Below are 50,692 nucleotides of genomic sequence, written 5' to 3'. Positions count from 1 at the left end.
ATCTACGGCATCGAGGATATGGCACGCGGCGACTGCCTGTTCGCCGCCACCGGCGTCACCACCGGCTCGCTGCTGTCGGGCGTCAAGTTCCGCAAGGACGGCGTGATCGAGACCGAGACGGTCGTGATGCGCTCCGTCACCGGCACCGTGCGTTACATCAAGGCCGAGCACCGGCAGTTGGAGAAGTTTTACCTGGGCTGACGCGCTTCGTCATTCCGGGGCGACGGGACCGCGCAAAGCGCGCGGCCCGGAGAAACCGGAATCTCGCGCCATAACTTCTGGATTCCGGGTTGGTGCTGACGCGCCCCCCGGAATGACAAGAACAACAAAAGAGGAAGCGCACATGTCCGATCTCTCCTCCGTCAAAGCCCTGGTCTTCGACGTGTTCGGCACCGTCGTGGACTGGCGCACCAGCCTGATCACCGACCTCATGTGGTGGGGCAAGGGCCGCGGCATCTCCGCCGACTGGACCGCTTTGGTCGACGGCTGGCGCGGCATGTACACGGCCGCCATGGATGACGTGCGCAAGCACCCCGAACGTGGCTATGTCATCCTCGACGTCCTGCACCGCCGCTCGCTGGACAAGCTGGTCGAGAAGTTCGCGATCAAGGGTTTGACCGAGGCCGACCTCGACTATCTCACCAAGGGTTGGCATCGCCTCAATCCCTGGCCCGACAGCGTCGCCGGCCTGACGCGCCTCAAGACCAAATTCGTGATCTCGCCGCTGTCGAACGGCAACGTCGCGCTGCTCACCAACATGGCGAAGTTCGCGGGCCTGCCGTGGGACCTCATCATGTCGGCCGAACTGTTCGAGCACTACAAGCCCGATCCCGAGACCTATCTCGGCGCCGCGCGCCTGCTCGGCCTCAAGCCGGAGCAGGTGATGATGGTCGCCGCCCACAACGGCGATCTCGCCGCCGCGCAGAAGAACGGGCTGAAGACCGCGTTCGTGGCGCGGCCAACCGAATACGGCCCGCTTCAGAAGGTCGATTTCGAGGCGACCGGCAATTGGGACATCGTCGCCAAGGATTTTGGCGGGGTCGCCGGCAAGCTGGGCTGCTGAGCGGCACTGCTTCTGTTTGACATCCTTCAAGACAGCGCCTTTCATATCGACGATGTCGATGTGTGAGGTGCGCCCTTGGATACCGAGCTCGCGCGTACATTTCTGACCGTGGTCGCGACCGGCAATTTCATCACCGCCGCCGACCGGCTTCACGTCAGCCAGTCCACCGTCAGCACGCGGATCCACTCGCTCGAGGAGCTGCTCGGCTGCACGCTGTTCGTGCGCAACAAGGCGGGCGCGACGCTCACGGTGGCCGGCCGGCAATTTCAGCGCCATGCCTCGACGCTTGTTCGCACCGTCGAGCAGGCCCGCCACGACGTCGGCCTCCCCAAGGGCTTTAGCGGGGCGCTGGTGGTCGGCGGCCGCATCGGCCTGTGGGAGGAGTTCCTGCTGCTTTGGGTGCCGCGCATGCAGGAGGCCAATCCTCAGATCTCCATCCGGGCCGAGAGCGCCCTTGAGCCCGAGTTGATGCAGGGGCTGGTCGAGGGACGCATCGACATCGGCGTGATGTACACCCCGCAAAGCCGCCCCGGCCTCAAGGTCGAGTTGCTGATCGAGGAGCAGCTTGTGCTGGTGTCGACCAATCCCAGGAGCGATCCGGAGCCGCAGGAGGGCTACGTCTATGTCGACTGGGGGCCCGAATTCTACGCCCGGCACAGTGCCGTCTTTCCCAATTTCGCGGGGCCTGCGCTGACCGCCAACATCGGCTGGCTCGGGCTGCAGCACGTCCTCGCCAACGGCGGCTCCGGCTATTTTGCGCACCGGATCGTCGAGCCGCTGCTGAAGTCGCGGCGGCTGCACCTGGTGGTGGGAGCGCCGAAATTCTCGATGCCGGCCTATGTCGTCTATTCGGTCGACCAGCCCGACGACCATGTGCAGAGCGCGATAGCGATCATGCGCGACCTTGCCGCCGAGCAGACTCGGCGCGTGGCGGAAACGCCGGCGCGTGGCGCGCGCAAGCGCCGCTGACGGCTCGTTTGACTGGATCTATCCGCGCCGGTGCAGGCGGGTCTCGGCGAGCGCCGTCACCGCGCCAAGTGCGAGCGTCGCGACGACGATGTCCGCAGTCGCGTCGAAGCCGACGGCGAGAACTGCAGCGGCGATCACCGCGGCCAGCACGGTGATGGTGAAGCCTTCGTCGGTTATCAACTGTCGCGCGCCGCTGAGAAGCGCTGCACGCATGTTCGTGGGACGCATTCGCCGCCTACTGAAACAGCTTCATGGCATTGAGCAGGGTCTGGATCACGCCCGCGAGCAGGGGGATGCCCGCAAAGCTCCAGGCCAGCGCCAATTGCAGCGGGGTGGTCTTTGCCGTCTGAGCGGTCTGCATGATGTCAGGCCCCCGAGGGATTGTTGCTCGCCGCGGCTACGGCCGCGATCTCGGTGGCATGATGCACCGGCCGCATCGCCGCCATCGTCCGGGATACCCGCCAGGCGATCCAGCTCAGCAGCGATTGGGAGAATGACGCTTCGCTCCGTGATGTCGTGGTCATGGTTGCCTCCTTGTGTTCGTCCGAACGTCAGGCAGCACGCGCCGCCTCGAGACCTGAACTGTCCTCGTCCTTCATGTGATGACGCTTGTCGACGGCACGGACGCAGAGATTGGCGAGGAAGCCGACCACGAGCAGTCCGGCCATGATGTACATGGTCGTGTTGTAGGCCTGCGCCTTGGGCACGCCATGCGTGACGTTGTATTCGCGGATGTAGTTGATCAGCACAGGCCCGGCGATGCCGGCCATCGACCAGGCCGTCAGCAGGATGCCGTGGATGGCGCCGACATAGCGCGTGCCGAACATGTCGCGCAGATAGGCCGGCACGGTGGAAAAGCCGCCGCCATACATGCTGACGATGATCAGGAAGCACAGCACGAACAGCACGACATTGCCGCTCGCGCCGGCATAGGGCACGGTCACGTAGAGGGCGATTCCGAGCACCATGTAGACGAAATAGGTGTTCTTGCGTCCGATGAAGTCGGATAGCGAGGCCCAACTGAAACGCCCGCCCATGTTGAACAGGCTCATCAGGCCGACGAGACCTGCGGCCGCCACCGCGGTGATGTGGCCGGGGAACATCTCCTGGCTCATCGCTGAGGCCTGGCCGAGCACGCCGATGCCGGCGGTGGTGTTGCAGAACAGCACGATCCAGATCAGCCAGAACTGCGGCGTCTTGATCGCCTGGTAGACGAACACGTCGTTCCTGGTCATCAGCTTGGTGGCGGCCGCAGGCGGCACATAACCCTCCGGCTTCCAGCCCGGCGCCGGCACGCGCACGATGGCGGAGCCGACCATCATGAAGACGAAGTAGACACAGCCGAGCGTGATGAAGGCGCCGAGCACGCCGACGTCGCTCGTGGTCGCAAACTTGCTCATCAGCCAGACGGAGAGGGGGGAGGCGATCAGCGCGCCGCCGCCAAAGCCCATGATCGCCATGCCGGTGGCCATGCCCGGCCGGTCGGGAAACCACTTCATGAGCGTCGAAACCGGGGAGATGTAGCCGATGCCGAGCGCGCAGCCGCCGATCACGCCGTAGCCGAGATAGATGATCCAGAGATTGTGGAGATAGACGCCGAGGGCCGAGATCAGGAACGCACTCGCCCAGGCAACGCCGGCGGTGAACATCGCCTTGCGCGGGCCGCCTTCCTCGACCCAGCGTCCGAACACTGCGGCCGACAATCCGAGGAACACCATCGCGATGGAGAAAATCCAGCCGAGCTCGGTGAGCTTCCAGTCGCCGGATGCCGATTGGGTGATGCCGATCAGCTTGGTCATCGGCAGGTTGAAGACGCTGAAGGCGTAGGCCTGCCCGATGCACAAATGCACGCAAAGCGCCGCGGGCGGCACCATCCATCGGCTGTAGCCCGGCCTCGCGATCGTGTGCTCGCGATCAAGGAAGGGCAGCAGCGAACGTGCAGGCATTCCCGATGCGTCGAGCGTCGTCGTCATCCAATCCTCCGGTGCCTCGCTGTTCTCGGGGGCGGCCTTTACGGGCAGCCGGGCGATGGCGCGGGATCAGGCTACGCAGAAGGAGGATTTTGACAAACGAATAATATGCGCTGTTACAATCGGATTAATAGATATTAGAAAAAGCAGAAATCGGCATGGCGTTTTCGCGATGGACAAAAGGTCCGGGCGGTCTCGCGCCGCCCGGACCTGATCCGAAGAATGACAACGTCATCTGCCTTGGTTCGGTATGGTATGTCAGCCGATGCTACTTCGCTGTGACCGCATTCGCAGCCTTTCGGATCACATCCAGCACCACATCCGGCTTCGACAGCATGGGGACGTGGGACGAAGGCACTTCGGTCACGGTGGCGTTCATGCGCTTCGAGACGAAGTGTTGCAGATCGGGGTGAACCGTCTGGTCCTTGCTGGCGAGGATGTACCAGCTCGGCTTCGAGGTCCACGCTGTGCCATCGACCTTTTGGGTCAGGAGATCCGCAACCGGCGCCCCTTGCGTTGCGTAGACCAGCTTTTGCTCGGCTTCGGGCAGGTCGCCGGCAAAGTGCGTCAGGCCGCTTGGCTTGAGCCAGACACGGCCTGCCGGCGCGTCGATGTGGTCGAACACCTGCGTCGCCGGAAATTGTGCAATCTGGCTCTGCGAAGTTTCGTCGGCAGCGGGCGCGAGCGCGGCGATGTAGACCAGCGCGGCGACCCGCGGATCAGTTCCGGCATGCGTGATCAGTGTGCCGCCATAGGAGTGGCCGACGAGGACCACGGGTCCGGGAACACGGCCAAAGCACGCCGTCACGCAGGCGACGTCGGTTGCGAGTGAATCGAGCCCGTGCTGGCTCGCCAGGACCTCGTGGCCTTCGGCTTGCAGCGCCGGGATCAGCTTGCCGAAGCACGATCCGTCAGCCCAGAGGCCGTGCGCGAAAACGATGCTTGGTTTGGTCATGAGATGGTCTCCGTTGGCTGCGCAACGGCGAGCCGAGGTGCTCGCGGAGCGTGAAGCGGGGGAGCTTCACGTCTAACGCGCGACCACGTCAGCTGACAGAGGGTCGCAAGGATAATCGGGCGAATGCGAAATTGAGCAAGTTCGGCTCGTGAACCGAATGCAGCATACGCCCCACACGACAGAGAGCGTGCATCAGTTCAATGGTCCGGGCAGCGTGCACCGTCGCGATAGTGTCTCCTGATTGCGCGATGCGGCAGGACTGGACGAATCTTTGCGTCAGGATGGCGTGCGCATGCCCAGGCGTTCGACGAAGCGCACGAGGTAACCGTCCGGATCCTGGACGAGGAATTCGCGCTGGCCGAATTCCTGGTCGCCGACCCGATACCAGGCTTCGTTCGGCTGCTCGTAGAGCGGCCATTTGGCATCGCCGAGAGCCCTCAGCATGGGATCAATGCGATCGACGACCATCTGGAAATTGACGCCGCGTCCGAATGGCCGCTGCATCTCTGCCGTCTCCCAGCGTCCATTCAGTTCGCAGAGCATGACTTGCAATCGCCCCCTGGCGAGATACGCAAATCGCGCATCGGGGCGATCATAGGCGAGCTCGAAGCCGAGCAAGTCGCGCCAGAACGGCAGGCTGGCTTGAATGCTGGAAACGCTGAGTTCGGGAACGAGATCGGCAAAGCCGCCTTGCGGCGCGCTTCCCGTGCTGTCGGAGGTCGCACGCGCGGCGGGGTCTGAGGGCAGCGGTTTGTTCATTGCGGCGTCGCCTGATCTTATGACCGATCTTCGGGGCGGTTATCGCAGCGAAGCGGCGCGAAGGCCAGACGCGGAATGGGGCGAACGAGTGCTCGCCGGGCACGGCCGCCTCACGCGATCCGCAGCGCGAGGTCGTTTCCTTCCGTCTCGGCAAAGCCCGCCTGCAAAACCTCTTCGCGCTTGTGGCGCAGATGCGCACGCAGGATGTGGGAGAGGCCGGCGCCATCGCGCCGCTGCAGCGCGTTCAGGATCGCCTCGTGCTCCTTCACGGCGAACGCCCAGCGCTGCGGTGTCATCGGCGTGACATAACGCGCGCGGCGAATGCGCGCGGTCACGGAAGCATAGAGCCCGGTCAGCGCGGGATTTTCGACTGCTGCGACAATGGCCTCGTGAATGGCGCGGTTGCCGCGATAAAACTGGATCAAATCGCCCTCGCGATAATGCCGAACCATTTCGTCATGTGCGGCGGCGATTTCGCCGATCCCGGCGTCGCTGATGCGCTCGCAGGCGAGCTCGCCGGCGAGCGCCTCGAGACCCTGGCAGACCTTCGGTGGCTTCCCATTCCCGATCTGCACGCCCGCGCACGGCACGGCCTACGACATCGCAGGGCAAGGCATCGCGTCGATCGGCGCCAGCCGCGCCGCGTTGCTGCTGGCCGCGGAGATGGCCGCGCGCCGCGCTGCGTGACGAGGCGGTGCTACTTCGTGATCGGCGTGACCAGCTCCTTGTCCGCCGAATCCACGACGAAGACGGCCAGCAGCTTCGCAGGTTCGGTATCGCTGGCATTCGCGCTTATGGCGTGACGGTCGCCGGGCTTTTCGAAGAAATTCTCTCCTTTGCGATAGACCTTGGCGGGCTCGTCATTGACCTGACTGCGGATCGCTCCTTCCAGGATGGTCGCATAGATGAATGCGGAGCGCGGATGCATGTGGGCCGGCGAGGAGCCTCCGGGACCATACTCGACCAGCACGCCCTTCATGCTCTTGCCTGGGACGTTCGGCAGCGCCTGGTCGAACACGACCGTCACTTTGGCCAGAGGTGCCGGTTCGGCCGCATGGCCCGTCAGGACTGATGCGGCATAAACCGCCGTTGCGATCAGCAATCTGCGCATGGGATTTCCTTCATTGCAGTGGTTGTCGTGATGGAAGGTCTGGCGGATCCTCAGAGCCTTGCGAGCCACGTCGCGAGCGGCGTTTTTCCAAGCCGCGCTTCGCCGAGCGGGTTCAGCGATGTGTCGTCGATGGGGGCGCCGTAGTACGGTGCCTTCGGGTCTCCCACCACCGGTCGGGCGTCGCCGGACGCCTTGAGGCGCCGCGCAATGAATTCATTGAAGGGCGCCTTCTCGGGGCCTGCGATATCGATGGTGCCGTTGAGCGGCCGGCCCATGGCGACCTCTGCGAGGCGGTCAGCGACGTCTTCGGCGGCGATCGGCTGAAACAGTGCGGACGGGACGACGATCTTTCCTTCGACCACAGCCGTTTCGGCAATGGCGCCGAGGAATTCGAAGAACTGGGTGGCACGAACGATGGAGTAGGGGACCGACGAGGATTTGATGATGGTCTCCTGGGCGAACTTGGCCCGAAAATAGGAATTGTCGGGCGACCGTTCGGTCCCCACGATCGACAGCGCCACGTGATGCTTCACGCCCGCGGCTGCCTCTGCCGCGACTAGGTTTGTGCTCGAGCGCTGGAAGAAATCGAGCACGGCGGCGGGCTCCCAGGACGGCGCGTTGGCAACGTCGACGACGACATCCGCGCCAGCCAGCGCTGCTGCGAGGCCTTCCCCGGTCACGGCGTTCACGCCTGATTTCGGCGAGGCTGCAACGGCCTCGTGGCCGTGTTGTTTCAACTTCGTCACGAGCTTGGATCCGATCAATCCGGTCCCGCCGATCACGACGATCTTCATGGCATGTCTCCTCGGCATGTGACGAGCGTGAGTGATCCCAATCCGTGGGCCGATCACGTCACGTCCGCCCAACGTGATGCGAAGCGCAGCGTAGCCGAGCAATGCGGCAAGCTCTTGCCTGTAACCGTCCTGCCTTGCCGGAAAATGCTCAGAAGACTCGTTGCGGCGGCGTGGACGCCGCGCCTGCCGCGGTCGGATCGAAGCCCTGCTCATGCGGAGGCGGCGAAATTGCACCGAGATCAATGTTCTTATTGTACTGAGATTTGTACCGGCTCATATTGCGCCGCATCGCCCCTCAAATGCACCGAGAGGTGGTCGCGCCCGACAAAGCGGAGCAACAGAATGAGCGTGAGCTATCTTGATGTGTTTCTGGCATTCCTCGGAATGACTTTTGGCCTGCCGTCAGTGCTGCCCGGTCTCTTTTTCCAGCCGAAGGGCGAGCCGCCTCGAACCTCGCGAGCGACGTCGACCGACGCCGGCCCAACAGCAACCGATGACGACGTTACGGCGAACTGAGCCAAGTCTCGCCCGCGATGTTTCGGCGTGACGCGCGCCGAGCCGCGAGCGTGACGGTCATGGAGATGCGCATATGGATTTGACGGTCGCCACGGTGATCATCGCCTTTTCCGGCGTCTTCTTGATCTGCTTCATGAAGGGCGCATTCGGCGGCGGCTTCTCCATCGTCGGCATTCCGTTGCTGTCGTGCGTGATGGATCCGGTCACCGCGGGCGGCCTGCTCGCGCCGCTCTTCATCGCCATGGACCTGTTCGCGTTGCGCTACTGGAAGTCCTCGACATGGTCGAAGCCGGACCTGGTGCTGCTGTTGCCCGGGCTCGTGATCGGCATTGCCCTCGGCTATCTCTTGTTCCGTGTATTGGACCATCGCGTCGTCGCGATCGTGATGGCGGTCGTGACGTTGAGCTTCGTTGGCATATGGCTCGTGAGTGATCCGAAGGTGGTCATTCGTCCGCGCTCCTCGCCGAAGGCGGTTGCTGCCGGCCTTGCCTCGGGTGTCACGACCATGGTCGCGCATTCCGGCGGACCGCCGCTGGCGATGTACCTCCTGCCGCTTGGCCTCAGCAAGGAGGTCTACGCGGGAACGACGAGCCTGTTCTTCACTGTCGGCAACGCGATCAAGGCGGTACCTTGGCTGTTGCTGGTGCGGCCGGCGGGCAACGTCTGGATCGTGATGGCGGCGTGCCTCTTTGCCATTCCCAGCGGCGTCTGGCTCGGCTGGCGGCTGCACGGAAAGCTGGACCAGCGGCAGATCTACCGGGCGTGCCATGGTTTGCTGGCCGTGACGGCGTTGAAGCTGTTGTGGGACGGAGTGTCTGGTTATCTCGGATAGTTTGTAAGTCGCGCCGCATCACGGCGCGACCATCGTTCGACGGTCACGCTGCCGTGCTCACGGATTTCACGATGATGTCGTCACGCCCCGCAGACGATCACGCCGTACCAGCCGAGGCCGCGATAAGTCTCGTAGCCTGGCGTCGCATGGAACGCGACCAGTGCGCCCGTGCGGTCGTGATAGAAGCCGGAGCGCTGGCCGTTCAGCGAGATCGAGATGCGCTCGCTCAAAATACCCTGACCGTCGGAAGCTGCGATCACGCGCAGATTGGAATCGACCAGCAGCACGCGCGCCTTGTCGCCGTCGCCGACGCGCACGCCCTGCACGATGGCGCGGGCCTGCGCCTCCCAGTCGAAATGGATGGCGAGCACGCCGATCGGCGCGCCGTTGGCCTGGCCGCCGGCGCGGACGCTGGCACAATAGGTCGCGACCTGGGCATTGCCGAGCAGCGGCTGGTTCTCGACGTCACCGGCGACATAGTCGTCGCCGGAGCGCAAGGTTCGCGCCTCGCGAAACCACTTGGTGTGGGCGACGTTCTGGCCGACGACGCGAAATCGGTCGGCGCGGCCGTTGGCGATGACGTTGCCGTCGAGGTCGCAGAGCCAGAGGTCGAGATAGACGGTGTAGGCGCCGAGGATCACGCCGAGGCGCTGCGAGGCATGGGAGACGGCTGCGGCGTTGGGCGAGGCCGCGCAATCGACCACGGCGGAATCGGTCGCCCACCAGCGCACGTCGCAGGTGCGTTCATAGAGGTTGCGATCGATCAGCTCGATGGCGTTGAGCGACAGGTCGACCATGCGCTCGCCGCGCGAGCGCTGGCTCATGCGGTCGATCGAGGCGACGAGATCGCCGGTGCGCTTCGTCAGCTGGGTTTCAAGCTCGCGCGCGATGGTTTCGACCTGCTGGCCGACGCCGCGCACCTCCTGCGCCACCACCGCGAAGCCGGCGCCTTGCGCGCCGGCGCGCGAGCTCTCGATCAGCGCGTTCAGCGCCAGCATCTTCATCTGGTTGGTGATCTGCTGAATCGCCTTGGTCTTGTCGACTGCGATCTGATTGACCTCCGCGGTCAGGCGATTGATCAGTGCGGAGATATCGGAATCGTCATCAGCGGGTTCGGTGGCGATCGGCTTGGCTTTCAGACCCAGCGCAGCAGACATCGGGGAGCTTCCCTTGGCAATGAGGCCTGATCTGCAACGAACCCGAAACAACTAATTACAGATCGAATACGAGTCTTTTTCGAAGATTCCGCCTAACGCCCGCTTAATTTGCTGTTCCACGGAATGCCCAAATGATAGTCAGTCCGCGCAGCAAAGTGGCAATCCACCGCTTTGTGCGGCGCGGACATTGCAAATCCCGGGGGATTCCAGGTCAATCGTCATTGCCGGCCGATCGCCGCAACGCCCAGTCCGATTCCCGGGTTCCTCAAGCCAGTCTCGACTCATGACGCCGCCCGCAACTGCCTTGCCCGTCGAAGTGCCCCAGGCGTTTCTGGGCGTCGCGCGCTCGCTCACCGACAAGCTTTGGCTCGACCGGCTGGATGCGCGCGGGGCGGCCAAGGCGCTCGCCATCGTGCAGCGGCACCAGCTGCCGGAGTTGCTGGCGCGGGTGCTGGCGGGCCGCGGCATCGACATCGATGGCGTCAGCGACTTCCTGGATCCGACCATCCGCAAGCTGCTGCCGGACCCGTACACTGTGACCGAGATGGAGGCCGCCGCGAAGCGGATCGCGGACGCAGCGATGCGCGGCGAGAAGGTCGCGATCTTCGGCGACTACGACGTCGACGGCGCCACCTCGGCAGCGCTGCTCGCCTGGCATCTGCGCCATTGTGGGTTCGATCCGCTGATCCATATTCCCGACCGGATTTTCGAAGGCTACGGCCCGAACACCGAAGCGATCCGCGCGCTGGCCGCCAAGGGCGCCACGCTGCTCGTCACCGTCGACTGCGGCACCACCAGCATCGAGCCGCTGGCTGAAGCCAAGCGCCTCGGCATGTCCGTGGTCGTGATCGATCATCACCAAGCCGGCACGGAGCTGCCGGAGGTCGATGCGCTGGTCAATCCGAACCGGCTCGACGATCTCTCGGGCCTCGGCCATCTCGCCGCCGTCGGCCTCGTGCTGGTGACGCTGGTCGCCGTCAACCGCGAGCTGCGCCAGCGCGGCTTCTGGACCAGCGAGATGCCCGAGCCCGATCTGCTCGGCATGCTGCATCACGTCGCGCTCGGCACGGTTGCGGATGTGGCGCCGCTGATCGGGCTCAATCGTGCTTTCGTCGCAAAAGGCCTGATCGCGATGCGGCGGCGCGACCATGTCGGCCACACCGCGCTGATGGACGTGGCGCGGCTCAACGGCCCGCCGGAGGCCTGGCATCTCGGCTTCATGCTGGGGCCGCGCGTCAATGCCGGCGGCCGCATCGGCCGCGCCGACCTTGGCGTGCGGCTCTTGCTCGAAGGCGACAGCGTCGAGGCGGCGCGGATTGCGGCCGAACTCGATCGCCTCAACAGCGAGCGCCGCGTCATCGAGCAGGCGGCGGAAGCGCAGGCCGAAGCCGAGGCGCTGGCCTCGATCGGGCTAGAGGACAAGATTGGCGTGATCGTCACGGCCTCCGAAGGCTGGCATCCCGGCGTGGTCGGCCTCGTCGCGTCCCGCCTGAAGGAGAAGTTTTCGCGGCCGGCCTTTGCGATTGCGCTGGAGCCCGGCGGCATCGGCACCGGATCGGGCCGCTCCATCGCCGGTGTTGATCTCGGCAAGGCGGTGCGGCAGGCGGTGACCGACGGCATCTTGCTGAAGGGCGGCGGCCACGCGATGGCCGCGGGCGTGACGTTGCGCAAGGAGAAGCTCGCCGAATTCCGCGCCTATCTCGAAAACGCGCTGGCGCGCGACGTTGCCGAGGCGCGCCATGTCAACGAGCTCTACGTCGACGGCGCGGTGTCCGCGCGCGCCGTGACGACGGAGCTTGCGACCACGCTCAACCGCGCCGGTCCCTTCGGCAGCGGCAATCCGGAAGTCGTGCTGGCGCTGCCATCGCATCAGCTCGTCTATGCCGATGAGGTCGGACAGGCGCATTTGAGGCTACGCTTCAAGTCGGGCGACGGCTCGATCGTCAACGGCATTGCGTTCCGTTCGGTCGGCCAGAAGCTCGGCAATGCACTTCTCGCCAATCGCGGTCAGCAATTGCATGTCGCGGGATCGTTGTCGGTCGACCGGTACCAGGGCGCCGAGCGCGTGCAATTCCGCGTCGTCGACGTCGCGCTACCGGACCAGGGGCCATCCGTGATTAGATGACGCAAGATCCCTCGCGACAAACGCGGTACGCGTTTGCGCGGAGATCATGCGTCAAAAATAAGCCGCTCAAACAACAAAAAAGGGAGTGAACATGGCAGGGCAGGTTGAGGGCAAGGTCGCGCTGGTGACGGGCGGCGCCTCGGGCATTGGCGAGGCTATCGTCGAATTGTTCGCGCGCGAAGGCGCTACCGTCGTCATCACCGACATCGACGAGCTGCGAGGCCCGGAGCTCGTCAAGCGCGTGACAAAAGCCGGCGGCAAGGCGATTTTCCTGGAGCAGGACGTCACCAGCGAGGAGCGCTGGATCGAGATCGTAGCCGAGATCGCCAAGCGCCATGGCCGGCTCGACATCATGGTCTCCAATGCCGGCATCGGCATTGCGGTACCCTCGATCGTCGATATGACGCTCGCTGACTGGCACAAGCAGAACGCGATCAACCTCGACGGCGTGTTTCTGTCCGTGAAGCATTGCCTGCCGCTGATGCGCAAGACGGGCGGCAGCTCGATCGTGATGATGTCCTCGCTCGCGGGCTTGCGCGGTGCGCCCGGCCTCTCGGCCTATTCGCTGACCAAAGGCGGCGTGCGGCTGTTCGCCAAATCGATCGCGATGGAGTGCGCGGCCGCCGGCGACGGCATCCGCGTCAACTCCGTTCACCCCGGCATCATCGATACCCCGATCTGGGGCAAGATTCCGACGGGGGCAACGGGCGCCGGCCAGAACGCCCCGATCGACCCCGAGGAGCGAGCCAAGGTCGCAACCCCGCTCGGCCGCGCCGGGCAGGCCGCGGAGATCGCTTCCGGTGTGCTGTATCTGGCCTCCGATGCCTCGCGCTACGTCACCGGCAGCGAGCTCGTCATCGACGGCGGCATGAATGCCGGCGGCGTGCCGCGGCGGCAATAAGCCGCCGCGCGAGACGCGAAGGGCAGGGTGGCGCCCGCAGGGGCTGACGCAGAGGCGTCGGCCCTGTACAACGCGGGCCTCTTCCGACCGAAAGAGGTTTCCTTCGCCATGGCGCACAGCCTTCAATCTTCCTCATCCGCACCTGCGCCGTTCCGCTCGAACCGGCCTGATCTCGCCACCGACGCGATCCGCACCGCGCGCGAGGACCTCGCAGCCTGCTTCCGCATGGCCGCGCGCAATGGTTTTGAGGAGGGCATCTGCAACCATTTCTCGGCCGTGGTGCCCGGCCATGACGATCTCTTCCTGGTCAATCCATATGGCTACGCCTTCCGCGAGCTGACGGCGTCAAAGCTCCTGATCTGCGATTTCCACGGCAACGTGCTCGACGGCGAGGGCGCGCCCGAGGCAACCGCGTTCTACATCCACGCCGAGATGCACAAGCGCCTGCCGCGCGCGAAGGTCGCCTTCCACACCCACATGCCCTACGCCACGGCTTTGTCGATGACCGAGGGGGATCCCCTGATCTGGGCCGGCCAGACCGCGCTGAAATTCTACGGCCGCACCGCAGTGGACCGCGATTACAACGGCCTCGCACTCGACAACCGCGAGGGCGCGAGGATCGCCTCGGCCGTCGGTGATGCCGACATCGTCTTCATGAAGCATCATGGCGTGATGGTGCTGGCGCCGACCATCGCGGAGGCCTGGGACGATCTCTACTATCTCGAGCGCGCCGCCGAGGTGCAGGTGCTGGCGATGTCGACGGGACGAAAGGTGCTGCCGGTCGATCCCGCGATCGCGGCGGAAACCTACAGGCAGATGCGCGAAGGCGATTCCGAATCCGCGCGATTGCATCTCGCCGCGATCCGCCGCCAGCTCGACGCGGAAGAGCCGCAGTACCGGCACTGAGGCGAGTTACGACCCCTGCCGCAGCTTCGCCAGCACCTTCAGCCCGCCATAGCCATCCGCGGGCGTGATCCCAGCGCGCTGCTGAAAATCCTTGATCGCCTTCATGGTGTCGTTGCCGACGCGGCCGTCGGTGCCACCGGTGTCGAACCCGGCCTTGGTCAGGCGCGTCTGCATCTCCTGCACCTCGGCGAGCGTCAGCGCGCGCTCTGAGCCGGGGAAGGGCTGGATGAAGGGCGGCGCGCCGAGGCAGCGGTCGCCGAGATGGCAGATTGCGAGCGCATAGTTCATCGAGGGATTGTAGCTCTTCACCGAATTGAAATTCGGTCCCAGCAGGAAAGTCGGTCCGCCCGCGACCGGCGTCCACATCTGCGCGGATGCATTCGGTTGCGGAAACGGCTGGCCGTCGGCGCGGGTGACGCCGGCCGATGCCCACGCCGCGTAGGTCCGGTTGCCACTCATATCGCCGGACGCGCGCACCTCGTAGCCCCAGTGCTCGCCACGGCGCCACTTGCCGCGATTGACCAGGTACTTTGCCGTCGATCCCAGCGCGTCGTCGGGCTTGCCGAACGGCGAGACCTTGCCGTCGCCGTCATAGTCGATGCCGACATTGAGCCAGACTTCCGGCATCCATTGCGAATGCCCCATCGCGCCGGCCCAGGAGCCCTGCATCTGCTCCGGCGTGCTCCAGCCCTTGTCGACGATGCGCAGCGCGTTGATCAGCTCGGTTTCCCAATAGGCTTTGCGGCGCGGCTCGTTCCAGGCGAGCGCGGCGAGCGAGGGGAATACCGGCGTCATGTGGTTTTGTTGCACCAGCGGATCGCCATAGGCGGACTCCACGCCCCACAGCGCCAGCAGCGTGCCGCGCTCGACGCCGAAATCACGCTCGATGCGCGCGAGCAGCGCCTCGTTGTTTTTCAGCGCGATCTTGCCATTGATGATGCGCCAGTCCGAGACGCGGCGGTTGATGTATTGCCAGACCTGCTCGTGGAATTCGGGCTGGTTGCGCATCTGCTTGAACACGCTCATGTCGGGCTCGACCCGCGCCATCGCACGCTGCCAGGTCGCGGCCGAAATGCCCTTCGCCATAGCGCGCGCACGAAAACCCTCGCGCCATTCGTCGAATCCCGGAGGCGCGGCGAGAAGCTGCGTAGGGAATGTGATGAATGCGGCTGCGCCGAGCGTGGATCGAAGCAGGGCGCGGCGGCTGTGATTGGCCGAGGAATCAGCTTGTTTCATGGACCCATTCTAGCGGGAATCACGGCTGCTGTGGGCCGGTTCCTGGAACACCGGGAACAGGCCGTCGCGCCGCGTTCCGCCGGAACAAAGTGTCGCAGTCCCGCATTCCCTCCGCATACACTGGAGGACGAAGATGAAGAGATATCTGTTTGCCGCCGCCATGGTCACGGCCATCGCCGCCCCTGCATTCGCTGACGAAGTCGGCGTTCACGTCGGCCCGGTCGGTGCGGGCGTGACGGTCGGACAGTCCCACGAATATCGTGGGCGGGACCGCGATCGCGACCGCACCACAGTCATCAGGGAGCGCGAGCCTGCCAACCGCACCACGGTGATCAAGAAGGAAGATGAATTCGGCAATCGCAGCAAGACCGTGATTCATCACGACAACGACTGACGGAGCAGGGCCCCGGCCGAGCGCCGGGGCCCGTCTTCTGCACGCAGTCTGCTCATCGAGAATTCGGGGTGGAATGAAGATACGGGCACATGCGGAAAGCCATGTCGTCGAACTCGACGATGGATCGCAATGGCGGATCTATCCCGGCGATCTCGCGACCACGTTGAGCTGGAAGCCCGAAACCGATCTGCGTCTCGAGCCGAGCGGTGATCGGACGAGTTCGCATGTGCTGGTGAATGCCGCCGATCAGAGCCGCGTGCGCGTGAACGCGGCGGGCGATGCCTGGCCCGACGGCGAGGTTAAGAAAGCGTTGAAGGGCGGCTGAGCGTCCTTAGGCTTGCCCGGATATCCCCAATTTCAAGCCTGTCGCTTTACGGTCGGTTTGCTTCCGTCTGCCCAGATTGCGCGCATGCGGGAGCTGTTCGACATCATCCGTTCCAATCCCTGGCCGTTCGGCGCCGGGCTGTTTGTCGTGATCCTGATGATCATCGCCGAGAACTTTGGTCGTGGCATCCAGGGCGACGGCGCCGTCAGCGATTTCTCGGATGCCGATGGAGGCGACGGCGGCTGCGGTGGTGACGGAGGCGGCGGCGACTAGAGCCGGTTAGTCCTCCTGCAAATCGGCGGCGATGCCGGCGAGCCAGCGCCGGATCGCGGTCTCTGCCTTGGCGTCCAGACTTGCGGCAAGGCGCTTCTCCAGCGCGATCACGCGCTCCCTGCAAGCCTTCAACAGCGTCGTTCCCCGCTGCGTCAGCGTCCATTGCTGGATCCGGCCGTGGACCGGATGAGGCGTCATTGCGATCGCACCGTCGCGATCGAGGTTGCGAATGATCACGCCGACCGTCTGCGGGGTCAGGAAGGTGAGCCGGGCGACGTCGGCGCCGGAGAGGCCCGGATAGGCGTTCAGCATGGTGAGCACGGCAAATTGCGGCGACGTCACGCCGAGGTCGGCGAGCGTCCGTTCCATCGTCAGGCGGACCGCGGCGTGGGCCTGTCGCAGCAGATAGCCGAGATAACCTTGCTCGCCGCGCTTGCCTTCTCCGGGCGCGGGCACGCGAACGGCAGCGATTTCGGCAGGCGCGGCCGGCTTCCGCGAAGCCTTCGATTTCGTGATGGCAGCGGTCTTGCGTGACATATAAGAGCTCTTATAAGATGTAAGCAGTCTTACAATACACGAGGTGAACGCCAATGTCACACGCCCGCAGCGAGTACGAAGATTTCAAGAAGATCGCGCCCGATGCGTATGAGCTGGTGCTGGCGCTCGGCCAGGTGGCGGCCAAGGCGGGCCTCGACAAGCAGCTGCTCGAGCTGGTCAAGCTGCGCGCCTCGCAGATCAACGGCTGCGCCTTCTGCGTGCAGCACCACGTCCTGTTGTCGGAGCGGATCGGCGTGCCCGTGGACAAGCTCAATCTGGTCGCGGTCTGGCGCGAGGCGCCGGTCTTTTCCGCGCGCGAGCGGGCCGCGCTGGCCTGGGCGGAGGCGCTGACCTTCCTGCCCGATCGCGTCAGTGAAGAGGTCTATGCGGAGACTTCCCGCGAATTCTCCGAGGCCGAGCTGATGTACCTGACCTCGGCGGTCGCCTCGATCAACGTCTGGAACCGCTTTGGCGCCGCGTATCGCTGGACGCCGGCGAAGCGGCCGGTCGCAGCGAGTGCCGCGGCATCTTGATTGCAACAACGAGAAAACAAGGGGAGGTTATCATGACTGCAATGAGTTTGACCCATGCGCAGCGTCCGGTGCCATCGCGCTCGATGGCGCTGGCCGTCGTCGGCGGGCTCGCCTGCGCGCTCGCGATCGGCAAGGCGTTGCCGGTGACCATGGACACGATATCCGGCGCGTTGGCGCCGCTCTGCGCGACCGCGGCCGAGAGCTCGCCGCTCGACAAGGTCGAGCCGATCGGCTCCTACGCGTTGCCGAACGTCCCGGGCAAGCGCGTCACCATCGTGCGTGTGTTCTACGGTCCCGGCGGATTCTCGCGGCCGCATCGTCACGCGGGTTCGGTGACCGCCTACATCACCAAGGGTGAAATCCGTTCCCAGCTTGGCGGCGGTCCTGTCGAGACATTTGGTGTCGGCCAGTCCTTCTTCGAGCCGCCGGGATCGACGCATCTGGTCTCGGCCAATGCCAGCACGACCGAGCCGGCGGAATTGATCGCGGTGTTCGTGGCGGACGAGGGCGCGCAGCTGACGACGCTGTTGGAGTAGTCCGTAGCGGCCGCATGAGCGAACTCGCCCCTCAATTCTCCTCGCCGCTCGATCCTTCGCGCAGGTCCGGCTTGATCACGTCCTCCGGCAACGCATGCGCCACCGGCTGCGGCGTGCCGGCGATCTCGGGGCCGACTTCGCGGCCGCGGGCGTGGATCAGGCGTTCATAAGCCGAGACCAGCGTGACGTAAGGACTGACCCAGATCCAGCCGTCGCGAGTAAATACCTGCACGTCGAAATGCAAATGCATCGATGTGCCGGCGGGATGGTCGAGATAGTTGGAGACCACGCCGATCTTCTCGCCTTCGGTGACGATGCGGCCGTTGAGCATGCCGTCGGCGGTCAGCGCCTGCGGGTTCATGTGCATATAGCGGAAGCGGATATGCTCGGTGCGGCTGTTGACCTCGAGCGTCGCGGCCTGATCCTTGGCGCCGCGGATCACGATGGCGTCGCGCACCGCGACGACGCCGCGCTGCTTGCGATCGCAGGGTTCGTGGCCTTCGCCGGGCGGTGGGCATTCGGCGGCGCGGATGTCCTCGCCCTGGTGGCCATAACCGCCGCCGCACTGCCAGACCTCGAAACTGCGGGACTCGCAGAAATTGTCGCGCCAGGGATAGGCCGTCGGGCCGTCGCTCTTGTCGCGCTTGCCGTAGGATTGCGAACGCACGAAGGCGGGCGCCTTTTCGAGCGGAAAACGGATCTGCGCATAGGCCATCACATCCGGATGGCCGGCCTTGTTGCGATAGCCGGTGTTCGGGATGATGTCGCCGCTCGGTCGGTAGGTGAAATCCGGCGACCGCGCTGAAGGACGATCGATGATGCTGGAGGCCATGTCCGTCAGCGGTCGCATGCGCTGGCCGCCGGCGATGCGGAGCCCTTTCAGGAAGCGCTCGGCAACCGGATAGGCTTCCTTGCAGGCGAGCCTCCGCGGCTTTGCGATGCTGTCCAGGCACTGGATGGAGACCACATAGGCAACGCCGAAGCGGGTGAAGGCGTAGCGCACATAGCCTTCCCGGATGAACCTGCGCAGGTCCGGATAGGTTGCCGCAAGCGGCTTGACCTGCTCGCCCTTGCCGCCGGCGGGATCGGCGACGTCGTAAACGAGTGCCGAGCCCGTGATCTGCACCTCGACCGGCCTTGTGTAGACACGGCTCGGCATACCGTCGCCGGCGCCGGGTTCGAGCGAGAAGCTGGCACTATAACCTGAGGGGCCGGCATCAAACATGTCGACGGGATTGAAATCGGCCTGATAGTGCGAGAGCGCGAGTGTCCCCGGCGCGCGATTGCGCTGCGCCTCGAGATAGGCGGCAGCATCGAACGGCAGCAGCACGGGCACGGAGCTGCGGGCGATACCGGTGAAGAATTGCGATGAGACCGCGTTGAGCTGCACCAGCGCAGGCATCGCGCGCGGATCGTAGCGTGGCACCGAACGGCGGGGTGCGAAGATGAAGTCGCCCGCGATCGGAGGACGGCTGTTGACCTCGGTGCGGAACTGGTCGAGCGCTGCGCGCCAATCGACGCGCAGCGCCGTGAGCGAAGGGCTGCGGATTTCGTCCGCAGCGAGCGGAGTGGCGGTGAGGAGCGAAAGCGCCGCCAGAATCAGCGAGACGAAGCGGAAACTTTTCCCAACCACTGCCTCGGCCCCCGGCGGCACCTGCTCTGATTCCTCGCTTAGTCCTTGGCGCGCTCGGAGTAGGAGCCGTCTTCGGTCATCACCACGATACGGGTGCCGACGGCGATGTGCGGCGGCACGGTGGTGCGCAGGCCGTTGGAGAGCACCGCGGGCTTGTAGGAGGAGGAGGCGGTCTGGCCCTTGGTCACGGGCTCGGTCTCGACCACTTCCAGCGTCACGCGCTGCGGCAATGCGATCGACACCACGTTGACGTCATGCGTCGACAGCTTGACCGTCATACTCTCCTGGAGATAAGCGGCCGCATCGCCGATGACGTCCTTGGACACCTGGACCTGGTCATAGGTTTCCGGGTTCATAAAATGGAAGCCGTCGCCATCTTCATAGAGGAAGGTGAAGTTGCGCTCTTCAATCGTGGCCTTCTCGACCTGGTCGGTGGTCTTGTAGCGCTCGGAGATCTTTACCCCGTCCGAGATTCGGCGCATTTCGATCTGGCTGACCGGAGTGCCCTTGCCGGGATGGATGTTCTCGGCGGTCACAACGACATAAAGCTTGCCGTCTTGCTCGATCACGTTGCCCTTGCGAATAGAACTGGCGATGACTCTCAAAGCTATATTTCCTGCTTGCTTGGCCCGGCTCCGGCCAGGACGTGGTCAAATTGATGGGGGACCTGGGGCCTCAAATCAGACCGCGGCACCCGTTTCGGGCCGCAACATACGCATTTTGTCGTTGAATGCCAGCATTTTGCTGGCCTGCGGGGCGGCCGGTTGATGGTTGGGGACAAGCCGATTTCGCCGTTCTGGTCGCCCTCGCGGCACCTCGACCGGCGGCCGTTCCTCCAGGCCAGGGGGGCCATTACCGAGTCTCTCAGGGACTTTTTCGCCGAGCAGGGGTTCCTCGAGGTCGAAACCTCGGTCCTTCAGGTCTCCCCGGGCAACGAAACCCATCTGCATGCCCCCCGGACCGAGATCATGCGGCCGGATGGCAGCCGTGCCAGCCGGTACTTGCGGACCTCGCCGGAATTCTCCTGCAAGAAGCTGCTGGCGGCCGGCGAGGAGCGGATTTTCGAATTCGCACGGGTATTCCGTGATCGCGAGCGCGGCGACCTGCATCTGCCCGAATTCACCATGCTGGAATGGTATCGGGCTCGCGCCCCCTATGACGCCATCATGGCGGACACCGTCGTCGTCATCGCCCGCGCCGCGCAGGCGACCGGGATCGGGACGTTCTCCTTCCGCGGCCGGACCGCCGACCCCTTCGCCGAGCCGGAGCTGGTGACGGTCGCGGGGGCCTTCGAGCGGTTCGCAGGGATCGACCTGCTGTCGACAATTTCGGGCGGCGAGGGTAACCGTACCGCGCTCGCGCAGGCGGCCGGCGGCAAGGTCCGGGTGGCGGAGGACGACACCTGGTCCGACATCTTCAGCAAGGTCCTGGTCGAGCATGTCGAGCCGCATCTGGGGCAGGGGCGTTTGACCATTCTGTTCGAATACCCATCTCCAGAAGCGGCGCTGGCGCGGGTGAAGGCCGATGACCCGCGGGTCGCCGAGCGGTTCGAGGTCTATGCCTGCGGCGTCGAACTCGCCAACGGCTTTGGCGAGTTGACCGACGCCGAGGAACAGCGCAAGCGCTTCACGCAGTCGATGGCGGAGAAGCAGCGCCGCTATGGCGAGGCCTATCCGCTGGACGAGGATTTTCTGGCCGCGGTCGCCCAAATGCCGGAGGCGAGCGGTGTCGCGCTCGGCTTCGACCGGCTGGTGATGCTGGCGAGCGGCGCAGCGCGGATCGATCAGGTGGTGTGGACACCGCCTGCAAATGAAACGTTAAGTGAGACATGACGAAGATCAACCTTGCACGCACCCTGCGTGAGCCGGCCGAACTTGTGGCCGCGCAGCTCGCACCGGCCGAAGCGCTGCCCGCGCTCGAACGTGTCGCCGCGCGCTATGCGGTGGCGATCACGCCGGCGCTGGCCGAGCTGATCGACACGTCCGATCCCGACGATCCGATCGCGCGGCAATTCGTTCCGACCGTCGCGGAACTGGAGATGCAGCCAGGTGAGAGCGCCGATCCGATCGGCGATCATCCGCACTCGCCGGTGCAGGGCATTGTGCATCGCTATCCCGACCGCGTGCTGTTCAAGCTCGTCCACGTCTGCGCGGTCTATTGCCGCTTCTGCTTCCGCCGCGAAATGGTCGGGCCCGGCAAGGAGAACGCGCTCTCGGACGGCGCATATCGCGCGGCGATCGACTACATCCGTTCGCACAGCGAGATCTGGGAAGTGATCCTGACCGGCGGCGATCCCTTGATGCTATCGCCGCGCCGGATGAGCGAGATCATGGCCGATCTCGCGGGAATCGATCACGTCAAGATCATCCGTCTTCACACCCGCGTGCCGGTAGCCGATCCCGCGCGGATCAGCGACGAGATGGTGGCTGCGTTGAAGGTCGAGGGCGCGACCACCTGGGTCGCGGTTCATGCCAACCATGCGCGCGAGTTGACGGGGCCTGCGCGCGCGGCCTGCGCGCGGCTTGCCGATGCCGGAATTCCCATGGTGAGTCAGTCCGTGCTTTTGCGCGGCGTCAACGACAGCATTGCCGCTTTGTCGGATTTGATGCGAGCTTTCGTCGAATGCCGGATCAAGCCCTATTATCTGCATCACGGCGATCTCGCGCCGGGCACCGTGCATTTGCGAACGACGCTGGCCCAGGGGCAGGATTTGATGCGGCAGTTGCGCGGACGGGTGTCAGGACTGTGTCAGCCCGACTATGTCATCGACATTCCCGGCGGCGCCGGCAAATCGCCGGTGGGGCCGAATTATGTGTTGGCGGTGCAAAATACCGCAGCCGACGCGCGTGAAGCGGAGACGGAAACGCGCTATCGTATCGTGGATTATTGCGGCGACGTTCATCTCTATCCGCCCGAGACGTGAGCGGCGATGCAGAGAACGTGGGTTTGAGGATGGAGGAACGGACATGAAGAAGATCATGGTGGTGGCAGCGTCGCTCGTGGTCTTGCTTGGCGGCGCGGCGGTTGCACAGCCCAGCGGCTCCAAGGGGTCGACATCCGGCGGCGCGACGTCCGGGTCGGTGCCGCAAGCGCCGATCGGGCATCGCCAGCCGCGCGCCGGTGACGTACCGAACGAGAAAAATCTGAGCGATCCGAATAATCCCGTGAACAAGGAAGACGCGGCGCTCGACAAGAAGATCAAGAGCATCTGCCGCGGCTGTTAGCTTGTGGCTCGCGGCGGGCAGGGCGCGACAGCTCGCCCCGCCCGCGTTGGCTTTGGCCTTACGCCGAGCGTTCGTGCAGCCCCGCGCGCTTCGTGTTGCGCCGGATCTCGACCGCGTCAGCGAGTTGCTCGAGCGCGGTTGCCGTGGTCGCCCAGTCGATGCATCCGTCCGTGATGCTCTGGCCGTAGGTCAGCGGCTTGCCCGGCACCACGTCCTGGCGGCCGGCAACGAGATTGCTCTCGATCATCACGCCCATGATACGGTTCTCGCCACCTGAGATCTGGCCGGCGATGTCGGCCATGACCAGCGGCTGGTTTTCCGGCTTCTTGCTCGAATTGGCGTGGCTCGCATCCACCATCACCAGCGGCGCGACGCCGGATTTGGCCAGATCGTTGCAGGCCGCCGCGACGCTTGCCGCATCGTAGTTCGGCTGGCTGCCGCCGCGCAGGATGATGTGGCAATCCTCGTTGCCCGCGGTCGAAGCGATCGCCGAACGGCCGAGCTTGGTCACCGCCATGAAATGATGCGGATGTGAGGCCGACTTCACCGCGTCCGCCGCGATGCGCACATTGCCGTCGGTGCCGTTCTTGAACCCGACCGGGCAGGACAGCCCCGAGGCCAGCTCGCGATGGATCTGGCTCTCGGTCGTGCGCGCGCCGATCGCGGCCCAGGACACGAGGTCCGCAATGTATTGCGGCGTCGTCATGTCCAGAAATTCTGCGCCGGCGGGCAGGCCGAGATTGTTTACCGCGGACAGCACGTTGCGCGCCAGCCGCAGGCCCTTGTTGATGTCGAAGCTGCCGTCCAGGTCGGGATCGTTGATCAGGCCCTTCCAGCCGACGGTGGTGCGCGGCTTCTCGAAATAGACCCGCATCACGATCTCGAGCTGGTCGGCCAGCTCTTCGCGCAAGCTCGCGAGGCGCTCGGCATATTCGAGCGCGGCCTTGGGATCGTGCACCGAGCAGGGGCCGACCACGACGAGCAGGCGGTCGTCCTGGCCGTTGAGGATGGCATGGATGGCGTTGCGCGCCGCCATCACCACACGCGTTGCGGTGAGCGTGCGCGGGACTTCCCGCATCACCTCTTCCGGCGTGCTCAGCTCTTTCAGTTCGCGGATACGAAGATCGTCGGTCGTGCTCAGCACGGCGGGCTCCTGTTTGTTTGAACCTGCCGGCAATAAAAAAGCCGCCAGGTCTGGCGGCTTGTTCGGACGTTTGCTTCAATATTCAGATTGAGCGCGATCCTCCTGCCGCCAGCGAGCTGTCGTAGCTAAAGTACCAAAAATAGCTGGTGACGAGGGTGATCATGGCCGCTCATATAGCGTGCGATTGGCGGGTTGTCACCCCCCAATCGGCGCGAACGGCCACGAGGCGCCTCAACTGTTGCTCTTGCGTGCCGCCAGCGCCATGCCGATCAGGGTGGCGCCGCCGAACAGCAAATTGATACCGACGAGGATGCCGATCGCCCATTCCGCCGAGCTCGGCAGCCCGGTGATCACCATGAACGCGATGGCGATGTCGACGAGGCCCGAGATCAGGAGCCAGGACCACCGGCTGTTCAGCTCGCGGCGGTGCTCGAGCGCATACATGATGGTGGCGACGCCCTCGGCGAGGAAGTAGGCGCCGAGCACGATGGTCAGCGTCAGCACGGCCTGCATGGGTCGGGCCAGCAGGAGCATGCCGGCGAGCACGGCCAGCGCAGCCGAGATCAGCGACCACCAGAATCCCGGCGAGCTGCGCGCCCAATAGGTCACGATCAGTCCGCCGATGCCGCTGATCAGGAACATCCAGCCGAGAAAGATCGTGATCGCAAGGCTCGCGAGCGGCGGCAGGATCAGTGCGGCGACGCCGAGGACGGCAAGCAGGATGCCTTCGAACAGGAAAGCCTTCCAATGCGCCTTGACCGTTTCGCTCATGGCGGATTGCAGCCGGGAAAAATCCTCAGGCGATGTCATCGGCAGGCTCCAGATCGAAAGATGTGTGCTCAATCTAGTATGCACACACCGCGCTTGCCATCCCGGGGCTCAACCGCCGCCGTGCGCTGACGAAAAACCTTCGCCGCTGGTGCGAACGCGGTTGCGGCCGAGAATGTAGATCGCGATCGTGACGATCAGGAGCGCGAGGCCGAGCAGGATCGAGACGAAGCCAATCGGGATCAGGGCCAATGTCAGATTGCGCTCGGGATTGATCAGCCAGTGATGGATCGAGGTCAGCACGAAGGCGAGGCCGAGAAAGCCGACGCCGCCGCCGGCGAGCAGCAGCGCCCACATCCGGCGCAGCTGGCTAAGCCGCTCCCGCGCGATATCGGTCCGCGGCGCGTGATGGCGCGCGACCCGCCGCACCAGGCGGATGGCGAAGGCGATCGAGCTGAAGCCGATCAGCAGGCTCGCTCCGCCCAGCCACATCCGCAGCGTCGGATCGAGATCGGGCATCCGCTGCAAGGTCAGCAGCGGGAAATCGAAGGCCGAATGCAGCGCGAGCGGGCCGGCGAAGATCAGCAGGCGGCTGGACAGGCGGGCCCAGTCGCGGTGGTGGCGGTTGGCGCCCAGCGCCGTGCCGGCCCGCGCGATCGTCAGGTAGGCGCCGGCGATGATGCCGAGCGCGCCGTGGAACGGCACGGTCAGCACGCTGCGCAGCGCGGCCAGCGAGCGCCACATCTCGGCGTGCTGGACGAGGTAGGCGAGGTTCTCGTAGGCGGCGAAGCCGAGGCCGACCGCGGCGCCATAGACCACGGTGTCCATCGGATTGGCGAAGGTCCGCCGCTTGGTCGAGGAGACCAGCACGATGGCGATCACCTTGACCGCTTCCTCGGGCAGCGCGACCCCGAAGACCGAATGCATGGCGAGCGCCGCCCAGGGGTTGTCGGGGGCCGCAACCATCTTGGCGAAGGGCGCGCGGGCAAGGCCCAGCAGCGAAATGCTGGCCGCACCGAGCAGGAACGCAGTCCAGACCTGGGCCGGCGGTCCCGGGCGCTCCTCGGCGGCAATGACGAGCCACAGCATCAGCAGCGCCGGGGCGATGGCGGCAGTTCCGATGACAGTGGGCAAAGCTTCAATCAGGTACATCGGCGCCGAAAATAGGTTCCCTTGATCTGCTTATCTACGTCTACCGATGCGACCATGTGTCATGCAATTGCTGTCGCGTCACTTAACAGGCGCGACAGCCAGCGTTCATCTTGATCGGCACCGAACGTGTAGAAGACGAGCGCAATCAAGCGCATGACAGAACCAATTCGTCATTGATGGGAGCGGCCCGCGCTCGTCACCGGATCGCGATTGGCAAGTCAGATCAAGGCACTGCGCAGGTTTCTTCGATTCACGATGCACGTGCGCGAACGGCGTGTCCAGAGGCGGCGTGGCTGCCGCCTGGACAACGCGCGGCCGGGCCAACCGGCCTAGTCACGCTTCGTTGTGCGCCCGCGGGGCGGCGCAGCGACCCGGCGTGCCCGCAGCTGCTCCAGCTCCCAGAAGGCGCGTACGAGGCACGTGCCAAGGCAGAAGACGATGAGCAGCAGCAGGAAGGCCTGGTCGACGGCGGGGATGTGCATCATGACGTTGATTAAGCAACGTGCATGCCATGCGTTCCCGCGGTCGCCTGCGCCGCGCGCAGCCCGCAAGGCGATTTGGGCCGGCGTTCCCGCGCTTCAATGCGTGGTGAACGGCGGCGGGGTGTCCGGCGCGATGTCGAAGGCGCCGAGATGGAATTCCTCGCCGACGGCCTCGTCCGGCTCGGCGTGGTGCGCGAGCAGCGTGAAGGCGGCTTGCGGATATTGCTTCCAGATATCGAGATCGCCGGCCGTAATCGTCAGCCAGCCAAAGGTGTACATGTAGCGTCCGGGCTCGGTGACCCGGCCAACCCTGTCCCAAGTGATCTTATCAATCCTAATCTTGTTGACTGCCATTCGGTCCCCCGATCGCAAGTCTGCAAATGAGGTCCGGCACGAGGCACAGACCCTCAAAAGCTGATCCCGCAATGGGGCCGCGATAGGGCAGCGGAGCGGAGGCAAGGCGGCCGGAGGAACGGCCGCCGCCTGCCGCCTTTAGCGCACCGTCGTGGCTGCCTGCGCCTCCGCTTCGGACGCCAGCTCGAGCTGACGGTGCGAGGCGTGGAAGACGTCGTGGACGAGGCCGATCTTCTCCATGCCCAGAATGATCAGGCCGTTGAGATCGATCTCCCACCAGGCGTGCGAGATATAGGCGTCCCGCGGGAAGCGGTGATGGTTGTTGTGCAGACCCTCGCCGAAGGTGAGGATCGTGGTCACGAACTCGTTGGTCGAGGCGTCCTCGACCTCGAAGCGGCGATAGCCGTAGGCGTGGCAGACCGAGCCGGTGAGCTGGCTGGTGAGGATCAGCAGGTAACAGCGGAGCAGGCCGGAGAACAGCACGCAGCCGATCATGGTGTGCACGCCACCGAAGGTGTAGCCGATCACGCCGGGAATGAAGACACCGGACATCCCGTACCAGACCCAGCGCGTGCGCACGAAGAACATCGCGATCGGATCGGCGAGGATGTCCTTGGCGTAGTATTCGTTGTCGGTGGTCGCCTGGTCGAACACCCAGCTGCCCTGGGCGTGCAGGAAACCCTTGAGCGCGCTGACATAGCGATTGCCGAAGCCGTCGAACTGCGGGCTGTGGGGATCGCCGACGTCATCGGCATAGAGGTGATGGCGGCGGTGGTTGGCGACCCATTTCGCGATCGAGCCCTGCACCGCCATCTGGGCGATGGCGCAGAAGAAGACGCGCATGATCGGGCCGGTGCGGAAGCTGCGATGGACGAACAGGCGGTGCATGCCCGCGCCGATGCCGAACGTCGTCAGCGCGAACATCCAGGCGAAGGTAAACAGCTCCACCTTGCCGACGCCTTGGGTGATGGCCCAGATGATGCCCGCGACGGCGCCGACGTAGAGAATACCGAGGAGGAGATAGCTTTCGCGCAACTTGGCCTGGACGAGCGGGCCTTCAGTGATGACGCCGGGCGGGAGCTGCGGCTTTGCGACGGCGGGCGCGTTTTGGGCGGTCTCTGCCGGGGCGAACTCAGCGATGGACATTCCAGGACTTCCAATAAGTCGAGGCCCGCAGTGATTGCGGACGTGCTGGGTCACACCCTATCGCGCGGGGATCGGCACCTCCAGCATTTAGTTAAAGTTGAGTTAAAATCGATCGGGCCGATTCAGGCCGATTGCAGCATGGGCGTACGGACGACCAGGCGGACGAGGTCGTCCCGCTGCTGCTTCTCGGCGAACTTGACCGCAAAGCCGTTGTCGAATTTGCGAATGACGCGCCCGACGCAGGCGCCGACCGCAAGCGGGGTTCCGATCGCCGGGTCGTATTCGCAGGATATCGCGACGCCGGCCGTGGAGACGTCGATGATGAAGCAGGGATGGGTGCTGCCGTCGGCGAGCGTCAGAAAGGTGTGCGAGACCTGGGGAACGAAGCGCGCGTCATTGCGCAGTTCCAAAATGCTGACGTCCTTCTGCTTCTTCTCCAGCCAGGTCAGCTTTTCCGACATCCAGGCGCGCCGCTCTCGCGTCATGTCGAGTTCCATCAGAAAGCCCGCCTTCAGCGTCGCGCTGATGGTGCACTGGAATTCGCCAAAGTCCTGAAAATAGGAGGTCACGCGCTCGCCGACCTTTCCGACAACAGGCACGTCGACGATCATGCGGAACGGGGAGACACGCTTGGTGCGGCAGGCGAAGGTGCGCAGCTGGCCCTCACAATCGTACCAGCGCGGCAGCGAGTAGCTGCCGCTCACGCTGACTTCCACTGCACGCTGCCGGAGGAACTCTGAGACGGACATGAAGGCCAATCGTGTTTCGGATTGTTTCCGTAAAATCACGGTAGGGCGCAACGTCTAAGCAAACGATACGCCGATCAAATAGCAGGGGTAAATTTCCGGTAAACGACCCGGCCGTCTCACGACATCGTCATTGCGTGCCGCTCAGAGAGATCCGAGCAGCACCAGCAAGGCGAGCAGGCCAAGGGTCATGAGGAGTTTGATCGCCGTCGCGGTCAGGCTGTCCGGCCTGATCTGAAATCCGAACCACGGCAATGCGTGTCGCATCGCCAGCCCCGCAGACGCTTCGACGGTCGCGAACACGACGGCGATGCCGGCAATGGCGGACCAGGATGCGGCCGGCGGCATCCATGCCGCAAGCCAGGCCGGGACGGAGCCTTGCAAGGACGCGAGCAGCGCGAACCATCCGAACAGGGAGGCGAAGCCCTTGATGATGTCGGGGCCGATCGTGTTGGGCTCGAACCGGATGCCGACCGCTCTGAGTGCGTGCTCGATGCGCTCGCCGTCGGTGAGGAAGAGATAGGCGCCGAGGTAGAGCGGAATGCGCGACTGGAAGAGCAGGGCGATGACACCGAACAGGACCGTGTAGCCGAAGGCATCGCCGAGAATGTCCATGCCGCTCGCGCGCGGCGACGCCGTCGCGGCCTGGGGCTGCGGAAGCGATCGGGCGCGTGCCATGTGCTCCAGCATTCTGGCGCGCCGCTCCGGCGCGTAGGGCGCGGTACGGCGCATCCAGGACGGCGGTGCCGGCGAGGCGGCGCCGGTCTGGCGGTCCGAGGGGGATTTGCGCTGCGCCATGGCCTGCACCGGTTCCAACGGGACATTGGTCGTCGGTCAGGGGCAGGGAGGTTCATGGAGGGGGGCGGATTTCGCCGCATCACCCGATGGCCCGGATGATGGCGCTCCCTGGCGGAATCGAACCGCTCTCTCCACCGTGAAAGAGATGGGATGATGTCCATGGTCGTTTATCCCCGTCTAAAAATGCGTGCTGCTTTGGCTTCCTCGTCGAGCTTACGCATCCGCTCCTGGTGGTAGGCCCTGGCGGCCGCTCGGTTCTCTACCTTGGTTATTGCGCCATCGAAGCCTGGCGCCGCGAGAGTCAAATTATCAATCCCTTGGGCCGCGGAACGAACGCGGGCTACTGCGCATCGTGGGTGTGGAAAAGCAAAGGCCCGCCGGTTCACGCTGGCGGGCCCCAGCCTTGTTGCATGCGCTAATCATTCGTGAATTGCCCAGCCCTGACGCCGTAGAAATACTGATCCAGCTATGATGGCGGTGGCGTTGATTACCGGCTGTGTCAGCGTTTTGGCTCTAGGCGCCACATTCGCGGTGGTCATCTATTTCGATGCTAGAGCGGATCGCAGGCGCCAACAGTAAGGCCGCGCCAGAAGTTGATTGCCTGATGAACAGGATCACTCAAACGTTGGGCCGGACGGGGATGTCCCTTGTTGTCGTCTCTCTCGTCTCTGCCTGCTCCAGCTCAGAACATGCCGCTCCGAAGTCAGTTGCTCGATCTGGCGCGCCGTGGGCCCGAGACCTCAATGAGCCGCCCCCAAATCGAGAGCCCGCGAGTGCCGCAACTGCACAGACAAAGGCAGGCCTGAACGCTGCGCGCCAGAAGGCGGTTACCGGGCGGTAGGGGGGCTTTCGCGCTGAGTCGTCCGCAAGCTGGCAGAACTTCACGAGCGGCGGGGCTATGGTCCCGCGCCTAGATCAGCGGAAAATGGTTGTTCCTATATTGAAGGGCTGACGGATCCGCAGGGCTCATGGGTTAGGAGCACGTGCCCGTGCCAACATTCATGGTGCGTTTGGGCGAAGCCAATCAAGGCCAGGATAATCAAAGCCACTACGACGCATCCGGCTACAACGTTCTGCATCATGGCTGCCACTCCAGGTAAACTGTGACTGGCTTACTCGGCCAGGCACCGGCGAGCAGGCCTTCGAAGTCCGCGCTGGGCGCCCGGTCACCGAGTGATCACCGCGGACGGTGACCGGGCGGACAAGCTATCTGGCGAAACCGGAGTCTAGAAGCTTCAGAGTCGAAATCGGCCACTTGCCGTCGTGGCCACCGATCGAGATCCGGAGTCCGTGCACCTCGTCAAGGAAGACGTGATCAACCGTCCCCGCCTTACCGTCGGTCAGGATAACACCCCTGCCGATTAGCTCCGTCTCGGCAGCATGAAGTTCTCGAAGGATGTTCGTCGCTCGTTTGGTCCAGTCATCGGACATGGTCATGCCCTACGCGGCTGGCGGATTAGTGAAGATCAGTCAGAGCGGCAGATGCATTGAGGCCATCGCCGCTTCGCGCGAGTCAGTGCCGCCAACCGTCCTTGTCGAGCTCGACCCTGAAACCTTCCGGCAGCCGCGGCGTCTCGCCTTCGGTCACGACTTGCAGCGCGGGTTACTTCGGTGGGCGCAAATCGCCTTGAAGCCAGCGGCCATTGGAATGCATGGGATCTTCATGCGTTGCGAATGTCGTAAGTGCGTGATTGCAGACAGCGCAGCGAAACCTGTGCAAGTCCACGCTTAGGCTTTTTGGCTCGATGCTGACGAGCATCATCTGGGCCTTACACCTCGGACAGGCTGGGCGCGCAAATGGAGCCGGCGGAATGGGCCGCGCCAATCTGGCGGCCCACCGTTGTTCGAACTTTCTTTCGAGGTCCGCAGGGATCGTGCTCATGATCCGAACTCCGGGGTTCGCGATCCTGCCCCGGTGCTAACGCCTCAACGCTCAGCGCGCCCTAAAGGTCCCAAACAGCACCAGAGGGAACCATCGCGTCCGCAGCGGCGGTAGTCGGCCGCCAGCGCTCAGTCCGTCGCGCGCGAGAACGAGATCGTCATCGTCCGCCAACCCGAGCAAAGGCGCTCCATTTCGCGCAGCTCCGCGACCCGGCGCTGTGTACGAGTCCACACGCGTATATTGGCCATGTGTTGGACAAGGCGGTAGGGCAGGGCAGTAAGTGATTGATTTTGTTGGCGCTCCCTAGCGGAATCGAACCGCTCTCTCCACCGTGAAAGGGTGGCGTCCTAACCGATAGACGAAGGGAGCAAACACAAGGCCCCGCCGCTTTTCACGGCATGGCCGCCGGCCACCCGAGTCGAGCCCGGCGGCTGCAGCGGGCGAACGTATAGTGGCCTTTGGCGCCGTGGGCAAGCCGTTCGGGAACGGTCTTTTGGCACCGGTGGATAGCCTCCACCCCCGCTACATTCGGGGGCGATTTCAACGGTTTCTTAGGGGGCGTGAGCTAGCGCTGGAACCGGAGAAATTTGTCCATGCCCCAGCCCAAGAAGCGCGCAGCCCGCAAATCGCTGTCGCGGCACGCCTGGATCACGCTCGACGGCGGGTTCGCGGCGCGGCATTGCCTGGTCGAGGACATCTCTGATACCGGCGCGAAGATCATGCTGGACGAGGACGCAAGCCAGCTCCCGGGCGTGATCCGGATGGCGTTCGCGCGTGACGCCCGCACCGGGCGGAGCTGCCAGGTGATCTGGCGCCGCGGCAAATCGGCCGGCGTCAAGTTCATCTGATCCCGGGCGGCGCGACCCGGATGGCGCGTGGCGCCGGTCCGGGCTAGAACGGCTGCATGCGCGCGCCGCTCCTCATCCTCATCCCGTTGCTGGCCACCTCCGCGGCCGCGGCCGAGGCCCTGCGCCTTCCGCCCGCCGAGCGGCCGCAGGCCGGCAAGGCTCTGCCGCTGAAGGGGACGGGCGGCACAGTGAAGACCGGCTCCTGCGCCGCCTATGGCCCGCGCTTCGTCATGGTCGAGAGCACCGGCACCTGCGTGAAGATCGGCGGCTCGGTCAGCGTCGAGACCACGGTCAGGCGCTGAAGCCGATGCCGCCGGATCTCATGCGGCCCGACATCATCGTCCCCTTCGTGATGTATTGCGCGCTGCTGTTGTGGGTCGGCCGCGGCCTGAGCTGGACGGCCAAGCTCGCCACCGCCGCCGTGACGCTGGTGCTGATCATCTGCGTGCTGCTGGTCGAGCGCGGCTGGCGCTAGGCACCGCCCAGAACAAAAACGCGAAAACAACCCCATGCACAGTAGCCGTCAAGTCCCGGCGCGACGCCTGATCCGTGCGCCGTGACGACGATTCATCGCGCGCTCAGCGCAGCTTACGCCGCGCCACCGGCTCACGACATCGGCGGTGCGACAAACTGTGCAAATCCGCCCCGTTTGCCGAGCTCGGCGAGCCAGCGGGTCAAATGCGGTTGCGCCGGGCGGGTGATGCCCTCGACGCCGAGCCAGCGCCGCGCATAGGCGCCGATCGCGATGTCGGCCAGCGTGAACTGGTCGCCGTCCATGAAGCGGCGCGACGAGAGCAGGCGGTCGGCGATGGCCCAGACCTCGGCGGCGGCATCGGCATCCCGCTGCACCTGGATCATGTCGCGCTCGGCGGGGGCCGTGCGCACGATGCCCCAGAACACCGGGCGGTCGACCGGCTGGACCATCGACAGCGTCCAGTCGAGCCAGCGGTCGACGCTGGTGCGCAGCTTCGCGGCTTCGGGATAGAGCGGCGTGCCGCGGCCATGCGCGAGGCAGAGATAGCGCATGATGGAGTTCGATTCCCACAGCACGAAGTCGCCCTCGACCAGCGTCGGGATCCGCGCGTTGGGGTTCATCGCGAGATAGTCGGGCTCGCGGGTCTTGCCAAAGCTCATGCCGGCGTCGATGCGCTCATAGGGCAGGTCGAGCTCGGCGAGGCACCACAGCACCTTCTGCACGTTGACCGAGTTGGCGCGGCCCCAGATCGTCCGCTTGGTGTCCGGCATGAAGTCCTCCCGCATTTCGCTTTGGCGCGCGTGATAGCGGAATTCCCTGGCGGGAGCGACGGCGATTGCGGCGCGCCCCTCATGCAAAAAGCTCCGCCGTCGGCGGAGCTTTCATTGCAAGCTAGACTCGGCAAGTTGAGCTTGGCAAATCGAACTTGGCGAATCGAACCTGGCAGATCGAGCCCGATGATCAGTGGCCGAAGAACAGCCACAACAGAATGATCACCGGGATCGGCACGCCAAGCATCCACAGCAACAGTCCTCGTCCCATTGCGTCCTCCTCCAATCGTTATGTCGGAGGGACAACACGGGTAGCGAGGGCTGGTTCCTGCGGCGCGGCCCTACCAGTGGCCGGTATTCGGCATCGACGACCAGGGCTCGGCCGGCGCCTTCGGCTCGCCCTTCTGCAGCAGCTCGATCGAGTGCAGATCCGGCGAACGGACGAAGGCCATGTTGCCGTCGCGCGGCGGACGGTTGATGGTCACGCCGGCCTTCATCAGCTGCGCGCAGGTTGCGTAGATGTCGTCGACCTCATAGGCGAGATGGCCGAAGAAGCGATCCTCGCCATACTTCTCCTCGTCCCAATTGTAAGTGAGCTCGACCAGCGGCGCGCCGCGCGTTTGCGGCTGCTTCTTCAGCGCCTCGAGATCGTCCGCCGAGCACAGGAAGACGAGCGTGAAGCGCCCCTTGTCGTTCTCGATCCGCCGCACCTCCTTCAGTCCCAGCGCATCCTGGTAAAACTTCAGCGCGACATCGAGATTGCGCACGCGCAGCATGGTGTGGAGATAACGCATTGTTGTTGCTCCCTTGAACGGATGGGGTTTTGCTTTGGGCCGGGACGGCGGGGGATGAGATAGCAGGAAAGTGGGCGGAGGGGCAGGGGGCGGGGGCAAATGTGCGTGAGGGAGAGACGGTTGGTGCGGCAAGCTAGCTAAGCGTGGACGGACGAGCCGCAGCGTCGGCCGGGACTCGCGGATGAGTTCAATGCACTGTCACCGGAATTCAGCGCTTCTCGTCAATGAGCAAGCCCGGTCCTGCCGATGAACCATCCTCAATGTCACGGTCACTAATGCCCATATCTGGAAGGTATTTCGCCGTGAAATGGTTCAAGCGATATGCAATTGGCTGTCTGATCTGGTTGATCCTCGGCGGCATCAACGATGGCTACAGACGGCCCGGCGAAGACATGCGTTGGGGCGCTATCGTCATGGTGGCGGGTTTTTGGCCAATCGTGACCGCCGTCATCGTTGGCAGCTCTGTTGGCGAGGTTGCGCACAAGATCAATGAAGGGAAGCTGGGGTGACTGACGTGTCCGACACCCAGAAACTGATGCCCGCACTCTCGACGCCTAGGCGCGACCTGCTGAGGCGAGAAATATATAGGCAATTCGGAGTTGATGGTCGAAAGACGCTCTTCTTGCTCCTTCTCCTTTTCGCGATCCCCGCGGACGACTGCTCCGCGCAGACACCGCCGCCCCCAGTCGACGAACATGCGTTCGAGCGCGTGCCGCCGACAGTCGTGAAGAGATTGGCGACCCGCTTTTCGCTAGGCGCATTCGCCGGCCGCTTCGAAGAGACGCGGCTCGGCGCGGTTCGCGAAGCCGTGGGCGAAGGGACCATCCGACACCAAGGCGACGCTGGAGATAGCATCTATTGGCTGTGTTATCGGCGCGCGCAGCATCGATTATGGGTGGTGTCCAGCGGAGAGATGGGCGGCCCGGACCATCTCGTCACGGAGATCGTTGAAGAGCTCACCGAGAAAGACGCCGGGGCCTCGGCCGATTGCGCCATCATCCCGGAAAAGTTCTCGCCCGTCGTCCTCGACAGCAAGCTGCATTTAGGTATGTCGCGTCAGGAGGTCATCACGGCGTTGGGACCGCCGTCGAAGTCGGAAGCGGCTCAGATCGTGTATTCTCACGAGGGAAAGCTCGCAGACGGTTTCGATGAGACCGCTTGGCTCATTCTCGGATTTGGTGAGGACAAGCTCGTGTCCATGCGCGGCGGCAAGACCACGACGAATTGAAGTGGCTGGAGTTACGGTGACAGTGCACTCAATTGGCGCTAGCACCAAGCTGTCGGCCGAAGCCCCAGAGTCAGTAGGGGTGGCGATCGGGAATCAATTTAGTGCACTGTCACCGCAACGCGGGGGGCTTTTACTTCGCCTCAGTACCCGCGGTAAGCGCGGCCAGGCTCTTTTCCATTTCATCCAATTCCACAAAGACGGTCAGGAATAGGATGGCGGCCATAACCAGAGACTCCATGGCGCGCTCGGGAACGGCGCCACGCGGTTGGAAGGTCATTAAACCGTCTTCGTTTCTGGCAAAGTAGACCACGGCGCCTAGACCGTTGGGATGGACAATCTCGCACAGATGGTCGTAGGCGCTCCTGTAGGTCTCATTCCGCTTGTTCATCTTATCGATCTGGTTGAGAATCTGAGGAGCTTTCCACGCCGGGCCGTTCGTTTCCAAGAAGTGAGGCAACCGGGTGGAAAAGGTGTACTTCTGGGTCAGCTCATTGACCCCAGCGTAGTTGTTTGCTGCACATAGCTCCTGCAGTTTGGTGGAATAGTCGCACAGCGTGGCGACGTTTTCGTATAGCGCTCTCGAAGCCATCTCGGTCATGAGGGGGCGGCCAGCATGGAATTCAGCATAGCCACCCTCGACGAACATCAGCATACGCCGCAGATGAGCCTGCATGAAGCAACGAGCGAGATTTGGCGCACCCAGCCTTAGGGGCGGCTCCGCCAGAATCACCTGGTCGACTAGTTTTGCTTGCAGGTCATCGATACATTGATTCACCGCCCACAAGATTTCATCAGGCATCTCCGGCGGGCAGTCTGACTTCTTGAACAATGGCACGGCTTGCCCCCCTGCTTCGGTCTGTGTGCATGATCATGGAGACAACAGCGCGTGAGCAGTTGCGCATGCAAACTGCGGACATTCTGTCAGAAAAGGGGCTGCGTCGGCTTAAAATCATCGTCCTTGCTCATAGAGAAAATGAGCGAAAAGACTTGGCAGGCTCGCAGGTAGCGTTCGCGAGGGAGCACCGGCGTACTGCTGAACACCTCCATTTTGGCCGAAGGCCTCTCTTCTGGGATGATAGTCATTTTGAGGTTTTGAGTAAAAGAAAAGTTGGCCGCCAAATCTTTTACTCGGGCGATGCCTCGCTCAAAGCTACGCTCGGCATCAAGGACAATGCCGAATTCATGGCTTGGATCGATGGCAGGACGGTCTGGTACCAGCTTGTCCAGTCGATTTCGAACGGCAGCAAGCACTTCATCCGCGAGAACGCGAAGGGCACGCAGAAGGTTGAAGGCTGGGGCGGAGGAGGTTGGAATTACGGTGACAGTGCACTAAATCGACGCCACCCGATTTCGCGATCAAGATGCGGCATGGCCCGTCTTGCCCGTGTCGTCATTCCCGGTCATCCGGACCACGCCACCCAGCGCGGCGATGGCCGGTCGCGCACGTTCTTCGACGATGACGATTACGCGCTCTATCGTGACCTACTCGCCGCAAATTGCGGCGACGCCGGAGTTGAGGTGTGGGCCTGGTGCCTGATACCAAACCACGTGCATCTCATCCTGGTGCCGTCCGATCCCGACGGGCTGCGCCGCGCACTGGCCCGTGTGCATCGAAGCTATGCCGGCACCATCCAGGCGCGACGCAAGCGCACGGGGCATTTCTGGCAAGGTAGGTTCGGCGCTGTCGCCATGGACGAGCGCCATCTTGCGGCGGCGCTGCGTTACGTGTCGCTCAACCCCGTGCGGCGCGGTTGGTGCAGCGTGCGCAGGATTGGCGGTGGGCGAGCACGCGTGCCCATCTGCGCTGGCGGGATGACGGCCTGACCGCGCTGGCGCCGATCCGCCATCGCTTCCCGGATTTTGCCGATTTGCTGGCAACTGAGCCGGAGCTGAATCTATTCGGCGCGCTGCGTTCCGCGGAAAGCATCGGCCGCCCGCTTGGCGACGACCGCTTTCTGGCTCGCATCGAGCGCCTGACCGGACGCGTTCTCAAGCCGGGTGTTACGGTGACAGTGCACTCAATCGACGGTGTCCGCCATGCGATGGTGATGGCGGGTGCTTTTAGTGCACTGTCACCGTAACACACAGTCGGGTATTGGCACGGCTACCTCAATTAGCCGATTAGTCTGAACCAGTCCTTCACTGTCAGTACTAGCCTGTCGATTTCGTCCTCGGACATTGGGCAGCAGTGGGCGATGGGGCCGCGCAGCATGTTCAAGTTCTTCACAATGCGCTGAACGGCTGGCCGGCTGGTAAAGATCGGGTCAAAGTGCGCCCAATTCGCCCCGATAATGTCGAACAACTGGCCAAACGTCGTGTAATCGATCGCCCGTTCCGAGCGCTGGGTCATGCCCATATCGAGTTCGTCTTGGATGAGCCTATTCACATACTCACGAATTGCTTGGGGCACCTTCTTTTCCCACCAATCCGCGCCTTCAGCTTCCTCCATCGTCTCGGTAATGAGTTTCCGGGCTGATTGCTCTAGGCAGTAAAACAGCTCGTAATATTGAGCCATAGCTGCTGCTTGCTGCCGAACCTCCTTTTCGAACTGCGGATAGTATTCAAGTGCGCTCTGCTTGATGGACGGGGCTACGTGGCCCAGCTCGATATTGTACTGCTGCTCAATACTTCGTAGCTCATCGGTGATCATCATCCCGGACATGCCGAACGAGCGAAGGTGGTGGCTGCTATCCATCGGAGGCCTTCAGAAGGTTGTCCTTGAGGCTTTTGAAGATCGCATTGAACACGGCGATGTCGGACGTCGCTGGCAGATTCAGATTGATGGTGTAGCCGATATTCAATCCCAACGATTGGCCGGGTATTTGCGGCGGCATCAGTGGCGATGGAAGTTGAATGTGCGGCTGCTCTGGCTGCTCGGGTTTCTCAGGCGAAGCGCCTTCAGGCTCAAAAGTCGCGAACTTCTTCACGCCCTTCATCGAATTGATGATCATAGTGACAGTCGGTGAATCATTGGCTAGGCCGGTCTCTTCAAGAACGAGACCTCGAACTTCGTTATCACCGAGTGCGTGCCAGAACTCATTCCGCTTGAAGAGCGGGGCATAACCATGTCGCAACGCCGCCGCAGCGGCAGCGCCTGCTGTGCTCGAATTACGGAAGCGCGTGTAGATGTCTGACGGTGTGGAGTCGGCGTTCACGAAGCCGATCTTCTTCAGGTAGGACGTCATCTGGTCGCCCGATCCGCCAGGCACTTTCAAAATCGTTTTGACAAAATCTTGAGTGACCTTCGAGGGGGTCGCGGCAGTTTTAATGCCCACCAATGCCTTCTCAACATTACCCGTCGCCGTGACGTACGGCAGAATCGCCATTGGGATGCTCCTGGGATGATCGAATCAATCGCGATGATCAGAGCTGGTACGCCAGATTGCAATGGAGGTTGTCAACTTACCAACAGCTGTGCGCGTAGTAGGGCGTGACCAAGAAAACATCTCGACGGGGTGGGGATAAGGAAGAGCCGAACGCAGTAGGGCGGCCTCGAACAAAGCTCGAAGACCTTCACCCGGATTGGCGGGACATCATGCACGCAATTGCGATGACAGTGCACACAATGTTCGCCATGCGTTGACGAGCCGGAATTCCGGTGACAGTGCACCAAATTGACGCCACCCGATTTAGCGATCAAGATGCGGCATGGCCCGTCTTGCCCGTGTCGTCATTCTAGGTCATCCGCACCATGTCACCCAACGCGGCAATGGCCGGTCGCGCACGTTCTTCGACGATGGCGATTACGCGCTCTATCGTGACCTGCTCGCCGCAAATTGCGGCGACGCCGGAGTTGAGGTTTGGGCCGGCCGAACCACGTGCATCTCATCCTAGTGCCGTCCGATCCCGATGGTCTGGCAGCGCGCTTGCCCGTGTGCATCGAAGCTATGCCGGAAACCGTTCAAGCGCGTCGCACGAGCACAGGTCATTTCTGGCAGAGTTGCGGTGACGGCGTACTCAATTGACGCCACCGTCTAAACGGTAGACTGAAGGGCTGGCGGAGTGGTGGTGGCTAGGCCGCTTTGCCTGGGGCGTTTCGACCTATTGCTACTGTTTGCACCCTTTCTTTGACGATTGCTTGCCCTCCCGAGGGGTCGTTCAGGGCAAAGAACTCCACCTCTTTGACCTTCCTAAATTGAAACAAGACGATTTGACCGTCAGGCAGGATCGCCGAAAAGCTTGCGTGCTCTTGCGCTTGAACATAATCGCGCATTTGGATTGTGCGAACATCCCACTTATGCTGGGAAAATAGGTCCTGTATCTTCTGAACGAATGAGGCAACGACACCTGCGGCTCTGTTCTGATCGCCCCCATCAGGCGGACCCATTTCCGGCCGGATCAGGCCAATGAGGGGGGTGGTTGCGTCGGAAGCCAACCAACGGAACATGCTCCCTGTCTTGGTCGCGACGCTGAGCTGCCCCTTGGCTTCCGCGAGTACAGCCTCGCCTGCGAGTTCGAAATCTCCGCTTAGCTCAAGCAGTGCAGAATGCCCTTGCGAGACGACAATCGTAGCTTTGTCCGCGGCGCGTGTTTCGGAGACGATGACAGAACGCTCCTCAAAGTGTAGGTCCCCTGCGAGCCATCGTCGGGCGATTTCCTCATACAGCTTGCGGGTATCTTTGAATCTGCGTGTTGTAATTCCCGAAAGATGATAAATGAATGCGCCCTTGCCCGAGAATTTGATGCGCGCCGATGTCTTTGGAGGTGGCAGTCCGGGGATGGCAGCCGCGACCTTGAGTCCGATCGAGGTGGAGACCTCAGCTCGATCCGTATACTCGAGTTTGCCCTTTGACTTTGAAGGAACGTCGATCTCGACTGGGATGTCAAGCTCGCTCAGATTGCCGTCACGCACGAAGCGCTCACCAGAGACTATTCCATAGTCCCCAACATCAACTTTGTCGGCCGGCATCCAGTTCGCAAAGAGTCCGCCGCTGAACACATGCACATGCTTTTGTACGCTTGCTAGGACGTCCATCAGAGCCCTCACTTTTAGAAGCGACATCTGTGGTAGTATCATACGCGCTTGCTACCTACAGCGTCCAATCAAATCCTGTGCCCGACTGCTGAGCTGGAGCTGAATCTATTCGGCGCGCTGCGTTCCGCGGAAGGCATCGGCCGCCCGCTTTGGCGACGACCGCTTTCTGGCTCGCATCGAGCGCCAGACCGGACGCGTTCTCAAGCCGGCGAAGCGCGGGCCGAAGCCATCTACGCGGATAATGAATGAGGTCAGCTAATTAAGTGCACTGTCACCGTAATTGCGCATGCGTGACCTTCTGTCCGCGCGAGGACATGACACGACGCGGCCGCAACATCAAAAAGGGGGGCCGCGATGTGCGCGCGACAGCTACTTCACTTGGCTAGCTCACTTGGCTAGTTCACTTGGCGTAACCCTGGGAACGGAGCCATGCGATCTTGCGATCGCCGTTGATCCAGTCGTCGGCATCTGCCTTGCTGGCGAATCCGGTGATTTCGCGCTGTTCGTGGTCGGGGTAGTCCGCCAGTATCTTCCAGTCGCTGTCTGAGAGGCGGACGGTTTTGAAGGTCACTTTTGCTTTGGCCATGCCGCACTATGCAGGGAATTCTCTTAAATGAGAACCCGCCTTGTGGCCGGCTTTTCGTCAATCCGCATCGGCATCACTCACGGTGACGGGAAATCAATCCGGCCCCGATCGGCCCGTTCCCAGGCGACGATGGCTGTTTATGAGTGTCGAGCAGTGACCTCGCCAGCAACCTATCGAACCGGCGCCCTCAATGGGTCAAACCCTCGGCAGTTGAACCCCGCCAGAGGTAGGGCGACTAAACGCCATGGCCGCTTTCTTTGCAGAACTCCTGTTTGATCTCGTCAGAATCCTCGTCGGTGACTGGCTGAGACGGGCTGCGGTGACCGTTTGTGCGTGGCTCGATACGAAGATTCACGGCCGCGCTGCACGCCTTGTCGTGGGCGGCCTTCTCGGGCTTGCCGCCTATTTCCTGATTCCGGTCATCGCCGGGCTGCTGGGGTTTTGATGCTCTCCGTGAAGGCAAACCTCATCATCGCATTGGCCATCGGGGCGCTCATCTCGTCGGTGCTCCTCGCCATCGAGCCGCTGACCGACTTCGCTTTTCTTTCGCTGGAGTGGCCTGGCATCACCGCAGCGTATTTGTTCTGGGGAGCGGTCGGAGGATCCAGCTTCGCAGGGATTGCCATTTCCTGGCTCGTGAATGCACTCACCTACGCTCTCGGTGCTTTCGCCATTCTCAGTGTTCTCAGCGCTCTCAGGCTGCTGGCCAGGCCGAAGAGTTGAGGCGCGCGGCGACCTCCTGGAGCTTATGAAGGCTGGTCCGGACAAAGGCGCAGCGGAGATCCACGCCATGATGAGGGCGGCATGAAGCGCTGGCTTCAAAGGCTCGGAAAGATTGCGAGGATTGCTGCGCTTTGCGGGACCGTCGCGTGGCTGGTGCTTTTGACTGTCTCAACCCAGGCGCCTGATGCCGCACATCCTGAGCGTTACAGCCACCGGCACGATGTCCGGTATGTGAGCCCGGAGATGGGATCGACCCTGCGAATTCTGCTCGGCTCGACATTTGCTCTGGTCCTGGTGGCGTTTGGATGTCACTTCGCGACCAGGGACATGCGAGATGGGACGTAGCCGCAGCGTGTTCGTCGCTGTTGGACCATGCTTCGCATCGCCAGGAGCGCTGCGTCCGGGGCAGGAGCGCACATGAAAAGCCGCCCCTGACATGGCCAGGGGCGGCTTTCTGAAAGTCGGTCTTAGTGACCGGCGCCGGGCTTCGTCGTCTTCGGCGGCTTGCCGTCTTCGACGCGGCCTTCGTTCCTGAGGTCGCGACCCTCCTGAGCCTTCTTCTGGCTCTCGGGCGACTTGCCGTGCTCGTACAGCTCTTCCTTGACGTAGCCGGCGGCTTCCTTGGCTTTACCTTCAACGCTCATTGCAATCTCCTCATCTGGAGATGGGTCAATGTGCGGGAGAGCCAACCGTTCCTATCCGCCGGTCATTGTGAGAATGGGCTTGCCGTTGGCAACTACGCAGCGATCCGTCGTTCGACAGGCGCCGTCAGATATTTGAGCATCTGCGCGTGCTCGAGGTCGGGAACCGCGATCGCCGTGTGGCTGTAGGCCGCATGGGTCCGTGAGTTTGCGATCCTGTCCAGGATCTCTTTACCCTTGATGACGTGGAGGCCCATGCCTTCCTGCGAGGGGAAGATCGCCAGCACCACGTCGTAGGCCGCGATGACGGCCTTGAGCGCTTCGGCCTTGTCCTCGGCGATGTCAACAAACACGCGAACATCAGCCGCGAGTTCACGCAGCTCGTCAAAATTCAGCACTGTGGGTTTACTCCAACGCAACGATACTGGCGGGGAGAGTGGATGGGTTAGGTTACCGAAGTCTCAACAAGGCGTGCCGGACCGCAGGTTTCACGACGAGGTGACGCGTTGGCTGGGGATAACCGGATTGCGGTGACGGTCCGCTCATTTCAGCGCAGCGCGCCTAGCGCTTGGCTTCGTCGTTGCGAGGCCTGTTATCCTCGGCCTCGTCCACGAGCTTCAAGGCGCTGCCGTCGTAGCTCAGCTTGAGCCCACGGCCGACGATCCACGTCCATCCCTCGCGAGCGTCCCTGGTCGGCTGGGCGTTGAACTGGTCGGAGATCGACTTGACGGCCGCGTCCTGCGGCCCCGGATTGTTCAACGCGGCATTGACGCGCCGGATGGGATGGCTGGCGTCGACGTCGTCATTATAGACCGTGACTTTGGCGCCGTTGATTTCGCATTCGAGGATGTACGAACCGCGACCCTGTCGGCAGCGGTAGTGACGTTGCGTGACGAGCTTGTTGGTCTCCTCGAATGTCATCCCGGGCGAAAAGCCGAAGATGTCGGATTTCTTGACCTGTGCCAGAGACGCAGGCTTCAAGAACTCCGGCTGGATGGCGACCAGGGCGGCGACCGCAACGACGATCAGGCCGGCGATAACAATGGCAATCTTCATCAGCCCCTCACGAGAAACATCCGACCATATAGCAGCCGGCGCGCTCCACCAGGCCTCCAAAAGCGAAAGCCCCGCCTGGGGGAAGCGGGGCTCTCTGATGGGGGTGAAGCTTGGGGACTTCAATTAGTTAGACGCGCCAGCGGCAGAATGGTTCAAAGCCAACGCGGCGCATGCTGCGACACTTTCGCGGGACGGGCTGGAACCCCAGCCGAAGCCATGCTTGTGTTTTGGGCCTCAATGGGTTCTAAGCCCCGTGACTTCATGACCTCCGGCGTGAATCGGCATCACACTTGCGTGGTTCAGCCGCGTCCTGAGCAGGATTTGCTCACCCGCACAAAAGGAATTCAGACATGGCGAAGATGACGAAAACTCAATTGATTGATGCAATTGCCGAGGGCACGCAGCTGTCGAAGAACGATGTGAAGTCGGTCATCGAGTACATGGCGACGGTCGGCTACAAGGAGCTCAACGAGTCCGGCGAGTTCGTCATTCCCGGCTTCGTCAAGATGTCGGTCGTGAACAAGCCGGCGACCGAAGCCCGCATGGGCGTCAATCCCTTCACCAAGGAGCCGATGCAGTTCGCGGCGAAGCCGGCGAGCAAGTCGGTGAAGGCCTCGCCGCTGAAGGTGGCCAAGGACTCCGTCTAAGCAGCCCGCGACGTCGTCGCGGCGGCTCCCTCTTTCGGAGCGCCGCAACGACCGCCGGCTGGTGTGTCAGACACGGATAAGGAACTCTCGGGCATCGTCACGCTTTGCTTCCCAAAGGGAGACGTCACATGGCCAGTCTGAGCGAGGAACAGATCCGGGACCGCGCCTATCATCTCTGGCGGCAAGCCGGCGAGCCCGCGGGGAGGATGGACACTTTCTGGTATGAGGCCGAAAAGATGCTCCTCGCCGAGCGAGCCGCGCAAGGCGAAGTCCCGCCGGGGCTGAACGACAATCTGCCGGTCTGACGGTCAACAAAGGCCGCACGGAAATTTGCCGAGCGCCGGAACGTTGTCCGGCGTCCGGCCGTTGAGATGACGGCGACGGAATCTTGCGCGAAGCTGACAGTCGTCAAAGCAGCCACCCGGTGTAACGCCCGTGTGGCTGCTTTGTTGTTTGCTGCCTTGTTGTAAGAGCGCGCGGCAAAGAAAAACCCCGGCGTTGGGGACCGGGGCTTCTCAAAGCTGGACGGCCGCGTCGCACAGCTGCCAGCACCACTGAATTCGACCTGATAACGCGGGGCGGGGACATTCGTTCCGGCCGCTACTCCGTCGGCACCGACACATCGATGATCGCCGGCGGATCGATCTGGCGCTCGCGCCAGACGATGAATTCGCATTTGGGATTGAGCCACTGATATTCGGAGCCGCGCGCCTTGAGGTGCGCAAGCGCCGCATCGTGCGCCGTGGTCTCGTCGGGGGCCTCGACCATGATCTCCACGGTCTCCTCGATCTGACGAACCACTTCGACAGCGTAAAATTTCCTGGTCACGGTCCCTCGCTCCGGAATGGCTAACGGGGAGGGCGACGGCGCGTTCCCAAAAGAAAAACCCCGCGCTTGCGCACGGGGCTCTCTTGGCCGGCGGCGTTGGGATTTCAGCGCCTGGCCGCCAGCGCCTCGAACTTAAGGTTGAAAATCCAAAAAGCAACCCGCCGTGGCGACGGAGCATGTTCGTCAGGCGGCGCTGCCAGTGGCCGGGCGCGGAAATCCCCAGCTTTCAGGGGGCCGCGCAGCGCGAGCAAGGCTTGAGGCGATGTGCGTGGGAAATCGCGCGCGAGGGGCTGGACTTTTTGTTCTCATTTTGTTCTAGTTGATCATCACGTTGGAGGTGACTCATGACCGTCGAGAAACAGCGCGAAGTGATCAGGCTCTGGAATCAGCTGAGGAAGGTCGAAGGGCCGGCCGCGGAAGAGCTTCGCATCCAGATCCTCGAATGTTTTTCCGAGAAGGCCAACGCCAAGCGCGCGGCGTGAGGCGCGCCGGCGCGCCGGCGGGCCACGACGGCGACCCAGTCAGCGCGATCTCGTCTGCCGTTGAAAATCTTGCCGATGAAGACGTGACGGCGCGCGCCTTCATCGATCGTTAGGAGTCGCGCCGCGCTGATTTGCTCGACTCCGATTCGTTCTTTGCGAACGAAATGGAGTCGGATGCAGAACAAGGCGTGCCTTCTGTGTCGATGCGGGACAGTCCTTGTCGCCGCGCGTGAGCGTGATGCTTCGCACGGTCCCGCCCTCGTGTCCTCGCTACGGAATGGAGCGAGGGAGAGCGACATGGATGCGTGCTGGTTTCTCGCCGAGATCGTCAAAGTGTTCTGGTCCGACAGGCACCCGCGATTGCGCCAAGGCAGGCCCTCGGTGCCGCAGGTGCCGCCGCCACTGAAGCCCGACGATACGGAGTGATCGGGCTTTCCTTGCGATCGCACGTTTGATTTCGCGACGATCCGCACCACTTGTTAAGAGTTGCCCCGCGCCGATTTTTTCGATTCCGATTCGTTCTTCGAGAACGAAACGCAGGCGAAGCTGGAACAAAGCCGTACCGGTTCAGGAGTTTTGGTGCGGACGTTGTCTGAAGCGGCGCGCCGGGATCTCGAGGCTTGCGCAAACTCCTAACGAAAATTTGCGGGAAAGCCGATAACCCTATTCGGTTAGGTTAAAACCCCAATCGCGTTGCGCTTGCCGCTGTTTGGGATAGGTGTCAGGCAAGGACAAGAAACGACTTTGCCCAGAAGCAAGTTTGCATGACACCTTTTTCAGAACCATCCTTCTTTCAGGGCGACCGGCACACCTACCGGCGCGTCGCCGTCGTCGGCTCGCTGTTCTGCCTCGCCTTCGTGGTGATCAGCTTCTCGCTGCGACCGCAGCTCGAGGACACGCGCGTCGCGGTCAAGGCCGACCGGCTGGTGCGCACGGCAGGCCAGGCGCCCCACACCAACTAGCGCTCGTCACCATAGGTGCGGTCGTCGGCGGAATGGCCCGGGCACGCGGTGCCGCGTCGCGCAAGCGCGACGAAGCCGGCAAAGCCGGACAGGTTGAGCAGAACTTCAAGCCACGCGGGCATGTCGGGTCCCTTCTTGCGTGAAGGGGACTCAACGTGCGCGGGAAACATTTGTTCCGTGCTCGCCGGAAACAAACCCGCTTACAGCGGAGAGGAGGGGTCCAGCCGCCGGCCGAGGGTCGCAACGGACGCGCTCGACGGCTGCTCCTTGAGGAACTCGGCGATGGCCCGCGCCAGCTCGCCGTCGCTCATCGGCGTCGGCGGCGGGCGCAGCGCGCCGACACCGAAGTTGCGGACGATCTCGTCGTAATGCTGGTCGCGGGATTTGGGAACGAGCCTGCGGATGCGCCCCAGCAAAGCGGATAGCGGCAATGTGTCCTCCTCGGCATCCGTCCCATTGGCAGCCATTGATGTCTGCTGCCCTTTTCTGTCCGTGAAACCAAAAACCCCGCCAGCATCGCGGAGATGCTGACGGGGCATCGTGCTGTCGCCTCAACCGGATAGCGGAGGCTTCCGCACTCGCAGATGCAATTCGCCCGAACCGGCTTTCGTTCCGCTCGTGTCGATATTTTTCTGCCGCCCGGGTTCCACCCCTCGCGCGCAACCATCGCGGGCCGGCGACGTTGTCCCCGCGAGACGCGAAGGAGGAGAGTCATGAAGAAGACATTGGCAGTTCTGGCCACCGTTGCGGCCGTCGGCGTGACCGCGGTCGCGGCGCCTGTGCCTGCAGAGGCGCGCGGTCGCGGCATTGGCCCGGGCCTCGCATTCGGCCTCGCCGCCGGCGCGATCACAGCAGGCGCGATCGCTGCGTCCCATCCGTACGGCTATGGTCCGGGCTACGGCTATTATGGCGGGCCCGCCTATTACAGCCCCGGCCCGTATGCCTATTACGGCGATGGGCCGTACTACCCTCGGCGCCACTACTACCGCGGCTGGTAACGGCTGACCAAGTGAAAAGCCCGGAGCGATGCTCCGGGCTTTTTTCATGCGTGGCGATCGGAGGTGCCTTTATGGCCAGAGCGAGGGCCGCTCCACCTTGCGCGCATTGTCGAGCGTCGACACGAAATACTCTTCGCGCTCGCGCTGGAATCTTTCCTGGGTGGCACGGAAGGCGGCGACACGGGCGGCGATCTCTTCGCGTTCGCGGATTTTGCGTTGTTCGTCTTCGGTCATGTCAAATCCCCTCTACACGTCAGTATCTGTGCACTCCAATATGTGTGCACGGCCGAACTCACGCACTGCCGCCGCAATCACGTTGAGTCGCGTTAACACATGCATTGGCGCTTCTGATTGGGGCGTCAATGGGGAGGAGGCATTGCAGGATTGTGATAAGCGAAGGTCGGAAAAAATTGCCGACCGCGCTTGCGCGATTCTCACGCGGCAGTGGATAACAGCGTCAACGATCTTGTCGCTTGCGCATGGTGCGGCCAGCGCAAGGCCAACACGGGAGGCCGCGAGTGATTGCATCGGATCTTCGCAGCGGCGTCGAACGACTCGGCGACATGATCGCCGAGTCGAGGACCATCGTGCCGTTCACGGGCGCCGGCATCTCCACCGAATGCGGCATCCCGGACTTCCGCTCACCGGGGGGAATTTGGACGCGCAACCGTCCGATCCCGTTCGACGAATTCGTCGCCAGCCAGGAAGCTCGCGACGAATCCTGGCGCCGCCGCTTTGCGATGGAAGCGGTCTTTGCCGCGGCCAGGCCCGGCCGCGGCCATCGCGCGCTCGCCTCGCTCTACCGCGCCGGCAAGGTTCCCGCCGTCATCACCCAGAACATCGACAACCTGCACCAGGCTTCGGGCTTTGCCGCCGAGCACGTCATCGAGCTTCACGGCAATACCACTTATGCGCGCTGCATCGGATGCGGGCAGGCCTATCAGCTCGACTGGGTGAAGCGCCGCTTCGACGAAGATGGCGGCGCACCCAACTGCACCGCGTGCGACGAGCCGGTGAAGACCGCGACGATCTCGTTCGGCCAGATGATGCCCGACGACGAAATGCAGCGGGCGACCGCGCTGTCGCAAGCCTGCGATCTCTTCATCGCGATCGGCTCCTCGCTCGTGGTGTGGCCGGCGGCGGGTTTTCCGATGATGGCGAAGAACGCCGGTGCACGTCTGGCGATCATCAATCGCGAGCCGACCGATCAGGACGACATCGCTGACCTCGTTATCCGCCACGACATCGGCGAGACTCTCGGGCCCTTTGTCGGAAATTGAGGCATCAATTTGATTCGCGGCTGCGCAAGCTGTTCATAGGTTCCGGCGAATCATTTTTTTATCTATGCGCCGCAACCGGGAGTGTTATCTTTTGAGTCGAAAGATTCGCATCGCGTCGAATTGAGAACATTCTCTTAAGACGCGTGATTCGACGCCGCCGCTGAGGCGGGTTGCAATGGGCAGTGTGGGGTCCGGGGTTATGGGGTCGTCGGACGGATTTGAGTCCAAGAAGATCGGAGTTCCCGCTGTGGGCGAGCACGGCGGCGGTCGCGATAACGCGCTAAGCCCGTTCAGCGGACTTGGTGAAGGCAGTGCCAACCTCGTCGAGGTTCACGGCGTCATCAAATGGTTCGACGCTTCAAAGGGCTACGGCTTCATCGTTCCCGACAATGGCTGGCCGGACGTGCTGCTGCACGTCACCGTGCTCAGGCGCGACGGCTTCCAGACCGCTTATGAGGGCGCCCGCATCGTCGTCGAGTGCATCCAGCGCGCCAAGGGCTACCAGGCCTTCCGCGTGGTCTCGATGGACGAGTCGACCGCGATCCATCCGGCGCAGATGCTGCCGCCGCGCACCCATGTCACGGTCACCGCGACCAGCGGACTGGAGCGAGCCCAGGTCAAGTGGTTCAACCGCCTGCGCGGTTTCGGCTTCCTGACCTGCGGCGAGGGCACGCCCGACATCTTCGTGCACATGGAGACGCTGCGCCGCTTCGGCATGACCGAGCTCAGGCCCGGCCAATATGTCCTGGTCCGCTTCGGGCCCGGCTCCAAGGGCATGATGGCGGCCGAGATCCATCCCGAGACGGGATCGCCGGGATTGCAGTCGCACTAGCGGCGATCGCCAACTCCCGCAATCGTGACAAGAGGCGCGCGGGCCGTCCGGCGCGCCTCTGGCTTTTGTCACGATCGCCGCGTAAGGACTGGTCCAGTCCCACGCCCCCTCGAGTACCGTCCCATGAATTTTGACCGAAAGGCCGTCTGGTCCATTGCAAGGGGCTGGCTGGCCGCCATCCTCGTCGTCGGCTGTGCCGTCGGGAGCGCGCCGGTGCGCGCCGCCAGCTTCCAGCCGCTCGAGATCGTCACCAGGAACGGCGTGCAGGTGTTCTCGGTGGAAATGGCGACGACCGAGGAAGAGAAGCAGACCGGGCTGATGTACCGCAAGGAACTGGCCGACGGCAAAGGCATGCTGTTCGACTTCAAACCCGAGCAGGAAGTGTCGATGTGGATGAAGAACACCTACGTCTCGCTCGACATGATCTTCATCCGCGCCGACGGTCGCATCCTGCGCATCGCCGAAAACACCGAGCCGCTGTCGACCAAGATCATCTCGTCCCAGGGGCCCGCGCGGGCCGTGCTGGAGGTGGTGGCGGGAACGGCGCAGAAATACGGCATCCGTCCCGGCGACCGCGTCGGCCACCCGCTGTTCGGCACCAAGTAGGGCGACCCGGCGGGCTTATTGCCGCCTTGCTGGCGGCTTGAAAGCTTGATGGCGCTTTGGGAAGCGTGTATCGACGGGGCTCGCTGGACATTCGGGGTATAGCGCAGCCTGGTAGCGCGGCAGTTTTGGGTACTGCAGGTCGTTGGTTCGAATCCAGCTGCCCCGACCAGTAAAATCAAAGACTTAACCGGAAGTCGGAAATCTGAAATCGACTTGAATCGCCACCGGGTAGCCACCGGTTTGAAACTTCTCCGGCCGAAATATTTTTTGGCCTGCCCTTACGGATTCGAGCGAAGCGTCCTAGCTTGTTGCACCTATTGGAATTCAGCGGCCCTCGCTGAAATCGACAGGACCGATTTAGTATTTTGCGGCAGCAAGCATACTAGATCCATATGCGCTGACTGGCTTTAGCCGGGGCGCTGTCTCCACCTCCCCCTTGGAGGCCCTTGTGAACTTCCTCTCCATTGATGACGTGACAGCCGCTACCGGCCTGTCGCCGTCGACACTCGCCAAGAAGCGCATGGCCGGCACAGGGCCGGCCTTCTTCAAAATCGGCCGCGCCATCAAGTATGCTGCCACCGATGTCGACGCTTGGATATTGACCCGGCGGCGAACCTCGACCTGGGTCGCGAACGATAACAAGGCTGTCAATCGGCGTTCGACTGGGACCCCCTAGCGGCATCCAAAAGGGACCCCTTTGATCGGCGTGCTCTGCTGGTAGCGCTCGGGTCGTCGGAGCT

73 protein-coding genes, 2 tRNA genes and 1 pseudogene (1 of these 76 cut by a window edge) are annotated in these 50,692 nt (G+C 63.2%); 39 read left to right on the top strand and 37 right to left on the bottom strand.

Translation table 11 applies throughout. From position 1 onward, the window contains the following. The 3 genes from glpX to ABIA90_RS39510 all read left to right on the top strand — a co-directional run. Positions 1 to 201, top strand: the 3' end of a protein-coding gene (gene glpX / locus ABIA90_RS39520; protein WP_063983497.1) for a class II fructose-bisphosphatase. The gene continues 801 nt to the left of window position 1, outside the view; only the last 201 of its 1,002 coding nucleotides appear in the window; its start codon lies beyond the left edge, outside the window; it ends in the stop codon at positions 199 to 201. Between the two features lie 142 nt (positions 202 to 343). After that, the gene (locus ABIA90_RS39515; protein ID WP_354121645.1) at positions 344 to 1,063 is read left to right on the top strand and encodes a haloacid dehalogenase type II; all 720 of its coding nucleotides are present in this window, start codon (positions 344 to 346) and stop codon (positions 1,061 to 1,063) included. Positions 1,064 to 1,138: 75 nt separating this feature from the next. Continuing rightward, positions 1,139 to 2,032, top strand: a complete 894-nt coding sequence (locus ABIA90_RS39510; RefSeq protein WP_354121646.1) for a LysR family transcriptional regulator — start codon at positions 1,139 to 1,141, stop codon at positions 2,030 to 2,032. Between the two features lie 18 nt (positions 2,033 to 2,050). Here the strand turns inward: ABIA90_RS39510 and ABIA90_RS39505 are convergent, their stop codons facing one another. From ABIA90_RS39505 to ABIA90_RS39475, 7 genes are all read right to left on the bottom strand, one after another. Further along, positions 2,051 to 2,245 (bottom strand): hypothetical protein, encoded by a 195-nt coding sequence (locus tag ABIA90_RS39505; protein WP_354121647.1) that lies wholly within the window; start codon positions 2,243 to 2,245, stop codon positions 2,051 to 2,053. Positions 2,246 to 2,267: 22 nt separating this feature from the next. Beyond that, a complete protein-coding gene (locus ABIA90_RS39500) occupies positions 2,268 to 2,393 on the bottom strand; it encodes an MFS transporter small subunit (protein ID WP_014495518.1) in 126 nt (41 codons plus the stop codon). Positions 2,394 to 2,397: 4 nt separating this feature from the next. Next, positions 2,398 to 2,556 carry a hypothetical protein gene (locus ABIA90_RS39495; protein ID WP_166341092.1) on the bottom strand — a complete coding sequence of 53 codons (159 nt, stop codon included), beginning with the start codon at positions 2,554 to 2,556 and terminating at the stop codon, positions 2,398 to 2,400. A gap of 27 nt (positions 2,557 to 2,583) precedes the next feature. Then, positions 2,584 to 4,005, bottom strand: coding sequence for an L-lactate MFS transporter (locus ABIA90_RS39490; RefSeq protein ID WP_354121648.1), 1,422 nt, complete (start codon positions 4,003 to 4,005; stop codon positions 2,584 to 2,586). 265 nt (positions 4,006 to 4,270) lie between these two features. Beyond that, positions 4,271 to 4,957 carry an alpha/beta fold hydrolase gene (locus tag ABIA90_RS39485; protein ID WP_354121649.1) on the bottom strand — a complete coding sequence of 229 codons (687 nt, stop codon included), beginning with the start codon at positions 4,955 to 4,957 and terminating at the stop codon, positions 4,271 to 4,273. Between the two features lie 276 nt (positions 4,958 to 5,233). Then, the gene (locus ABIA90_RS39480) at positions 5,234 to 5,716 is read right to left on the bottom strand and encodes a bleomycin resistance protein (protein WP_354121650.1); all 483 of its coding nucleotides are present in this window, start codon (positions 5,714 to 5,716) and stop codon (positions 5,234 to 5,236) included. Positions 5,717 to 5,826: 110 nt separating this feature from the next. Then, positions 5,827 to 6,291, bottom strand: coding sequence for a GntR family transcriptional regulator (locus ABIA90_RS39475; RefSeq protein WP_354122495.1), 465 nt, complete (start codon positions 6,289 to 6,291; stop codon positions 5,827 to 5,829). On the opposite strand from ABIA90_RS39475, the pseudogene ABIA90_RS39470 reads away from it, so the two are divergent. Next, positions 6,266 to 6,403, top strand: a pseudogene (locus ABIA90_RS39470) (4-hydroxythreonine-4-phosphate dehydrogenase PdxA); the annotation flags it as partial. The gene ABIA90_RS39475 and the pseudogene ABIA90_RS39470 sit on opposite strands and share 26 nt — an antisense overlap. Before the next feature lie 10 nt (positions 6,404 to 6,413). On the opposite strand, the gene ABIA90_RS39465 reads toward ABIA90_RS39470, so the two are convergent. Both ABIA90_RS39465 and ABIA90_RS39460 read right to left on the bottom strand, forming a co-directional pair. After that, on the bottom strand, positions 6,414 to 6,827 hold the full coding sequence (locus ABIA90_RS39465; protein ID WP_071914269.1) for a cupin domain-containing protein: 414 nt from the start codon (positions 6,825 to 6,827) through the stop codon (positions 6,414 to 6,416). A gap of 50 nt (positions 6,828 to 6,877) precedes the next feature. Then, on the bottom strand, positions 6,878 to 7,621 hold the full coding sequence (locus ABIA90_RS39460; protein ID WP_354121652.1) for an SDR family oxidoreductase: 744 nt from the start codon (positions 7,619 to 7,621) through the stop codon (positions 6,878 to 6,880). Between the two features lie 342 nt (positions 7,622 to 7,963). Here ABIA90_RS39460 and ABIA90_RS39455 point away from each other — a divergent pair, with 342 nt between their 5' ends. Together ABIA90_RS39455 and ABIA90_RS39450 are read left to right on the top strand one after the other, a co-directional pair. Continuing rightward, positions 7,964 to 8,137, top strand: coding sequence for a hypothetical protein (locus tag ABIA90_RS39455; RefSeq protein ID WP_354121653.1), 174 nt, complete (start codon positions 7,964 to 7,966; stop codon positions 8,135 to 8,137). A 73-nt stretch (positions 8,138 to 8,210) separates the two neighbouring features. Then, entirely contained in the window at positions 8,211 to 8,969 is a 759-nt protein-coding gene (locus ABIA90_RS39450; RefSeq protein WP_354121654.1) for a sulfite exporter TauE/SafE family protein, read from the top strand. Between the two features lie 80 nt (positions 8,970 to 9,049). Here the strand turns inward: ABIA90_RS39450 and ABIA90_RS39445 are convergent, their stop codons facing one another. Then, complete coding sequence (locus ABIA90_RS39445; protein ID WP_354121655.1) at positions 9,050 to 10,126, bottom strand: methyl-accepting chemotaxis protein; 1,077 nt, start codon at positions 10,124 to 10,126, stop codon at positions 9,050 to 9,052. Positions 10,127 to 10,409: 283 nt separating this feature from the next. Between ABIA90_RS39445 and recJ the strand changes: the two genes are divergently transcribed. The 3 genes from recJ to ABIA90_RS39430 all read left to right on the top strand — a co-directional run bounded on the left by recJ (position 10,410) and on the right by ABIA90_RS39430 (position 14,058). Then, positions 10,410 to 12,251 carry a single-stranded-DNA-specific exonuclease RecJ gene (gene recJ / locus ABIA90_RS39440; RefSeq protein WP_354121656.1) on the top strand — a complete coding sequence of 614 codons (1,842 nt, stop codon included), beginning with the start codon at positions 10,410 to 10,412 and terminating at the stop codon, positions 12,249 to 12,251. A gap of 91 nt (positions 12,252 to 12,342) precedes the next feature. Then, positions 12,343 to 13,152 (top strand): SDR family NAD(P)-dependent oxidoreductase, encoded by an 810-nt coding sequence (locus ABIA90_RS39435; protein ID WP_063983487.1) that lies wholly within the window; start codon positions 12,343 to 12,345, stop codon positions 13,150 to 13,152. Between the two features lie 108 nt (positions 13,153 to 13,260). Next, positions 13,261 to 14,058 carry an aldolase gene (locus tag ABIA90_RS39430; RefSeq protein WP_071914263.1) on the top strand — a complete coding sequence of 266 codons (798 nt, stop codon included), beginning with the start codon at positions 13,261 to 13,263 and terminating at the stop codon, positions 14,056 to 14,058. Between the two features lie 6 nt (positions 14,059 to 14,064). Here the strand turns inward: ABIA90_RS39430 and ABIA90_RS39425 are convergent, their stop codons facing one another. After that, positions 14,065 to 15,294: a lytic murein transglycosylase gene (locus ABIA90_RS39425; RefSeq protein ID WP_354121657.1), complete on the bottom strand. Its 1,230-nt coding sequence runs from the start codon at positions 15,292 to 15,294 to the stop codon at positions 14,065 to 14,067. 133 nt (positions 15,295 to 15,427) lie between these two features. Here ABIA90_RS39425 and ABIA90_RS39420 point away from each other — a divergent pair, with 133 nt between their 5' ends. From ABIA90_RS39420 to ABIA90_RS39410, 3 genes are all read left to right on the top strand, one after another. Then, entirely contained in the window at positions 15,428 to 15,688 is a 261-nt protein-coding gene (locus tag ABIA90_RS39420; RefSeq protein WP_354121658.1) for a hypothetical protein, read from the top strand. A gap of 73 nt (positions 15,689 to 15,761) precedes the next feature. Then, the gene (locus ABIA90_RS39415; protein ID WP_354121659.1) at positions 15,762 to 16,013 is read left to right on the top strand and encodes a hypothetical protein; all 252 of its coding nucleotides are present in this window, start codon (positions 15,762 to 15,764) and stop codon (positions 16,011 to 16,013) included. Between the two features lie 84 nt (positions 16,014 to 16,097). Then, entirely contained in the window at positions 16,098 to 16,286 is a 189-nt protein-coding gene (locus ABIA90_RS39410; RefSeq protein ID WP_038936126.1) for a hypothetical protein, read from the top strand. Between the two features lie 6 nt (positions 16,287 to 16,292). On the opposite strand, the gene ABIA90_RS39405 is transcribed toward ABIA90_RS39410, so the two are convergent. Continuing rightward, a complete protein-coding gene (locus ABIA90_RS39405; RefSeq protein WP_354121660.1) occupies positions 16,293 to 16,823 on the bottom strand; it encodes a MarR family winged helix-turn-helix transcriptional regulator in 531 nt (176 codons plus the stop codon). A 53-nt stretch (positions 16,824 to 16,876) separates the two neighbouring features. Between ABIA90_RS39405 and ABIA90_RS39400 the strand changes: the two genes are divergently transcribed. Together ABIA90_RS39400 and ABIA90_RS39395 are read left to right on the top strand one after the other, a co-directional pair. Then, on the top strand, positions 16,877 to 17,356 hold the full coding sequence (locus ABIA90_RS39400) for a carboxymuconolactone decarboxylase family protein (protein ID WP_354121661.1): 480 nt from the start codon (positions 16,877 to 16,879) through the stop codon (positions 17,354 to 17,356). Positions 17,357 to 17,388: 32 nt separating this feature from the next. Continuing rightward, the gene (locus ABIA90_RS39395) at positions 17,389 to 17,892 is read left to right on the top strand and encodes a cupin domain-containing protein (protein ID WP_354121662.1); all 504 of its coding nucleotides are present in this window, start codon (positions 17,389 to 17,391) and stop codon (positions 17,890 to 17,892) included. A gap of 31 nt (positions 17,893 to 17,923) precedes the next feature. Here the strand turns inward: ABIA90_RS39395 and ABIA90_RS39390 are convergent, their stop codons facing one another. Together ABIA90_RS39390 and efp are read right to left on the bottom strand one after the other, a co-directional pair. Beyond that, the gene (locus ABIA90_RS39390; RefSeq protein WP_354121663.1) at positions 17,924 to 19,546 is read right to left on the bottom strand and encodes a M23 family peptidase; all 1,623 of its coding nucleotides are present in this window, start codon (positions 19,544 to 19,546) and stop codon (positions 17,924 to 17,926) included. Positions 19,547 to 19,563: 17 nt separating this feature from the next. Next, on the bottom strand, positions 19,564 to 20,130 hold the full coding sequence (gene efp, locus ABIA90_RS39385) for an elongation factor P (protein WP_063983478.1): 567 nt from the start codon (positions 20,128 to 20,130) through the stop codon (positions 19,564 to 19,566). Between the two features lie 162 nt (positions 20,131 to 20,292). Here efp and epmA point away from each other — a divergent pair, with 162 nt between their 5' ends. The 3 genes from epmA to ABIA90_RS39370 are packed head-to-tail and all read left to right on the top strand — an operon-like array spanning position 20,293 to position 22,749. Then, on the top strand, positions 20,293 to 21,357 hold the full coding sequence (gene epmA, locus ABIA90_RS39380; RefSeq protein ID WP_354121664.1) for an EF-P lysine aminoacylase EpmA: 1,065 nt from the start codon (positions 20,293 to 20,295) through the stop codon (positions 21,355 to 21,357). After that, positions 21,354 to 22,448, top strand: a complete 1,095-nt coding sequence (locus ABIA90_RS39375) for a lysine-2,3-aminomutase-like protein (protein WP_354121665.1) — start codon at positions 21,354 to 21,356, stop codon at positions 22,446 to 22,448. The genes epmA and ABIA90_RS39375 overlap by 4 nt, the downstream gene beginning before the upstream one ends. Before the next feature lie 43 nt (positions 22,449 to 22,491). Further along, a complete protein-coding gene (locus ABIA90_RS39370; protein ID WP_085401231.1) occupies positions 22,492 to 22,749 on the top strand; it encodes a hypothetical protein in 258 nt (85 codons plus the stop codon). A gap of 58 nt (positions 22,750 to 22,807) precedes the next feature. Here the strand turns inward: ABIA90_RS39370 and ABIA90_RS39365 are convergent, their stop codons facing one another. The 3 genes from ABIA90_RS39365 to ABIA90_RS39355 form a co-directional block, all read right to left on the bottom strand. Next, a complete protein-coding gene (locus tag ABIA90_RS39365) occupies positions 22,808 to 23,893 on the bottom strand; it encodes a 3-deoxy-7-phosphoheptulonate synthase (RefSeq protein ID WP_354121666.1) in 1,086 nt (361 codons plus the stop codon). 231 nt (positions 23,894 to 24,124) lie between these two features. Then, positions 24,125 to 24,703 (bottom strand): HdeD family acid-resistance protein, encoded by a 579-nt coding sequence (locus ABIA90_RS39360; RefSeq protein WP_354121667.1) that lies wholly within the window; start codon positions 24,701 to 24,703, stop codon positions 24,125 to 24,127. Positions 24,704 to 24,772: 69 nt separating this feature from the next. Continuing rightward, positions 24,773 to 25,813: a PrsW family glutamic-type intramembrane protease gene (locus ABIA90_RS39355; RefSeq protein ID WP_028151012.1), complete on the bottom strand. Its 1,041-nt coding sequence runs from the start codon at positions 25,811 to 25,813 to the stop codon at positions 24,773 to 24,775. 110 nt (positions 25,814 to 25,923) lie between these two features. Between ABIA90_RS39355 and ABIA90_RS39350 the strand changes: the two genes are divergently transcribed. Then, entirely contained in the window at positions 25,924 to 26,310 is a 387-nt protein-coding gene (locus ABIA90_RS39350) for a hypothetical protein (RefSeq protein ID WP_354121668.1), read from the top strand. A gap of 81 nt (positions 26,311 to 26,391) precedes the next feature. Here the strand turns inward: ABIA90_RS39350 and ABIA90_RS39345 are convergent, their stop codons facing one another. The 6 genes from ABIA90_RS39345 to ABIA90_RS39320 all read right to left on the bottom strand — a co-directional run bounded on the left by ABIA90_RS39345 (position 26,392) and on the right by ABIA90_RS39320 (position 31,590). Further along, positions 26,392 to 26,649 carry a hypothetical protein gene (locus ABIA90_RS39345; RefSeq protein WP_063983473.1) on the bottom strand — a complete coding sequence of 86 codons (258 nt, stop codon included), beginning with the start codon at positions 26,647 to 26,649 and terminating at the stop codon, positions 26,392 to 26,394. A 138-nt stretch (positions 26,650 to 26,787) separates the two neighbouring features. After that, the gene (locus ABIA90_RS39340) at positions 26,788 to 27,795 is read right to left on the bottom strand and encodes an acyl-CoA desaturase (protein ID WP_354121669.1); all 1,008 of its coding nucleotides are present in this window, start codon (positions 27,793 to 27,795) and stop codon (positions 26,788 to 26,790) included. Between the two features lie 122 nt (positions 27,796 to 27,917). Further along, entirely contained in the window at positions 27,918 to 28,544 is a 627-nt protein-coding gene (locus ABIA90_RS39335; protein ID WP_354121670.1) for a PilZ domain-containing protein, read from the bottom strand. A 141-nt stretch (positions 28,545 to 28,685) separates the two neighbouring features. Then, positions 28,686 to 29,339 (bottom strand): hypothetical protein, encoded by a 654-nt coding sequence (locus ABIA90_RS39330; RefSeq protein ID WP_354121671.1) that lies wholly within the window; start codon positions 29,337 to 29,339, stop codon positions 28,686 to 28,688. 1,206 nt (positions 29,340 to 30,545) lie between these two features. Then, the gene (locus tag ABIA90_RS39325; RefSeq protein ID WP_081369264.1) at positions 30,546 to 30,776 is read right to left on the bottom strand and encodes a photosystem reaction center subunit H; all 231 of its coding nucleotides are present in this window, start codon (positions 30,774 to 30,776) and stop codon (positions 30,546 to 30,548) included. A 739-nt stretch (positions 30,777 to 31,515) separates the two neighbouring features. After that, positions 31,516 to 31,590 (bottom strand) — tRNA-Glu (locus tag ABIA90_RS39320). Positions 31,591 to 31,814: 224 nt separating this feature from the next. Here ABIA90_RS39320 and ABIA90_RS39315 point away from each other — a divergent pair. From ABIA90_RS39315 to ABIA90_RS39305, 3 genes are read left to right on the top strand one after another with little or no spacing between them, the layout of a single operon-like run. Beyond that, a complete protein-coding gene (locus ABIA90_RS39315; protein WP_028151008.1) occupies positions 31,815 to 32,069 on the top strand; it encodes a PilZ domain-containing protein in 255 nt (84 codons plus the stop codon). Positions 32,070 to 32,125: 56 nt separating this feature from the next. Beyond that, the gene (locus tag ABIA90_RS39310; RefSeq protein WP_354121672.1) at positions 32,126 to 32,371 is read left to right on the top strand and encodes a hypothetical protein; all 246 of its coding nucleotides are present in this window, start codon (positions 32,126 to 32,128) and stop codon (positions 32,369 to 32,371) included. Between the two features lie 5 nt (positions 32,372 to 32,376). Then, the gene (locus ABIA90_RS39305; RefSeq protein WP_014495480.1) at positions 32,377 to 32,544 is read left to right on the top strand and encodes a hypothetical protein; all 168 of its coding nucleotides are present in this window, start codon (positions 32,377 to 32,379) and stop codon (positions 32,542 to 32,544) included. A gap of 131 nt (positions 32,545 to 32,675) precedes the next feature. On the opposite strand, the gene ABIA90_RS39300 is transcribed toward ABIA90_RS39305, so the two are convergent. After that, on the bottom strand, positions 32,676 to 33,314 hold the full coding sequence (locus tag ABIA90_RS39300; RefSeq protein ID WP_354121673.1) for a glutathione S-transferase family protein: 639 nt from the start codon (positions 33,312 to 33,314) through the stop codon (positions 32,676 to 32,678). 341 nt (positions 33,315 to 33,655) lie between these two features. Then, positions 33,656 to 34,108 (bottom strand): VOC family protein, encoded by a 453-nt coding sequence (locus ABIA90_RS39295; protein ID WP_014495478.1) that lies wholly within the window; start codon positions 34,106 to 34,108, stop codon positions 33,656 to 33,658. A gap of 302 nt (positions 34,109 to 34,410) precedes the next feature. Here ABIA90_RS39295 and ABIA90_RS39290 point away from each other — a divergent pair, with 302 nt between their 5' ends. After that, a complete protein-coding gene (locus ABIA90_RS39290) occupies positions 34,411 to 34,617 on the top strand; it encodes a hypothetical protein (RefSeq protein ID WP_028151003.1) in 207 nt (68 codons plus the stop codon). A gap of 5 nt (positions 34,618 to 34,622) precedes the next feature. Further along, complete coding sequence (locus tag ABIA90_RS39285) at positions 34,623 to 35,336, top strand: hypothetical protein (protein ID WP_187387713.1); 714 nt, start codon at positions 34,623 to 34,625, stop codon at positions 35,334 to 35,336. A gap of 130 nt (positions 35,337 to 35,466) precedes the next feature. On the opposite strand, the gene ABIA90_RS39280 is transcribed toward ABIA90_RS39285, so the two are convergent. After that, positions 35,467 to 36,171 (bottom strand): hypothetical protein, encoded by a 705-nt coding sequence (locus ABIA90_RS39280; protein WP_354121674.1) that lies wholly within the window; start codon positions 36,169 to 36,171, stop codon positions 35,467 to 35,469. A 29-nt stretch (positions 36,172 to 36,200) separates the two neighbouring features. Between ABIA90_RS39280 and ABIA90_RS39275 the strand changes: the two genes are divergently transcribed. Both ABIA90_RS39275 and ABIA90_RS39270 read left to right on the top strand, forming a co-directional pair. Further along, positions 36,201 to 37,160 (top strand): transposase, encoded by a 960-nt coding sequence (locus ABIA90_RS39275; RefSeq protein WP_354121675.1) that lies wholly within the window; start codon positions 36,201 to 36,203, stop codon positions 37,158 to 37,160. Further along, positions 37,091 to 37,417: a hypothetical protein gene (locus ABIA90_RS39270; RefSeq protein WP_354121676.1), complete on the top strand. Its 327-nt coding sequence runs from the start codon at positions 37,091 to 37,093 to the stop codon at positions 37,415 to 37,417. Before ABIA90_RS39275 ends, ABIA90_RS39270 begins: the two co-directional genes overlap by 70 nt. 32 nt (positions 37,418 to 37,449) lie before the next feature. Here ABIA90_RS39270 and ABIA90_RS39265 read toward each other — a convergent pair whose 3' ends face one another. Beyond that, complete coding sequence (locus tag ABIA90_RS39265) at positions 37,450 to 38,031, bottom strand: Swt1 family HEPN domain-containing protein (protein WP_354121677.1); 582 nt, start codon at positions 38,029 to 38,031, stop codon at positions 37,450 to 37,452. Beyond that, positions 38,024 to 38,662, bottom strand: coding sequence for a DUF5343 domain-containing protein (locus tag ABIA90_RS39260; protein ID WP_354121678.1), 639 nt, complete (start codon positions 38,660 to 38,662; stop codon positions 38,024 to 38,026). Before ABIA90_RS39260 ends, ABIA90_RS39265 begins: the two co-directional genes overlap by 8 nt. 322 nt (positions 38,663 to 38,984) lie before the next feature. Here ABIA90_RS39260 and ABIA90_RS39255 point away from each other — a divergent pair, with 322 nt between their 5' ends. Continuing rightward, positions 38,985 to 39,170: a hypothetical protein gene (locus tag ABIA90_RS39255; protein ID WP_354121679.1), complete on the top strand. Its 186-nt coding sequence runs from the start codon at positions 38,985 to 38,987 to the stop codon at positions 39,168 to 39,170. Between the two features lie 178 nt (positions 39,171 to 39,348). Here the strand turns inward: ABIA90_RS39255 and ABIA90_RS39250 are convergent, their stop codons facing one another. Continuing rightward, complete coding sequence (locus ABIA90_RS39250) at positions 39,349 to 40,311, bottom strand: hypothetical protein (RefSeq protein WP_354121680.1); 963 nt, start codon at positions 40,309 to 40,311, stop codon at positions 39,349 to 39,351. 400 nt (positions 40,312 to 40,711) lie between these two features. Then, complete coding sequence (locus ABIA90_RS39245) at positions 40,712 to 40,897, bottom strand: hypothetical protein (protein ID WP_028151001.1); 186 nt, start codon at positions 40,895 to 40,897, stop codon at positions 40,712 to 40,714. Between the two features lie 244 nt (positions 40,898 to 41,141). On the opposite strand from ABIA90_RS39245, the gene ABIA90_RS39240 reads away from it, so the two are divergent. Next, a complete protein-coding gene (locus ABIA90_RS39240) occupies positions 41,142 to 41,342 on the top strand; it encodes a hypothetical protein (RefSeq protein ID WP_135213551.1) in 201 nt (66 codons plus the stop codon). Then, positions 41,342 to 41,620, top strand: a complete 279-nt coding sequence (locus ABIA90_RS39235) for a hypothetical protein (RefSeq protein ID WP_354121681.1) — start codon at positions 41,342 to 41,344, stop codon at positions 41,618 to 41,620. The genes ABIA90_RS39240 and ABIA90_RS39235 overlap by 1 nt, the downstream gene beginning before the upstream one ends. Positions 41,621 to 42,087: 467 nt before the next feature. Here the strand turns inward: ABIA90_RS39235 and ABIA90_RS39230 are convergent, their stop codons facing one another. The 3 genes from ABIA90_RS39230 to ABIA90_RS39220 form a co-directional block, all read right to left on the bottom strand. Further along, a complete protein-coding gene (locus tag ABIA90_RS39230) occupies positions 42,088 to 42,264 on the bottom strand; it encodes a hypothetical protein (protein ID WP_354121682.1) in 177 nt (58 codons plus the stop codon). 92 nt (positions 42,265 to 42,356) lie between these two features. Beyond that, positions 42,357 to 42,659 carry a hypothetical protein gene (locus ABIA90_RS39225; protein WP_354121683.1) on the bottom strand — a complete coding sequence of 101 codons (303 nt, stop codon included), beginning with the start codon at positions 42,657 to 42,659 and terminating at the stop codon, positions 42,357 to 42,359. Between the two features lie 163 nt (positions 42,660 to 42,822). Continuing rightward, positions 42,823 to 43,317, bottom strand: a complete 495-nt coding sequence (locus tag ABIA90_RS39220) for a hypothetical protein (RefSeq protein ID WP_354121684.1) — start codon at positions 43,315 to 43,317, stop codon at positions 42,823 to 42,825. A gap of 350 nt (positions 43,318 to 43,667) precedes the next feature. Between ABIA90_RS39220 and ABIA90_RS39215 the strand changes: the two genes are divergently transcribed. Both ABIA90_RS39215 and ABIA90_RS39210 read left to right on the top strand, forming a co-directional pair. After that, positions 43,668 to 43,964 carry an HU family DNA-binding protein gene (locus ABIA90_RS39215; RefSeq protein ID WP_007591377.1) on the top strand — a complete coding sequence of 99 codons (297 nt, stop codon included), beginning with the start codon at positions 43,668 to 43,670 and terminating at the stop codon, positions 43,962 to 43,964. A gap of 128 nt (positions 43,965 to 44,092) precedes the next feature. Further along, positions 44,093 to 44,269 (top strand): DUF2934 domain-containing protein, encoded by a 177-nt coding sequence (locus ABIA90_RS39210; protein WP_283016379.1) that lies wholly within the window; start codon positions 44,093 to 44,095, stop codon positions 44,267 to 44,269. Positions 44,270 to 44,564: 295 nt separating this feature from the next. Here ABIA90_RS39210 and ABIA90_RS39205 read toward each other — a convergent pair whose 3' ends face one another. Then, positions 44,565 to 44,792, bottom strand: a complete 228-nt coding sequence (locus tag ABIA90_RS39205) for a hypothetical protein (RefSeq protein WP_354097796.1) — start codon at positions 44,790 to 44,792, stop codon at positions 44,565 to 44,567. A 344-nt stretch (positions 44,793 to 45,136) separates the two neighbouring features. Between ABIA90_RS39205 and ABIA90_RS39200 the strand changes: the two genes are divergently transcribed. The 3 genes from ABIA90_RS39200 (at position 45,137) to ABIA90_RS39190 (ending at position 46,236) form a co-directional block, all read left to right on the top strand. Then, positions 45,137 to 45,274 (top strand): hypothetical protein, encoded by a 138-nt coding sequence (locus ABIA90_RS39200; protein ID WP_166096469.1) that lies wholly within the window; start codon positions 45,137 to 45,139, stop codon positions 45,272 to 45,274. A gap of 297 nt (positions 45,275 to 45,571) precedes the next feature. Then, positions 45,572 to 45,700, top strand: coding sequence for a hypothetical protein (locus ABIA90_RS39195; RefSeq protein WP_354121685.1), 129 nt, complete (start codon positions 45,572 to 45,574; stop codon positions 45,698 to 45,700). Positions 45,701 to 46,038: 338 nt separating this feature from the next. Continuing rightward, positions 46,039 to 46,236 (top strand): hypothetical protein, encoded by a 198-nt coding sequence (locus ABIA90_RS39190; protein WP_039148983.1) that lies wholly within the window; start codon positions 46,039 to 46,041, stop codon positions 46,234 to 46,236. On the opposite strand, the gene ABIA90_RS39185 is transcribed toward ABIA90_RS39190, so the two are convergent. Both ABIA90_RS39185 and ABIA90_RS39180 read right to left on the bottom strand, forming a co-directional pair. Continuing rightward, positions 46,233 to 46,358: a hypothetical protein gene (locus ABIA90_RS39185; protein WP_256461576.1), complete on the bottom strand. Its 126-nt coding sequence runs from the start codon at positions 46,356 to 46,358 to the stop codon at positions 46,233 to 46,235. The genes ABIA90_RS39190 and ABIA90_RS39185 overlap by 4 nt on opposite strands. Positions 46,359 to 46,436: 78 nt before the next feature. Beyond that, a complete protein-coding gene (locus tag ABIA90_RS39180) occupies positions 46,437 to 46,775 on the bottom strand; it encodes a hypothetical protein (protein ID WP_354122494.1) in 339 nt (112 codons plus the stop codon). Positions 46,776 to 46,949: 174 nt separating this feature from the next. Here ABIA90_RS39180 and ABIA90_RS39175 point away from each other — a divergent pair, with 174 nt between their 5' ends. Continuing rightward, positions 46,950 to 47,234, top strand: a complete 285-nt coding sequence (locus tag ABIA90_RS39175; protein ID WP_259257649.1) for a hypothetical protein — start codon at positions 46,950 to 46,952, stop codon at positions 47,232 to 47,234. 69 nt (positions 47,235 to 47,303) lie between these two features. On the opposite strand, the gene ABIA90_RS39170 is transcribed toward ABIA90_RS39175, so the two are convergent. Next, positions 47,304 to 47,468: a hypothetical protein gene (locus ABIA90_RS39170; protein ID WP_166096472.1), complete on the bottom strand. Its 165-nt coding sequence runs from the start codon at positions 47,466 to 47,468 to the stop codon at positions 47,304 to 47,306. A 284-nt stretch (positions 47,469 to 47,752) separates the two neighbouring features. Between ABIA90_RS39170 and ABIA90_RS39165 the strand changes: the two genes are divergently transcribed. The 5 genes from ABIA90_RS39165 (at position 47,753) to ABIA90_RS39145 (ending at position 50,628) form a co-directional block, all read left to right on the top strand. After that, complete coding sequence (locus ABIA90_RS39165; RefSeq protein ID WP_354121686.1) at positions 47,753 to 48,514, top strand: SIR2 family NAD-dependent protein deacylase; 762 nt, start codon at positions 47,753 to 47,755, stop codon at positions 48,512 to 48,514. 199 nt (positions 48,515 to 48,713) lie between these two features. Further along, complete coding sequence (locus tag ABIA90_RS39160; protein WP_028150990.1) at positions 48,714 to 49,346, top strand: cold-shock protein; 633 nt, start codon at positions 48,714 to 48,716, stop codon at positions 49,344 to 49,346. Positions 49,347 to 49,469: 123 nt separating this feature from the next. After that, complete coding sequence (locus ABIA90_RS39155; RefSeq protein WP_038959501.1) at positions 49,470 to 49,952, top strand: DUF192 domain-containing protein; 483 nt, start codon at positions 49,470 to 49,472, stop codon at positions 49,950 to 49,952. Between the two features lie 92 nt (positions 49,953 to 50,044). Continuing rightward, positions 50,045 to 50,121: transfer RNA gene (locus tag ABIA90_RS39150), tRNA-Pro, on the top strand. 279 nt (positions 50,122 to 50,400) lie between these two features. Then, on the top strand, positions 50,401 to 50,628 hold the full coding sequence (locus tag ABIA90_RS39145) for a helix-turn-helix transcriptional regulator (protein WP_354121687.1): 228 nt from the start codon (positions 50,401 to 50,403) through the stop codon (positions 50,626 to 50,628). Positions 50,629 to 50,692: the final 64 nt, after the last annotated feature.

The organism is Bradyrhizobium sp. LA6.8 (assembly GCF_040547935.1).
Taxonomy (GTDB): Bacteria; Pseudomonadota; Alphaproteobacteria; order Rhizobiales; family Xanthobacteraceae; genus Bradyrhizobium; species Bradyrhizobium barranii.
This window is presented reverse-complemented; position numbering and strand designations above follow the sequence as displayed.

Coding starts and splice junctions, on each gene's coding strand:
- ABIA90_RS39170 (WP_166096472.1), bottom strand. CDS start 47,468: ATGACCGAAGACGAACAACGCAAAATCCGCGAACGCGAAGAGATCGCC.
- ABIA90_RS39230 (WP_354121682.1), bottom strand. CDS start 42,264: ATGAGCGTTGAAGGTAAAGCCAAGGAAGCCGCCGGCTACGTCAAGGAA.
- ABIA90_RS39460 (WP_354121652.1), bottom strand. CDS start 7,621: ATGAAGATCGTCGTGATCGGCGGGACCGGATTGATCGGATCCAAGCTC.
- ABIA90_RS39340 (WP_354121669.1), bottom strand. CDS start 27,795: ATGTCCATCGCTGAGTTCGCCCCGGCAGAGACCGCCCAAAACGCGCCC.
- ABIA90_RS39330 (WP_354121671.1), bottom strand. CDS start 29,339: ATGGCGCAGCGCAAATCCCCCTCGGACCGCCAGACCGGCGCCGCCTCG.
- ABIA90_RS39175 (WP_259257649.1), top strand. CDS start 46,950: ATGAAGAAGACATTGGCAGTTCTGGCCACCGTTGCGGCCGTCGGCGTG.
- ABIA90_RS39245 (WP_028151001.1), bottom strand. CDS start 40,897: ATGGCCAAAGCAAAAGTGACCTTCAAAACCGTCCGCCTCTCAGACAGC.
- ABIA90_RS39420 (WP_354121658.1), top strand. CDS start 15,428: ATGAAGAGATATCTGTTTGCCGCCGCCATGGTCACGGCCATCGCCGCC.
- ABIA90_RS39310 (WP_354121672.1), top strand. CDS start 32,126: ATGCGCGCGCCGCTCCTCATCCTCATCCCGTTGCTGGCCACCTCCGCG.
- ABIA90_RS39450 (WP_354121654.1), top strand. CDS start 8,211: ATGGATTTGACGGTCGCCACGGTGATCATCGCCTTTTCCGGCGTCTTC.
- ABIA90_RS39195 (WP_354121685.1), top strand. CDS start 45,572: ATGGATGCGTGCTGGTTTCTCGCCGAGATCGTCAAAGTGTTCTGGTCC.
- ABIA90_RS39505 (WP_354121647.1), bottom strand. CDS start 2,245: ATGCGTGCAGCGCTTCTCAGCGGCGCGCGACAGTTGATAACCGACGAA.
- ABIA90_RS39415 (WP_354121659.1), top strand. CDS start 15,762: ATGAAGATACGGGCACATGCGGAAAGCCATGTCGTCGAACTCGACGAT.
- ABIA90_RS39220 (WP_354121684.1), bottom strand. CDS start 43,317: ATGAAGATTGCCATTGTTATCGCCGGCCTGATCGTCGTTGCGGTCGCC.
- ABIA90_RS39485 (WP_354121649.1), bottom strand. CDS start 4,957: ATGACCAAACCAAGCATCGTTTTCGCGCACGGCCTCTGGGCTGACGGA.
- ABIA90_RS39250 (WP_354121680.1), bottom strand. CDS start 40,311: ATGGACGTCCTAGCAAGCGTACAAAAGCATGTGCATGTGTTCAGCGGC.
- ABIA90_RS39400 (WP_354121661.1), top strand. CDS start 16,877: ATGTCACACGCCCGCAGCGAGTACGAAGATTTCAAGAAGATCGCGCCC.
- ABIA90_RS39215 (WP_007591377.1), top strand. CDS start 43,668: ATGGCGAAGATGACGAAAACTCAATTGATTGATGCAATTGCCGAGGGC.
- ABIA90_RS39160 (WP_028150990.1), top strand. CDS start 48,714: ATGGGGTCGTCGGACGGATTTGAGTCCAAGAAGATCGGAGTTCCCGCT.
- ABIA90_RS39305 (WP_014495480.1), top strand. CDS start 32,377: ATGCCGCCGGATCTCATGCGGCCCGACATCATCGTCCCCTTCGTGATG.
- ABIA90_RS39480 (WP_354121650.1), bottom strand. CDS start 5,716: ATGAACAAACCGCTGCCCTCAGACCCCGCCGCGCGTGCGACCTCCGAC.
- ABIA90_RS39275 (WP_354121675.1), top strand. CDS start 36,201: ATGATCATGGAGACAACAGCGCGTGAGCAGTTGCGCATGCAAACTGCG.
- ABIA90_RS39495 (WP_166341092.1), bottom strand. CDS start 2,556: ATGACCACGACATCACGGAGCGAAGCGTCATTCTCCCAATCGCTGCTG.
- recJ (WP_354121656.1), top strand. CDS start 10,410: ATGACGCCGCCCGCAACTGCCTTGCCCGTCGAAGTGCCCCAGGCGTTT.
- ABIA90_RS39255 (WP_354121679.1), top strand. CDS start 38,985: ATGGCCCGTCTTGCCCGTGTCGTCATTCTAGGTCATCCGCACCATGTC.
- ABIA90_RS39515 (WP_354121645.1), top strand. CDS start 344: ATGTCCGATCTCTCCTCCGTCAAAGCCCTGGTCTTCGACGTGTTCGGC.
- ABIA90_RS39295 (WP_014495478.1), bottom strand. CDS start 34,108: ATGCGTTATCTCCACACCATGCTGCGCGTGCGCAATCTCGATGTCGCG.
- ABIA90_RS39325 (WP_081369264.1), bottom strand. CDS start 30,776: ATGACCATGTCCGATGACTGGACCAAACGAGCGACGAACATCCTTCGA.
- ABIA90_RS39430 (WP_071914263.1), top strand. CDS start 13,261: ATGGCGCACAGCCTTCAATCTTCCTCATCCGCACCTGCGCCGTTCCGC.
- ABIA90_RS39335 (WP_354121670.1), bottom strand. CDS start 28,544: ATGTCCGTCTCAGAGTTCCTCCGGCAGCGTGCAGTGGAAGTCAGCGTG.
- ABIA90_RS39185 (WP_256461576.1), bottom strand. CDS start 46,358: ATGCCCGCGTGGCTTGAAGTTCTGCTCAACCTGTCCGGCTTTGCCGGC.
- ABIA90_RS39360 (WP_354121667.1), bottom strand. CDS start 24,703: ATGACATCGCCTGAGGATTTTTCCCGGCTGCAATCCGCCATGAGCGAA.
- ABIA90_RS39405 (WP_354121660.1), bottom strand. CDS start 16,823: ATGTCACGCAAGACCGCTGCCATCACGAAATCGAAGGCTTCGCGGAAG.
- ABIA90_RS39410 (WP_038936126.1), top strand. CDS start 16,098: ATGCGGGAGCTGTTCGACATCATCCGTTCCAATCCCTGGCCGTTCGGC.
- ABIA90_RS39345 (WP_063983473.1), bottom strand. CDS start 26,649: ATGGCAGTCAACAAGATTAGGATTGATAAGATCACTTGGGACAGGGTT.
- ABIA90_RS39490 (WP_354121648.1), bottom strand. CDS start 4,005: ATGACGACGACGCTCGACGCATCGGGAATGCCTGCACGTTCGCTGCTG.
- ABIA90_RS39190 (WP_039148983.1), top strand. CDS start 46,039: ATGACACCTTTTTCAGAACCATCCTTCTTTCAGGGCGACCGGCACACC.
- ABIA90_RS39370 (WP_085401231.1), top strand. CDS start 22,492: ATGAAGAAGATCATGGTGGTGGCAGCGTCGCTCGTGGTCTTGCTTGGC.
- ABIA90_RS39260 (WP_354121678.1), bottom strand. CDS start 38,662: ATGGCGATTCTGCCGTACGTCACGGCGACGGGTAATGTTGAGAAGGCA.
- ABIA90_RS39465 (WP_071914269.1), bottom strand. CDS start 6,827: ATGCGCAGATTGCTGATCGCAACGGCGGTTTATGCCGCATCAGTCCTG.
- ABIA90_RS39455 (WP_354121653.1), top strand. CDS start 7,964: ATGAGCGTGAGCTATCTTGATGTGTTTCTGGCATTCCTCGGAATGACT.
- ABIA90_RS39395 (WP_354121662.1), top strand. CDS start 17,389: ATGACTGCAATGAGTTTGACCCATGCGCAGCGTCCGGTGCCATCGCGC.
- ABIA90_RS39375 (WP_354121665.1), top strand. CDS start 21,354: ATGACGAAGATCAACCTTGCACGCACCCTGCGTGAGCCGGCCGAACTT.
- ABIA90_RS39435 (WP_063983487.1), top strand. CDS start 12,343: ATGGCAGGGCAGGTTGAGGGCAAGGTCGCGCTGGTGACGGGCGGCGCC.
- ABIA90_RS39265 (WP_354121677.1), bottom strand. CDS start 38,031: ATGGATAGCAGCCACCACCTTCGCTCGTTCGGCATGTCCGGGATGATG.
- ABIA90_RS39355 (WP_028151012.1), bottom strand. CDS start 25,813: ATGTACCTGATTGAAGCTTTGCCCACTGTCATCGGAACTGCCGCCATC.
- ABIA90_RS39235 (WP_354121681.1), top strand. CDS start 41,342: ATGCTCTCCGTGAAGGCAAACCTCATCATCGCATTGGCCATCGGGGCG.
- epmA (WP_354121664.1), top strand. CDS start 20,293: ATGGTTGGGGACAAGCCGATTTCGCCGTTCTGGTCGCCCTCGCGGCAC.
- ABIA90_RS39300 (WP_354121673.1), bottom strand. CDS start 33,314: ATGCCGGACACCAAGCGGACGATCTGGGGCCGCGCCAACTCGGTCAAC.
- ABIA90_RS39200 (WP_166096469.1), top strand. CDS start 45,137: ATGACCGTCGAGAAACAGCGCGAAGTGATCAGGCTCTGGAATCAGCTG.
- ABIA90_RS39240 (WP_135213551.1), top strand. CDS start 41,142: ATGGCCGCTTTCTTTGCAGAACTCCTGTTTGATCTCGTCAGAATCCTC.
- ABIA90_RS39155 (WP_038959501.1), top strand. CDS start 49,470: ATGAATTTTGACCGAAAGGCCGTCTGGTCCATTGCAAGGGGCTGGCTG.
- ABIA90_RS39315 (WP_028151008.1), top strand. CDS start 31,815: ATGCCCCAGCCCAAGAAGCGCGCAGCCCGCAAATCGCTGTCGCGGCAC.
- ABIA90_RS39180 (WP_354122494.1), bottom strand. CDS start 46,775: ATGCCCCGTCAGCATCTCCGCGATGCTGGCGGGGTTTTTGGTTTCACG.
- ABIA90_RS39500 (WP_014495518.1), bottom strand. CDS start 2,393: ATGCAGACCGCTCAGACGGCAAAGACCACCCCGCTGCAATTGGCGCTG.
- ABIA90_RS39210 (WP_283016379.1), top strand. CDS start 44,093: ATGGCCAGTCTGAGCGAGGAACAGATCCGGGACCGCGCCTATCATCTC.
- ABIA90_RS39445 (WP_354121655.1), bottom strand. CDS start 10,126: ATGTCTGCTGCGCTGGGTCTGAAAGCCAAGCCGATCGCCACCGAACCC.
- ABIA90_RS39425 (WP_354121657.1), bottom strand. CDS start 15,294: ATGAAACAAGCTGATTCCTCGGCCAATCACAGCCGCCGCGCCCTGCTT.